Source organism: Amycolatopsis taiwanensis DSM 45107, assembly GCF_000519205.1.
Taxonomy (GTDB): Bacteria; Actinomycetota; Actinomycetes; order Mycobacteriales; family Pseudonocardiaceae; genus Amycolatopsis_E; species Amycolatopsis_E taiwanensis.
Genome location: NZ_KI912600.1, coordinates 146,660 through 203,227 on the forward strand (window position 1 = coordinate 146,660; position 56,568 = coordinate 203,227).

Genomic DNA, 56,568 nt, shown 5'->3' on the forward strand with positions numbered 1-56,568 from the left:
ATGTCACCAGCAGGAAGGAAGATGATCCCCGATGAAGGTTCTGGTCGCCGGATCGACCGGCTACCTCGGCCGGCACGTCGTCCGTGAGCTACACGCACGCGGACACCGGGTCCGCGCGCTGGCCCGAACGCCCGACAAGCTGGCCCCGCTGCGGGACGCGGTGGACGAGATCCACGTCGCCGACGCGACCGACCCGGACGCGCTGGACGGCTGCTGCGAAGGCGTCGATGCCGTGTTCAGTTCCGTCGGCCTGATGGGCAAATCCGGCAAACTCACCTGCTGGGACGTCGACTACGCCGCCAACCGCAATCTGCTGGACCAGGCCGGGCGCGCGGGTGTGGAGAAGTTCGTCTACACCTCCGTCCTCCGCGCGCCCGGGCTGGAAAGGACCCAGCTCGTCCGCGCCAAGCGCGCGTTCGAAGACGAACTGAAGCGATCCGGGATGCCGCACACCATCCTGTACCCCAACGGCTTCTTCTCCGACATGAATGAATTTCTCGACATGGCGCGCAGGGGCCGGGCCTACGTGTTCGGCACCGGAGGCCTTCGGATCAACCCGATCGACGGGGCCGACGTCGCCGACGCGGCCGCCAACGCCCTCGTCCACGATGCCGACGCCATCGACCTCGGCGGACCGGACATCCTCACCCACGAGCAGATCGCGCGGGAAGCCTTCCGCGCTCTCGGCACCCGGCCGCGGATTACCCACCTTCCGCTCTGGACCATCAAGACCGCTTTGTTCCTGCTGCGCCGGCTTACTCCGCTACGGACACATCAGCTCGCAGAATTTCCGCTCACCGTTCTTACCCAGGACGTCCTCGCTCCCACCATCGGTCACCGCCGCCTCGCCGACCACTTCACCGAGCGGGTGATTCCACGTGGTGGCGATGGCATTGCAAGGTGGCGAAACGATCGGGCGAAGAACTGACCACAGAGGACGACGGTGCCGCCGAGACAACCGGTTCCGGTGGGCTGATCCCCGCTCGTTGCCGAGCCCCTCTCCGTGTTTCGCCTGCGCGACGGCGTTCAAGAGGCGACGGCGCGTAATTAACGCACGCAGCGGCTAACCGGCCAGTTCGACGGCCGCCTTTTCGATGTCGTTCTCCGACAGCAGCACGTGGTTCGCCGCGCTGCCCAGTGGGATGAAGCTGTTCACGCTGGTCACCCGGCGAACCGGGCCGGTGAATCCGCCGTCGGCCAGCGCGGTCACCACCGCTTCGGACACGCCGCCGTCGGTGCGGGTCTCGTCGGCGACCAGAACGCGCCCGGTTGCCGACGCCTCGCGCAACAGGTCCTCGACCGGCAGCGGTGCGAGCCATCGCAGGTCCAGCACTCGCGCGCCGATTCCGCGTTCGGCGAGCCGGCTCGCGACACGCAGGCTCATCGGCACGCCGTTGGCGAACGTGACGATCGTCAGGTCGGTGCCGTCGCCGTGCGTGCGCGCGCGGCCGACCGGCACGTGCGTCGCACCCCACCGCTCGGGTTCGGGGTAGCGCCCGAGCCAGCCGTTGTCGCCGGGCGTGTGCAGATCCCGTGTGTGGTAAAGCGCGATCGGCTCCAGGAACACGCACACGCTTCCGTTTGCGCGCGCCGCCGCGGCGCACGTGCGCAGCATCGCCGCCGCGTCGTCGGGCCGGGACGGTGACGCGATCACCAGGCCGGGGATGTCGCGCAGCGCGGCCACGCTGTTGTCGTTGTGGAAGTGCCCGCCGAATCCCTTCTGGTAGGCGTAACCGGCGATGCGCACCACCATCGGGTTGCGGTACTGACCGTTGGCGAAGAACCGTAGCGTCGCGGCCTCACCGCGGAGCTGGTCGGCCGCGTTGTGCAGGTAGGCGAGATACTGGATCTCGGGGATGGGCAGGAATCCGCACAGTGCCGTGCCGAGCGCGGTGCCCAGCACGCTCTGCTCGTCCAGCAGCGTGTCGAAAACCCGTGCGGCACCGAACTTCTTGCGCAGCCCGCGGGTCACGCCATATACGCCGCCCTTCACGGCGACGTCTTCGCCGAACACCAGCGCGCCCTTGTCACGCGCCAGCACGTCGGCCAGTGCCCGGTTCACCGCCTGTGCGAACGTCAGGCCTTCCTCTTGTTCGGGCAGGCGATCGAATGCCCGCGCCCGCGCGTCGGTACCGGCCGCTTCGGCAGCCTTCGCGGCGACCCGGCTGGGGTCCGGCTGCGCCAGGGGAGCGGTCACCTCGGCCGCCGATGCCAGGCGCGGCCCGAGCACGGCCTCCCTGGCGATCGCGGCGACCTCCGCGCGTTTGTGCTCATATCGCCCGATTACCTCGTTCGGGGACAGGATTCCTTGTGTGACAAGGAGTTTCGCGGTGCACAGCACCGGGTCGCGGGCGTGGTCGGCCGCGATGTCGGCGGCACCCCGGTAGGCCGACTCCACATCGGACCCGGCGTGACCCATCAGCCGCACCGTGCGCAGCCGCAGGAACGCCGGTGCGCGGTTGGCACGCACCCACGCGGCGGCCTCGGCCGACACGGCGAGCGCGGCCGGCAGATCGGTGCCGTCCACATCGAACCACCGCAGTCCGGGCCGGTGCGCGTAGGCGTGCTTGATCCAGCCGCGCGGGGTGCGCACGCTGATGCCGATTCCGTTGTCCTCACATACGAACAGCAGCGGCATCGGCAGGCCCTGGTAGGCGCAGTGGACGGCCGAATTGATCGCGCCGGTGGCCGTCGAGTGGTTGGCCGAGGCGTCGCCGAAACTGCACACCACCACGGCGTCGGCCGGCCAGGGCCCGGACACGTTCAGTTTCTTCGCGCGCTCGATGCCGAAGGCCACCCCGACCGCGCGCGGCAGGTGCGAGGCGATCGTCGAGGTCTGTGGGATCACGCCGAGCGCCGCATTGCCGAAAACCTTGTGCCTGCCACCGGAAATCGGCTCGTGTACCGACGCCGTGACGCCGAGCAGCACGTCGCGCAGCGGCTGCTGGCCGGGCACCTGCCGGGCGCGCTCGAGGTAGAAGCCGCCGGACCGGTAGTGCAGCAGCGCGGGATCGGTCGGGCGCAGTGCCGCCGCGACCGCCACGTTGCCCTCGTGCCCGGACGAGCCGATGCTGTAGAAGCCCTGGCCCGCCTTGCCGAGTTCGCGGGCGGCGAGGTCGAGATGCCGGCTGCCGAGCTGTGCGTCGAACAGCTCCAGCAGGCGCGCGCCGGTCAGCCCGGGCGCCACCTCGGCGGCCGGGTCCGCGGGCGGTACGGCCGGAAAAGACTGCACAGTGGACAGAAAGTTCTCGTCGATCGCTTCCGTCATCGCCAGCCTTCTCGTCGCGGTCCGGGCCGTCCCCGTGCCTGTCCACGCTGGTGTCTGGAGCGCGGCGGGTCAAGATGCCGCCGGGTCACAGATGCTCGCCGCAGGGCAAGCAAGTCTTACGCTTGTTAGATTGAGGCTGTGCTGAACCCTGTCCACCTGCGCACTCTCGCCACCGTGGTCCGCACCGGCTCGTTCGCGGATGCGGCACGGCAGCTCGGCTACACGGGTTCCGCGGTGTCCCAGCAGATCGCCGCGCTGGAACGGGCCGTGAAGCTGCCGCTGTTCGAACGGGGCGCCCACAGCGTCCGGCCCACGCCCGTCGCGGCGTTTCTGGCCGGCCACGCCCGTGACGCGCTCGCGGCGCTGGAGCAGCTCGACGACGAACTGCGCGCGCTTGCCTCGGGATGGCGGGGACGGTTGCGGCTGGGCAGTTTCCCCACGGCGAGCGAGCGCCTGCTGCCCGCGTGCCTGGCCGCCTACGCGCCGGCGCATCCGGCCGTGGAGGTCCGCCTCGACGAGGGTGAGCCGGAGGAACTGATGCCGTTGCTGGGTGACGGTGAACTCGACCTGGCCGTGGTCTTCTCCTACGACCTGGTGCCGCGCCGGTGGCCATCGGGACTTCAGGCGACACCGTTGCTGCACGAGGAACTGGTGCTGTTGCTGCCCCGTGATCACCGGCTCGCCGGAGCCGGCACCGTCGAACTCGCCGAACTGGCCGACGAGACGTGGGTCGCCACGCGCGAGGGCACGGCCGCCGTCTTGTGCGTCTCCCGGCTGTGCGCCGCCGCCGGTTTCGAGCCGCGGATCGACTACCGCAGCAACGACTACGCCGTCATCCGCGGGTTCGTGCGCGCGGGTCTGGGCATCGCGCTGGTGCCCGCGCTGGGCTACCGCGAAACCGAATCGGTCGTCGCGGTGCGCCTCGCCGGCAGCGACGCTCGACGGCACATCACCGCGCTGCACCGTGCGACGGCCGTGAACCCCGTCGTGGCGGACGCGGTGACCGCGCTGCGCGACGCGGCACGTGCGCTGACCCGGGAATTGCCCGTGGTGGCAGCGTAAGGGCGGCTAACGCTGCCACCACGGATTGGCGTGCTTGGCGCCTTGGGCCCGGCACGCCTTATCACCCAGGCTCGGTCGCGTTCAGCGAAGAAGATCGGCGAGGTTGCCGTGGGTCAGCCTGGCCGGCGTGTGTGGTGGTGGGGTTTGCGAGCTGCGGCCGAGGAACAGCGGGCGTCCGTCGATGAAGACCGACGAGACGCCGGGGAGATCGCCGAGCGCGAGGGACTCCAGGCCGTCGGTGGCGCGCGAACCGCGGATCGGGCCGATCAGCACGAAGTCGGCGGGACGCCCCGGTGCGAGCACGCCCACGTCGAGGCCGTGCCGCGCGGCCGTCACGCCGGTCCCGCAGGCCACGGCCTCGGCCGCGTCCACGCCGCACACGCCGGCCAGATAGGCGATGTTGCGCAGCATCCCGCGCGGGATGACGCCGGTGCCGCCGGGCGTGTCGGTGCCCAGCGTCAGCCGGTCGATGCCACCCGTGGCCTTGAGGTGGTCGGTGGTCACGATGGTGGCGCGGTGGTTCATCGATGCGCACACCTCCACCGCGCACTCCGGCCGGTCGTCGATCACCGCGCGGATCTCCTCGTCCGGCATGGGAATCGGGCCGCCGGAGATGTGCGCGACGACGTCGGCGCCGACCGCGGCGACCACCTCGTGACCGGCGATGCGGCTGGAACCCGAACGCGAGACGCCACCGGAGTGGATCTTCACCGTGATGCCGCGCTCGCGCGCCCACGCCACGTACTGCTGTGCCTCCCCATCGCCGAGGCGAGACCAGTCGTAGAAGATGAATTTCGCCTGGTGGACGCCCGCTTCGGCGAGTTGATCGAAGTGGCTCTGGCGCATTCCGGGCACCAGCAGCACCGTTCCGGCGTGCACCCGCACACCGGAGGGTCGCACGCGCGCCGTCGTGCGCCGGGACGTGCGCGCCAGCGCTACCACGTCGTCGGCCGTCAGTTCGTCGAAAGGCATTCCGGGCAGGTGCAACTCGCCCGCGGACACCATCGTCGTGGTGCCGCCCTGCGCGTAGTTGCTGATCCAGTTGAGGCTGTCCTGCGCGGGCGTCCATTCCCCGAACGAGGGGTGCACGTGCCCGTCGACCAGGCCGGGGATGACCGTGAGTCCGGCGGCGTCCACGACGAAATCGGGGTTCGGGGGTACCTCTCCGATCGCGGCGATCGCCGCCCCGTCCACCACCAGCGTGGTATCGCGCAGCACTGGCGCGCCGGGCTCACCAGTGGCCAGGACAGCGATGTTTTCGACCAAGGTAGTCGTCATCCGGGGACTCCCAACGGTTTACGAACTTGCAACGCCGCCTCCTGAAACGAGGGCTTCCGGGAGAGGGAGGTACAGGCTACATTATCCAAAATCCAATTCAGGGAGAACGGCATGACGGGCGGTCAACCGCTCCGTAACAGGATGACCGACCCGACCAAGGAGCCCCGATGACACTCTCCAGACTCCGTGTGGCGCTCATGAGCTGTGTCGCGCTGTTGTCGCTCGCCGCGCTCACCGCTTGCGTGAGCGACACGTCAAGCAACTCCGCCCCGCCCGGGCAACCGGGCCTTACGGCGATCCGCATCTCGGCCACCGGAACCGACAGTCTCCCGTTCATGGCCACGATCCAGCTGGCCCAGAACAAGGGCTGGTTCTCCGAGCAGGGCGTCGACGTCTCGCTGTATTCCGGCAGCGGGGGTGGAAACACGCTGCGTCCGGTGTCCACAGGGGACGCTGACATCGCGATCGCGGGTAACACGTCCGTGGTGCTGGCCGCGCAGAAGGCCGACTCGGGCATCAAGATCGTCGCCCCCTGGTTCCAGGTCAACGACTTCTCCTTCATCGGTCCGCAGAAGGTTTCCCTCGACGGTGCGACGTTCGGCTTCTCCTCGGCGGGTTCGACCACCGAACTCATCACGAAAGCCTTGCAGGCCAAGCACCCCGGACTGCAGACGATCGGGGTCGGGCAGTCCGGCGAGAACTGGGCCGCCGCCAAGGCCGGCCGCATCACCGCGGGCTGGGCAATGCACCCGTTCATCAACCAGATGGAAGAGCAGCAGGGCGCACAGGTCGTTCTGGACAGTCGCACCGAGATCGGTGACTTCCCGGCCGATCTGGTCGCCGTCAACACCCAGTTCGCCGCCGCGCACCCGGAGGCGGTGAGCGCGTTCTTCACCGCGATGGCCAAGACGTTCAACTACGTCGCGACCGATCCGGCCAATGCCGCCAAGGACCTCGCGCCGATGCTGAAGGTCGACGCCGGCGTGTTGCAGCGCGGCATCGAGCAGACCCCCGAGCCCGCCAAGGCGTACTCGCTCAAAGTCGACCCGGCCGGCCTGAAGAACCTGTCCGACCTCATGGTTCAGGCCGGCTTCATCAAGGCGCCAGTGGATTGGACCACCGCGCTGGATCAGCAGTACCTGCCCGCCACCGACCGAACGACCATGTGAGAGCCTTTATGCCGACTCCAACCGACATCGAGCTCAAGGACGTCCGCATCGCCTTCCCGACCGCTTCGGGCACCGAACTGGTCGCGGTGGACGGAGTTCACCAGCACATTCCCGAGCGCACCTTCGTCTCCATCGTGGGACCCAGTGGCTGCGGCAAGTCCACGCTGCTCGCCGCGGTCGCCGGCCTCCAGAAGGTGACCTCCGGTTCGGTCCGGATCGGCGATCGCCCAGTCAACGGCCCGGACCGGGCCGTGGGCCTGGTGTTCCAGGAGGACTCGACGCTGCCGTGGCGCACGGTTGTAGACAACGTGCGCTTCGCCATGCAGGTCGCGGGGGTGAGCAAGGCCGAGCAGCTGGAACGGGCCGCCGCCGCCATCGAACTGGTGGGGCTCAAGGGTTTCGAGAAGTCCCGGCCCACCGAGCTCTCCGGCGGCATGCGGCAGCGGGTCGCACTGGCCCGCACGCTCGCGCTGCGTCCCTCGGTGGTGCTGATGGACGAGCCGTTCGCCGCGCTCGACCAGCAGACCCGCATCCTGCTCGGCGCCGAGGTGCTGCGCATCTGGCGGCAGACCCACCAGACGGTCCTGTTCGTCACGCACGACATCGCCGAGGCGATCCTGCTGTCCCAACAGGTCTGGGTCATGTCCTACCGGCCGGGCCGCATCATCGATGTCGTCGACGTGGACCTGCCCGAGGAGCGCAGCCCCGACATCGTGTCGACCCCGGACTTCAACCGGTTGCAGAACCGGATCTGGAGTTCCCTGCAGGCGGAGTCGATGCGCGGGTTCGCCAGCGAGTCCAGGGCAGCCTCGTGACACCCGCAGCGTCAACTCGCGGCTGGCAGGACGACCACACGGCGCGCCGCCGACAGGCCCCGCTATCGGGTTGGCAGGGCGCCGGTAAGGACGACGTGACTCGAACTCGTCAGGAGCGCCCTGGCGACACGATCGCGGTCGCGCGCAAACTCGCGGAGGGGGCAGCCTCATGACGGTGCAGAGCCAGACGCGTCCCAGTGAACAGCAGGCGCCCGCCGCCGGGCCGTCCCGGCGGCGTCGGCGCCGGATCGGCGACGGCACCCGTAGTTTCGCCGCCACCGTCGGGCTTCTCGTCCTGCTGGGCCTTCTGCTCCAGGCCGGCGGGGCGCTCGGCTGGTGGCCGGGCTCGACCCTGCCGAAACCCTCCGACGTCGTCCCGATCGCGCTGAACCTGCTCGGCGATCCGACGTTCTGGGGCGACTTTGGCCGCAGTGCCGTGGAAATCCTCGGCTCGGTCGCCTTCGGGGTCACCGCCGGTCTGCTGATCGGCGTGCTGTTCTGGAAGATGCCCGGCGTCGGACGGGTCTTCGAGCCCTACCTGGTCGCGTTCTACTCGGTGCCGCTGGTGTTGTTCTACCCGATGCTGATCGTCATGGTCGGCATCAACGTGTGGTCGGTCATCATCATCGGCACCGTCATGGCCGGTATCCCGATGGCCGTCAACACCTGGGTCGGCCTGTCCGGAATCCGGCCGGTCTACCTGAAACTGGCGAAGTCGGTGGGCTGCAGCCAGGTGCAGACGCTGGTGCGGGTGGCGCTTCCGGCCGCCGCGCCGATGGTCTTCGCCGGTCTGCGCCTTGGCACCTCCTACGCGCTGATCGGTGTGATCGCGATGGAGTTCACCACCGCGCAGGCCGGTCTCGGCTACCGCATCCGGTACCTGTACGAGTCCTTCGAGACTCCGCACATGTACGCCTACGTGACGATGGTGCTCGTGATCGCGGTGATTCTCACCGCGGTGCTGGAGATCGGAGAGCGGGTCGTGGCGAAAAGGAGCGGCCGATGACGACCGGAGTGATCCGCCGCGGCAAGATCCCCGGCAAGACCCTGCTCGGCTCGGTCGGCGTGGCCGCGCTCGCCGTCATCGTGTGGCAGCTGGTGTCCGGCATGACGTTCGTCGTGCCCAGCCCCGGCGACACGGTGTCGGCGCTGCTTCGCGACCTCGGCGACCGGAACTACCTGCTGAACCTCCAGTACACGTTCGTCGCCGCGTTCTGGGCGTTCGTGATCGGGTCGGCGGCCGGTTTCCTGCTCGGCCTTGGGCTCGGGCTGTTCCGGTGGGCCCAGATCGTGTTCGAGCCGATCATCACCGCGCTCAACGGCCTGCCCAAGATCATTCTGTACCCGGTGCTGCTGCCGGTGTTCGGGCTGAGCATCAGCTCCAAGATCGCGATGGGCGTGTTGTTCGCGTTGTTCCCGGTGCTGGTCAACGTCGCGATCGGCAGCCGCAACGTGCCCGCGGTGTACCGGAAACTGGCCCGTTCGGTGAACGCTTCGGGTCCACAACGACTGTGGTACGTGATCCTGCCGGCGATCCGCCGTCCCGCGATCGCGGGCCTGCGGCTGGCGACCAGCCTCGCGCTGGTCGGTGTGGTGCTGGCGGAGTTCTTCGCGACGAAGTTCGGGCTGGGCCGGGTCGTGCTTCAGTCGTACTCGGCCGGCCAGTACGCCGACATGATGGCGACCATCCTGTTGCTGATCCTGGTCTCGTTCGTGCTGTCGGTCTTGTTGTGGTGGTGGGAGCGCCGCATGCGCTAGCGCTATGCCGTACAAGCGAAGCCCTGGACACCCGAAGGGGGTGGCCAGGGCCTTCGTTGTGAACAGTCTGTTGTGGACGATTAGTCCTTGGCGTCGGCGACGCTCCGCAGCCCTTCCACCGTGTGCATCCGGTGGGCCGACATCAGCTCGATGAGCGCGTCGGCGTCGCGTTTCTCGGCCGCGCGCAGGATGCGGTGGTGGTCCTGGTGCGCGGCGGACCGGAAGTGATCGTCGCCGTGGTAGACCGACCGGTACACCTCCGACCAGTCCCAGAGCTGATGGATGAACCGGGTCAGTCGCGGCATCCCGGACGCGTCGAGCAGCGTGAAGTGGAAGCGCCGGTGCGCGGCGTTGAGGCGTGCGAGGTCGTCGGAGGACTCCTCCATCTCGGCCAGCGCGTCACGCATCGTCTGGAGGTCTTCCTCAGAGGTGCGCGCCACCGCGTGACGCACGGCCTCGCTCTCCAGGATGTGGCGCAGCCGCTGGATCTCCTCCAGATCGGCGATGTCCATCTCGGCGACGAAATACCCTCGGTGCGCGATGTGCACCACCTGGTCCTCGCCCTCCAGGACCTTCAGCGCCTCGCGGATCGGCACCCTGCTGACGCCGAGTCGCTCGGCGAGCGACTCGGTGACCAGCTTGCTCCCGGGCGCGAGTTCGCCCTCCCGGATCATGCGGCGCAGTTCCACCACGACCGCCTGGTGCGCGGTCTGCGGCTTGCGGAAGCCGGATTTCGGGGTCACGGCAGTCGATCTCCTCTGTCCGGACCTGGAAGGGTCAGATTGGACATTCTATTCACTCGGCCCGCGGCTGGGGAAAGACCTGTCGAATCGCATGGTGCCCGAGCCCGGATCCGTGGGCCGGACGTGAGCGACGGCACGTGAAAGACCACAATTCTTTCAAGGCGATTCGCCTGACCGGGCGAAGGTCATCCGCGTGGGTTTGTCCCGCCGGGGACGGGCCTGCCCGCTGGGTGTCGTGGCCGGGTGCCGTAAGGGAGCGCGTCGCTGGGCGGGCGTGCCATACGCTCGGCCCGGGGACACGCCCTCGAGATCCTCAGCTTTGTGTAGTATTTATACAATCCGGCCGGGAAGAGGGCGATGTGATCTCCAGGGCGCTCGCGGGTTGTCCCGCGCTCCAGGTACAACCGCTACCAAATGGTGATTTACATGGTGAATCGCTCGACTGACGGGTCCGTCGACGCGGTGGGCGAGCCCTCCCGGCGGAAACGTAATGTATACAGTCCGCCGGCGACGGCCCACCAGGTCGTGCTGGACGGGTTGCGTGGTCTCGTGGTCACCGGGGAGCTGCCGCCCGGTTCGGCGATCCGCCAGGACGAGATCGCCGAACGGTTCGGCGTCAGCCGCGTTCCGGTGCGGGAAGCACTGAAGATCCTGGAGGGCGAGGGGCACGTGACCTACGTCGCGCACCACGGTTTCCGGGTGACGCGGCTGTCGATCGCCGAGCTGATCGAAATCTACGACATGCGGGAGTGGATCGAGACCGGCCTGGTGCGCGCGAGCGTGCCCCGCCTCGGGCGTGCGCACCTCGAGGTGGTCGAGGACGCGATGAAGCTCATGGAGCGAGCTGCCGACGCGGGCGACCTCGCCACGGTGAACCGGGAGAACCGCCGGTTCCACTTCCAGTTCTTCGAGCCGTCGGGGCTGCGCCGCGCGATGCGGATGGTCAGCCAGCTCTGGGATGCCACCGACCCGTACCGCGCGCTGTACTTCGACCGGCACATCAGTGCCGGCTCGGTGAACAGCGACCACCAGAAGATCGTGGACGCGGCCTTCGCCCACGACGTCGAGCGGACGGTCCGGCTGCTCAACCTGCACCGCAGTGACTCCGTGGCCCGCCTGCGCGCCCTGCTGAAAGACGAGGACTGATGACCCGCGCTGTGCCAAGCCGCGGCAACCAAGGTGACCGCGGGGCGCGCCCGCGCAAGGTCGCGGAGGAACGCTGATGACGAGCACCGATCACGTCGCCGAGGTGCTGGCCGGGTACGGCCTCGCCCTCAACCCCGCGCTGGGTGTGCGGGGCGACTACGCGCCCGTTCGCGTCGTCGGGACCACCGCGTGGGTGTCCGGCGTGACCGGCCGTGGTCCTGACGGACCCGGCCCGGCCGGTGTCGTCGGTGACACGGTGTCGCTCGAGGATGCCCGTTTCGCGGCCCGCCGCGCTGCGGCGAACCTGTTGTCCTCACTGGAGTTCCACGTCGGGCTGGTGCGCCTGGCCGCGCTCGGGCACCTGCGCGGCTACGTGCGGGCCGTCCCGGAGTTCGACCGTCACCCCGCGGTGATCGACGCCGCGTCCGAGGTACTGGCCCGCGCGCTCGGCCCCGACGCCGGCCTTCACGCGCGCACCGCGCTCGGTGTGGCGTCGTTGCCCGGCGGGGCCGCGGTGGAGCTGGACCTGGTGGCACATCTGCGTGGGTAGCAGCGGCTGGGCTTCCGTCCGCCGCCAGTCCATTTTGGATAGGCGCGGTCGCTTGCCGGGTCACCGTTCTCGATCGAACGGTCGATCGGCGACTCTTACGACAAACGTCTTGTATGAGGCCATTCGGCGCAGTCGGCTGCCACATTCCGTTCCGAAATGAATGAATGAATCATCAAATTTTTCACAAGATGTTTCTACCTTGACGTAACATCACGTATCCCCGATGATGATCGGAACGATCTTTTTCGACGGGGTTGCCGCAGTCCAGGGGCGCTTTGTACGTCAAGAAATGCAGAGCTCGTGCTGGTACTCAGTGTGAGCAGTGCGCCGAATGCGCCATGGTGCTGCTCCTTAACGGCTATTGCCCTTGTGTTTGTTGAGGGTTCACTATTACAGACGCTGTGGGGGCCCAGCCAATCTCCTTGCGCTCCTGGAGCACGCAAGACCGAAATGATCTCACTGCGTTTTTGGTAGCCGATCCGCGCGATGCGGACGTGTGTTCATGCTGGGAGTGCTGGAGAAGATGTGGAGTCCTTGATGGCTTTGGCCTGCCTCCGAAAAGGCTCACGAGGCCGGCGGCAGTGCCCAAGATCTGTCCACGCCGAACCTATGCACCCACTATGAGCAAGGCCTGCTCATGCGAGGTTCTTCAGACCATAAGTATTAACCGTTCGTCACCAGGGAGGTCAATGCCGTAATGGACGGGTGAGCGTTTCCCGCTCACGACCGGTGCGCTACTGAGCGCGTTCTTCGCACACTCATTGTCATAGTTTCACGTCAACATCGTGGCCAGTTGTCTCACAACGCGTAATCGTGCCGCGACGGTGAATGCTGCCCGTAATTCACTGCGCCCATTTTTCGAACCATCAGGAACGGAATTCAGTTATGCCCACACGAAGGCAATTCGTCAAAGCCGGCGTGATCGCCGGTACCGCAGTGGCACTCGGTGGTCCCTACCTCCTGACCAGCCGTAGCGCCGAGGCCGCCGATGCCCCGTCCCTGGATCCCAACCTCATCCCGAAGTGGCAGAACCAGCTGTTCATCCTCCCGGCGATGCCGCCGGTTGGGTCAGTCAACAACCGCCTCACCTACCAGGTGGCGGAGCGGCGGTTCCGCGCGCAGGTGTTGCCGCCGGGCATGCCGACGACGGTGGTCAATGGGTACGGAAACCCCAACATCCCCTCCTCGTTCCACGCCCCGAGCTTCACCATCGAAAACACGGTGGACCGGCCGACTCAGGTCACCTGGATCAACCAGATGGTCGACTCGAACAACAACTACCTGCCCCCGTTGTTCACCACCGACCCGACCCTCCACTGGGCGAACCCACCCGGCGGGCTCAGCGGGCGGGACTCGACCCCGACGTTCACCAGCACGCCGCCGCCCTACGTCGGACCGCAGCCGATGATCGTGCACCTGCACGGGGCACACGACTTCGAGGAAAGCGACGGTCTGCCCGAGACGTGGTTCCTGCCCAACGCCAAGAACATCCCGGGCAACTACGCGAAGGTCGGCTCGGACTATGACGCGTTCAAGGCCGAGGCGCGGAACCGCTGGGGGGTGACCTGGGCGCCGGGCACGTTGACATCGGTGTACCCGAACGACCAGCGCGCCGGGACGTTGTGGTTCCACGACCACGTCCTGGGCATGACCCGGCTCGACGTGCACTCGGGCCTGAACGGCTTCTACATCCTCAGCGGCGGCGACGCGGACCTGCCTGACGGTGTGCTACCCGGACCCCGGCCGATGCCGGGCGACCCGCCGGGCAAGAAGTACTACGACATCTGTCTGTCGCTGTCGGACCACTCGTTCAACACCGATGGTTCGCTGTTCTTCCCCAGCAAGAGCAATCTCACCGGCCCGTACGTCCCGAGCAGCGACATTTCGCCGTACTGGAATTCCAACTTCCAGGGCACCGTTTCGACGGTCAACGGCCAGGCCTGGCCGGTTTTGAACGTGGAACAGCGCAGGTACCGGTTCCGGCTCCTGGACGCGAACAATTTCCGCGGCATGACGCTGAAGATCGTCACCGACCCGCTCGCCCGGCCCGGCACCTGGGCGGTGCCGACCTGGGTGATCGCCGCGGACGCCGGCGGCCTGTTCACGCGGCCGCGGCCGCTGCACAACGACAACATCGGCATCTTCATGCAGACCTCGGAGCGAGTCGACATCGTCGTCGATTTCACCAACGTGCCGTTGAACCAGGATCTCTACCTGATCAATGACCTGGTCACCGGGACGTCGGGCACCAACGATGTGAACAACGTCGGCCAGATCATGAAGTTCCATGTGGTCCCGCGGACGAGTACCGACACCAGCCTGCCGCCGGACCAGATCACCGGGCCGTCTCGCCGGAACCTCGGCGCTTTCACCGAGACCCACCGGGTCAGCATGAACGTGCTCCACAACACCAACCCGGGTGCACTGCCGACCGAGCAGGCTCGGTTCCAGATGGGCAGGATCGACGCCAGCGGCGCCAACATCCTGGAGCGGTGGACGGACCCGATCTCCCAGACCGTGACCGCCGGCGCCACCGCCTTGTGGGAAATCTGGAACCCGCCGAGCGACACCGTGGGCTTCGCCGGCGGTCACGCGTTCCACATTCACCAAGTCGAGTTCCAGATCACCGAAAAGGAGAGGATAGACCCCGCCACCGGTAAGGGGAACGGTCAGTTCATTCCGTTGCAGCCCTGGGAAGCTGACGGCGAGAAGGACACCGTGTTCGCGCCCAACGCGGCGATCACCCGGTTCATCGCGCCGTTCGACCTGGTCAGCAGGTACATCTACCACTGCCATCTCGTCGACCACGAAGACCACGAGATGATGCGCCCGTTCGACGTGCGGTAGCCGCAGTTCCGGCGCCGCCTCGGCGGTGACGGCGTCCAAAGAGGACGCGCGAGCCGTGTGGGTCAGCGAGCTGACCCGCACGGCCCGCCGCGTCCAGCAAACACGCGAGCACAAACCTGCCGATCTGTGGCAGGTCGAAAGGAGGTGCACCGGTGTCGTACCGCAAAGGCCGGCTCACCGGTGCGGTCCGCGTGATCGCCGCTGCGATCTTCAGCGTTGTCATCATCTTCGCTTTGGCCCCGCCCGCCGCCGCGCACACCGCCCTGACGGAGACCAGCCCAGAGGACGGCGGTCAGATCGACACGGCGCCCAGCGAGATCGAGCTGCAATTCAGTGAGGTGATCCTCACCGTCGGAGCCAACATCGTCGTGCAGGGACCCGACAGCCGCCAATATCAGGAGGGACCACCGCAGATAGTCCAAGACAAGCTGACCCAGCCGCTGAAGCCACTGGGACCCAGCGGTGAATATCGAGTCGAGATCCGTGTCGTGGCCGATGACGGGCACCCGAATTCCTTCGGGATGCGGTTCACGCTCACCAAGCCTGGACCAGCCGCGGGCGGCGCACAGGCGGTGGGTCCGGGCCTGACCGCGCTCCGGCCCGTCCCGACGGGCTCGGAGAACAACGCACCGCGGTGGGCACCGTGGCTCGCGGTCGCGGCGACGCTGATCTTGGTATCCGGTGCGGTGCTGTTCGGCAGGAGGGCGACTCATGGCCTTGACTAGTTCTCAACACGCGGTCTCGCGGCGGAGGGTCGACCCACGTTCCTTACGCCGGAAACCGGTAACACTGTTCGTCGCGGCACTCGCCGTCGCGGGCGTCGCCACGTTGGTCATCGCCATGTGGCTCGGCGGCAACCTCAGCCAAGCCAGCGTCGACGGACTGCTCATCGGCGGTACGAGCAGCTTCACGACCTGGGGGCTGCAGGCGTCCAAACTGGTGATGGAGGTGTCGTCGGTCGGAGTCGTCGGCATGCTGCTCACCCGTCTCCTGCTCCCGGACCAGGACGGGAAGCCGAGCCCCACCGCCCGCCGCTGTCTGCGGACCGCCAGCCAACTCGCAGTCGTCTGGGCCATCTCCACGTTCGCACTGTTCCTGTTCAACTGGTCCGACATGGCTGGGATGCCGGTGACCGATCTGCCGATCACGAAACTGTTCACCGACATCGGCGACACGTTTCCCGGCGTCGCGGACTTCGTCTCCAGCACCGCCGTGGCGGTGATGATCGCGGTGGGGCTCGCCGTCACCGATACGCGGCTGGGAGCGATGGTTCTGCTGCCGTTGGCCCTCTACAACCTCGTGCCGATGGCGTTGCAGGGGCACGCGTCGCATGGCACCGTCCTCAAATACAGCCTGCTCGTCCACGTCATCGTTGTGTCGCTGTGGGTTGGTGGCCTGGCCGCGCTTCTCATGCACGTGCGCAAAGAACCGGCGATGCTGGCCGTCGCGGTACCTCGATTCAGCACCGTCGCCCTTGGCTGCTATGTCCTCATCGCGGCCAGCGGCATCACCGCCTCCTGGTACCTGCTCGGATCGCTGCCCACGCTGTGGGGATCGCGGTACGGGGTGTTGGTGATGCTCAAGGGGGCGGCCCTGATCGCGCTCGGAGTCTTCGGCTGGTGGCACCGCCGGCACACGGTGAGCCGGATCCGCACCGGCGAGGACGGCCGGGCACGCCGCGCGTTCATTCAACTCGCCGCGGCGGAGGTCTTCATCATGGTCATCGCCATAGCCCTCGCCGTCACGCTGTCACGCACCGCCTCCCCGGACACGATTGTCCTACACGGCAACCTATAAATCGCGGTCGGCCGGGCGCGCCGGCCTCAGCGGCGGGCGCGGCGCCACGCGAGGCCGAACAGGAACGCGCCCACGGCGGCGATCGCGAGTGATACGGCCGGCACGAGTAAGTCCGGGTCTCCGGCGGACGTGCCGGCCGTATCGCGCGCCGTGCCGTTCGCCGTGGTGGCCATCTCCGTGCCCGCCTCCTTGCCCGCGAGTTGGGCGTCCAGGCGTGCCACGAACTGTTTGATGATCCGGCCGCTCACCATCTCGATCAGCCCGGCGCCGAACTGGGCGACCTTGCCGCCGAGGTCGAGGTCCGTGCGGACGGTGACCGCCGTGCCGCGCCCGGGGGCGCTGGTCATGGTCATCGTGATGAGGGCCTCGACATTGCCCTGACCACCACGTTCCCGGCCCCGGCCACGGACCGACATCGTGTGCGCCTGGCCGTCGAGCGCGACCACCTCGGCCGCACCCTCGAACTTCAGCGATACCGGGCCGACCCTCACCGCGATCTCGCCCTCGTACGTGTCGCCGTCGCGACTACGCAGCGATGCGCCCGGAATGCAGGTGACGAGCCGTTCGATGTCGGTCAGCACCGGCCACGCCTCATCGACGGGACGGTTGACCTGGAATCCGTTGACGAGCCGCACGTGAGCCTCCCGATCCTGCGCGGGCGACCCGGCCGCGCCCGCCTCCTGAAGCCAGACCGTATACATTACCTAGATCAGTACGGCTTCGCGTTGCGCTCCTGATGGCGATGCCAATCGGTGTTGTGAGCGTGGGTAACACCAGCTAAAGGGCGCATTTGCCGGATCGGTCTCGTCGGGCTATCCAAAAGCCACCGGCTGAGATAAGATCGGATAAAGAATACACTTGGGAGGTTTCGTTGACGAGCAAGGGTGTCGGCCTGTTCCCGACCGAGCCGATCGGGGCAATGCGGGAGTACGTCCAGCTCGCCGAGAGCCTCGGCTACGACCACGTCTGGTTCGGTGACTCGCAGAACATCTGGCGGGAGTCCTCGACGGTCATGGGCGCGGCGGCGGTCGGGACCGAACGGGTCATTTTCGGCACCGGCGTGACCAACGCCGTGACGCGGCACCGTTCGCTGCTCGCCTCGCACTGGGCCACGCTCGCTGAATACACCGGCGGCCGGGTCGCGCTGGGCATCGGCACCGGCGACTCCTCCCTGCGCACGATGGGTCTGAAGCCGCTCAAGCTCGCCGAACTGGAGCACGCCATCGAGGAACTGCGTGCGCTGTTCCGCGGCGAGAAGGTCAAGGAGGCCACCAGCGGCGCCGAGTTCCACCTCAACTACCTCGACGGCCCGGTGGACATCCCGATCTACATCGCCGGGTCCGCGCCGAAGATTCTGGAGATGTCCGGCCGCGTCGCCGACGGTGTGATCGTGCTGGTCGGCACCGCGCCGCAGTTCATCGAGGGCGCGTTGCGCCGCATCGAAGCCGGGGCCAAGGCCAGTGGCCGCACGCTCAAGGACCTGCACATCGTGCTGTGGACGCCGACCGCGATCCACGAGGACCCCGAGGAGGCCCGCGACCTGGTGCGCGCGCACGTCTCGCGCGTCGTGATCCGCCCGCTGCCCGCCGAGATCGATCCGGCCCTCCAGGCCGCCGTGGACCGTATCCGCGAGAACTACGACTACTACCACCACATGGACACCGAGGCCGACCATGCCGACCTGGTGCCCGACGGCCTGGTCGACCTGTTCGCGCTGGCCGGCACGCCCGACGAGTGCCGCGAGCGGGTCCGCGCGATCTCCGCGATGGGGGTGGACCAGATTTCCATCGTCCCGTTCGTGCGCCCCGGCCAGAGCAGGGCGGACACCATCCGCGCGTTCGCCGAGATCATGGACTCCCTGTGATGGGGGCGGACCCCGCCGACTTCCCCCAGCCCGGCGAGGACCGGCCAGGAGCTCCCCCCGCGCTCAAGCGGACTCCCCGCGATCCCGCGCGGGTGTCCAGTGTGGACACCGCGCCGGACACCGCTCCGGTGGCCGCCGCCGTGTCGCATACCGCGGCACCGGCGGGTTTTGTGGCCAGGTTGCTGCGGTCTCCCGGCGTGCTGGCCGGGGTCGTGCTCGCGGCCGCCGCGGCCGGTGTGGGACTGGCCGGACGCCGAGAGAGGTGAGTGGGGTGGCTGAACGCAGTGGCAGTGGCCGCCCGGTCGGTTCGCCCGTGCTACGGCGCGAGGACGACCGGTTGCTCGACGGCCGGGGGGCGTTCCTGGCCGACCGGGCGCACGGTGCGCTGCACGTCGTGTTCGTGCGGTCGGAGGTCGCGCACGGCGACGTGCTGACGGTGGAAACCGAGGCGGCACAACGGGTTCCAGGTGTCGTCGCGGTGCTCACCGCGTCCGATCTCGGACTTGCCGCCGGGCACATCGCTGGGCTGCACAGTCCCGATCCGGTGTTCTCGGCCGCTACCGCGTTCACGATGGCGGACCAGTTCCTCGATGTGATGGCGCGTGAACGCGTGCACTACGTCGGACAGATCGTCGCCGCGATCGTCGCCGTGGACCGCTACGTCGGTGAGGACGCGGCCGAACTGGTCGAGGTCGGCTACGAGCGCAGGCCGGCCGTCGTCGAACCGGAGGCCGCGCTCGCACCCGGCGCTGCGGTGCTGCACCCGCACCTGGACGGCAACGAGGCCGCCTCGATCGAGTTTTCCTTTGGTGAGCCGGAAAAGCTGCGGGCCGGTGCGGCCGTGACGGTCACCGACACCTACCGGATCGGGCGGCACGGCGCGGTCCCGCTGGAATGCCGTGGTGTGCTGGCGCGGGTGGACGCGCTCGGCGGATCGCTCGACATCTGGACCTCGACGCAGATCCCGCACATGGTGCGGCGCGGGATCTGCGAGGCGACCGGCTGGCCCGCCGGCGATGTCCGCGTGCACGTTCCCGACGTGGGCGGCGGTTTCGGCACGAAGGCAAACGTGTATCCGGAAGAGATCCTGATTCCGGCGATGGCCAAGCTGCTCGGCCGCGATCTGGTGTGGATCGAAGACCGTCAGGAGCACCTGACGGCTGCCGCGCAGGGGCGTGACCAGGTGCACCGGTGCTCGCTGTCAGTGGATGCCGAGGGCCGGATTCTGGCTCTGGAAGACGATTTCTTGGTCAACACCGGCGCCGGGAGCCTGTGGGTCGCCGGTATCGTCGCCAACACGGCGATCCATCTTCTCGGCCCGTACCGGCTGCCCGCCGCGCACATCCACGGCCGCGCCGTGTTCACCAACAAGAGCACGGTCGCGCAGTACCGCGGTGCAGGGCGGCCGGAGGCGTCGTTCGTGCTGGAGCGATCCCTCGACGCGGCCGCGCGTGAACTCGGCCTCACACCGGTCGAGATCCGCCGCCGCAACCTGCTCACCGCGGAGGATATGCCTTACGGCAGGCCGATTCCTTACCGCGATGGCGTGCCGATCCGCTACGACGGCGGCGACTACCGGCGGTGCCTCGACGAGGCCGTGGACATGCTGCCCGAATCGGCGGTGGACGAGGTGCGCCGCGAGCATCCGGAGCTGCTGATCGGGCACGGCGTCGGCTGCTATATCGAGGCGACCGGCCGCGGCCCGTACGAGGCGGCGCGGCTGGAACTCGCGCAGGACGGCCGGATCGAGGTCATGACCGGCGCCGCGTCCGCGGGCCAGGGGCACGAGACCGCGTTCGCGCAGGTCGCCGCCGACCGGCTGGACATCGAGATGGACGCCGTGTCCGTGCTGCGGACGGACACCGCGACCCTGCCGCACGGCGTCGGCAGTTTCGCGAGCCGGTCGGCGGTGTTGGCCGGCAACGCGATCGTGACCGTGGCCGACGATCTCGTCGAGGCGGGACGGCGGCGGTTCGCCGACGCGTACGGCTGCGATGCGGCCGGGATCTCTTACTGCGCCGGGGTTTTCACCGCGCCCGATGACCGCACGGCGACGTGGGCCGATCTCGCCAAGCTCACCGCGCCGGGTCAGCCGCTGGAGGGATCACCCGCGTTGCAGGCGGCTGGGACCTACCGGTGCGAGACGGTGACGTGGACGATGGGCGTGCACGCCGTGATCGTCGGTGTCCACCCGGGCAGCGGTGTGGTGCGGGTGCTGCGGTACGCGGTCGCTCACGAGGGCGGAGTCGAGATCAATCCGTTGATTGTGGACGGTCAGGTGCTCGGCGGTGTCGCGCAGGGCATCGGTGGCGCGCTGTACGAGGAGTTCTGTTACTCGGACGAGGGAGAACCGACCTCGACGACGTTCGCGGCCTACGGCCTGCCCGGCACCTGTGAGGTGCCGGAGGTGCGGGTGCGGCATCTCGGGGTCGCCACGGCCAATCCACTCGGGGTGCGCGGCGCGGGGGAGAGTGGCACGATCGCGGCCGGCCCGGCGATCGCCGCGGCGGTGGATGACGCGGTGGGCACCCGGATCGTGGCGACACCCATCGCGCCCCGCGTGGTGCGGGCCGCCGTCGCTGGGGAAGAGGGGGCGGCGTGAAACCACCCGCGTTCGACTACGTGCGGGCGTCCTCGGTCGCCGAGGTGCTGGACCTGCTGGCCGACGAGGAGGACGTGAAGATCCTCGCGGGCGGGCAGAGCCTGCTCACCATGATGAACCTGCGCCTGGCGCGTCCGCGCCTGCTCGTGGACATCATGGATCTCGCGGAGCTGGCCAGAACGTTCGACGACGAGGACTCGATGCTGCTCGGCGCGCTCGTGCGCCAGCGCACCATCGAGACCGACCCGCTGCTCGGGCACCGGCTGCCGCTCGCGGCCGAGGCGATCCGCCATACCGGTCACGTCGCGATCCGGAACCGGGGCACGATCGGTGGCACCCTCGCGCACGCCGACCCCTCCGGCGAGCTACCGCTGATCGCGCTCGTCGCGGGCGCGACGCTGTACCTGGAGTCGCGCGAGCGAGGTCGCCGCGAGGTCGCGGCCGACGACTTTTTCCTCAGCTACTACACCGCCGACGTCGAGCCGGACGAGATGGTGACGTGGGTGCGAATGCCCGCATCGGCGCCGAACCAGGGGTGGGGTTTCGTCGAACACGCGCAGCGGCACGGTGAGTACGGCATCGCCGGTGCCGCCACTCTGGTCACTGTGGACAGTGACGGCGCCGTGACGGCCGTCCGGGCGGGGCTGCTGCACGCCGCCGACCGGCCGCTGTTGGTCAGCGTGGACGACGACGTCGTCGGGCGGAACCCGGACGAGCAAGCGTGGCGGCGTGTTGCACGCGAATGGGTGCGGGCCGCGGAACCGGTCGAAGATGCCGACTACGTCCGGGAGGTCGCGGCCGACGCCTTGGGCACCAGCCTGTGGCAGGCGCACCGCCGGGCCCAGGCACCGGAGGGAGCGGGTGATGAGTGACCGGAGGATCAGGGTCGTCGTCAACGGCCAGGCCGTCGAGGCGGTCGTACCGGCGCGGCTCACGCTCGCCGACTTCCTGCGTGACCACTTAGGACTGACCGGGACGCATCTCGGCTGCGAGCACGGTGTGTGTGGTGCGTGCACGGTGCTGCTGGACGACCGCAGCGCCCGCGCATGCATCACGCTCGCCGTACAGGCCGACGGCGCCGAGGTGACGACGGTCGAGGGCCTGCGCGGCCGTGAGCTGACGACGCGCCTGCGATCGGCGATGAGCAGGAATCATGGACTGCAGTGTGGTTTCTGCACACCGGGTTTCCTGGTCAGCGCAACCGAACTGCTGCAGGAAGAGACCCGTCCCAAGCCTCTTGACGCCGAGTGTGTCCGCGAAGCGTTGTCCGGCAACACCTGCCGATGCACCGGATACCAGGGCATCGTGCGAGCCGTCCTCGAGGTCGGCAACGAGATCGACGACCACGCGGCCGACGGTAGCGATTAGACCTCGGCGAACTCGGTGTCGCGGGTTTCCGGTCCGAGTATGGCGCCGATCACGGTCAGCACGCCACTGAGCACGATCAGCGGCACCGGCGTGTAGGCGTAGGGCATGACCGACGACAGCCCGAGCATGTAGAAGCTGTAGCACGACGGGATGATCAACGAGAAGCTGTAGGCGATGCCGTACCCCGACGCGCGCACACGGGTCGGGAATGCCTCCAGCAGGTACACGGTCGCGATGCCGTAAGGAGAAACCCCGATCACCAGGGCCACCGTGTAGAGCACCATGGCCAGCACGAAGTTGCCGCCGCCGTCCAAAATAGACACGGCCAGCAGGAACATCACCGCGGACACCGTCCCGGTGCTGGCACCGGCGATGATCAGTACCTTCCGTCTGCCGTAGCGCTGCCCGAGGTGGCCGAGCCAGAGGTACCCGGCGAACAGCACCGCGTTGGAGAAAAGCAGGGCGGCGGTGACCGCACCCGGATCCTGTTTCAGGGAATTGATCAACAGCGACGAAGTGGGCGAGATGATGGCCTGCACGGCGAACCACAGCCCGCTCATCAGCACGAACGCCTGCACCAGGCGCCGCGCGTTGGTTCCTCGCCCGAGTTCCCGGATCGGCTGCCGCCGCTTGGCCGGCTCGCTCGAGGCCTGCCACACCTTTGATTCCTCGATCGACCGGTAGAAGTACCAGAAGAACGCAAGCCCCAGGATCCCGCCGACCACGAACGGAATCCGCCAGCCCCACACGCTGTAGGCCGAGCCGGGCCCGGCCTTCGGTAACCAGGCGAGCAGCGGGAGCGTCACCACTGAGATCGCGATGTATCCCACCGGATAGGCCGCCGCGACGAAGGCGCCCACGATTCCCCTTCGCGACTTCGGACAGGCTTCGAGCGCCAGCGGGTTCGCGCTCGTGTATTCCCCGCCCATGAAGACGCCGCCGATCAGGCGCAGGGCCATCAGACAGCCCAGGCCCGCCCATCCCCACGTCGCATAGCCGGGCAGCGCGGCCATGAGCATCGTCGCGACCGTGAACCCGGCGACCGCGATCAGGGTCGACCTGCGCCGCCCGATCTTGTCCGACAGCGATCCGAAGATGGCCGACCCGATCGGCCGTCCGATGAGCGTGACCGCGAAGGTCACGTAGAACAGCGTTGATTCCAGGGTGGGCGAGATCGAGGTCGGCTGGAAGTAGTGGATGGCCGGCGCGAGCGCGACCACGGGCAGGTAGATGTCGAAGTAGTCCACGCCGAAGCCGAGGAACGCGGCGCGTGCCGCCCGCTTGGCCGATGGTGGCATCGCTTCCGTATCGCCTGCGTGCCGGCGGCCCGCAGCGGAGGTGTGAACGTTCATGGCCAGGCGCTCCCGTCAACATTGAGGTGAAACTTCAGGCCCGTACGTGCACAAGCGCTCCCGCTGAGCGAACCACGTCCCACGGTTGCGTCGGGAGCATATGGAATTCTATATTCAGAATATGCTCGGTGCCGCGACCTCTTGTCAAGGTCGGCAACCCACCCGTCTCGGGAGGCGACATGACGCACCACAACGGAATCGGTAGCAGGCGTCCACGCCACGAAGATGCCCGGCACCTTGCCGGCCGAGGCTCGTTCGTCGCCGACCTCGTCCTTCCCGGCCTGCGCGAGGTCGCGGTCGTCCGCTCACCCATCCCACACGGCCGGATCACGATGATCGCGCCGCCACCCGAGGCCGCTGCGGGAACGGTGTGGACCGCGCGCGACCTCGAACCGCTGGCCCGCCCGCTCACCGCGACGTCCACTTTGGATGGTTTCCGCGCCGCACCGGTACCCAATCTCGCCGACGGCAAGGTGCGCTACGTCGGCGAGCCGCTCGCCATCGCGATCGGGCCCGACCGGGCACGTGCGGAAGACCTCGCCGAACGTGTGTCGGTGGATATCGAGGAGCTGCCCGCGATCGTCGACATGGACGGCGCGCTTGCGGCGCCCACCACGGTGCACGACGAGTGGCCGGACAACATTTTCGCCACCACCTCCGGCGAAGTCGGCGACGTCGATTCAGCGGCTCGCGAAGCCGCTCTGTCCATCACCCGCGAATACACCCTGCACCGGCAGGCCGTCGTCCCGCTGGAGACCCGGGGTGTGATCGCCTCGTACGATCACGCGCTCGGCGAGCTCACGGTGTGGTCGTCGACGCAGACCCCGCACATGATCCGTGACATGATCGCGCTGCTCCTCGACCTGCCGGCCCGGCGCGTCCGCGTGATCGCACCGGACATGGGCGGCGGGTTCGGCGCCAAATGCTCGGTGTACCCGGAGGAGATCGCGTTGGCCGCGATCGCGACCCGCCTGCCTTACCCGATCCGGTGGATCGAGGACCGCGCGGAGAACATGGTCGCCGCCACCCAGGCGCGCGACCACCACTACCGGATCACCGCGCACGCCGCCGCCGACGGGACCCTGCTCGGCATCGACGCCGACATCACGGTGGACAGCGGTGCGTACTCGGTGCACCCGTGGACCGCCACCATGGACGCGACCATGGCCGCGGCGATGATTCCCGGCCCGTACCGCCTTGCCAACTATCGCTTCCGCACCCGCAGCCTCGCCACGAACAAGACCCCGTCGGGACCGTATCGCGGCGTCGCCCGGCCCGCCGCGTGCTTCGCCATCGAGCGCACGATCGACGAGCTCGCCCACGAACTCGGCATCGAGGCGCACCTGCTGCGCAGGCATAACATGGTGCGGCCACAGGACATGCCCTATATGTCGGTGGCGCGGAAGGTCTACGACAGCGGCGACTACCCGCGCGCGGTCGAGATGGCGACCGAGCTCATCGGCCACGACACCTGGCGCGAGCGTCAGCGTGCCGCCGCGGCGTCGCCGAACACCCGCATCGGAATCGGGTACGGCTCGTTCACCGAGCAAACCGCGCACGGCTGCATCGAATGGGCCTCCCGAGGGCTTTCGGTCACCATCGGCACCGAGGGCGCGCGCCTGGAGCTGGACGCAACCGGGTCACTCACCCTCTCCGTGGGCATCAAGAGCCACGGCCAGGGCGCGGAAACCACGCTCGCTCAGGTCGTCGGCGAGGTCTTGGACGTGGACCCGTCGCAGGTCACCGTGGTGCACGGCGACACCGCGCGGACGCCGCGGGGCGAGGGCACCTTCGCCTCCCGCTCAATGGTGATGGCCGGTGGTGCGACGCACGGCGCCGCGACCCGGCTCGCGGACAAGGTCCGCCGAATCGGTGCCGTACTCCTGCGCGAACCCATCGAGGATGTGCGCCTCCGCGATGGCTCCGTCGTCGGCGAACACGGCTCGATCTCCTTCGCCCAACTCGCGAGAGAGTTCCTGTTCACGCCTGACCACGTGCCGGGCGTGGAGGCCGGGCTCGAGGAGACCGTCTACTACCGGCCCGAGGTGCAGACCGGAGCGTTCACCTACGCCACCCACGCCGCCGTCGTCTCGGTCGACCTCGACACCGGCCTCGTGACAGTGCTGGACTACGCGGTGGTCGAGGACTGCGGCACAGTCGTCAACCCGCTGATCGTCGAGGGTCAGATCGTCGGTGGTGTCGCGCAGGGCATCGGTACGGCGCTGCTGGAGGAGATCACCTTCAGCCCGGAGGGGCAGCCCACGGCGACCACGTTCCTGGACTACCTGCTGCCCGGTGCCACCGAGATCCCCGAGATCAAGCTGGCCCATCTGCACACCCCTTCGCCCTACACGGTGTTCGGCATGAAGGGCGCCGGCGAGGGTGGTGCGATCGCGCCACCGGCCGCGATCGGCAACGCCGTCGCCGACGCGCTGCGGGGCTTCGGCGCCACCATCAACGAGACACCGCTGACCCCCTCCCGCGTCTGGCATGCCGTGCACGGCGCCGCACGATTGGTGGCCACGCCATGAAAGCAGCGGAGTTCACCCTCCACCGTCCACACCGGATCGAAGAGGCGGTCGACCTACTGGCGCACCACGGGGAGGACGCGAAGGTGCTGGCCGGTGGGCAGAGCCTGTTACCCATCATGAACATGCGGCTCGCCGAACCGGCACATCTGATCGACATCACCGGCATCGACGCGCTGCATGAGGTAGCGGAATCACCGGCGTCGATCACCTACGGGGCGCTCACCCCGCATATGGCCTTCGAGCATGGTCTGGTCGCCGATGCCGCGGGCGGCCTCCTGCGGACGGCCGCAGCCGGGATCGGCTATCCGGCCATTCGCAACCGGGGCACGCTCGGCGGCAGCGTCGCACACGCGGACTCCTCGGCGGAATGGCCGGTAGTGCTCAGCGCACTCGGTGCCACGGTGCACACGGTCTCGCCACGCGGCCCAGCCGTGATCGGTGTCCGTGACCTCATCCTCGGCTTCTTCACCACCGCGCTGGCGCCCGACGAGATCATCGTCGCGGTCGAAGTGCCGCGGCTACCGGCCGGCAGCCGCTGGGGTTTCCACAAGACCGCGCGCAAGCCCGGCGAGTTCGCCCAGTCGATCGCCGTCGCCGTCCACCGTCCCGACTCCGAACAGCTGTGGCTGGGCGCCGCCGGCGACACGCCCATTCGCATCCACCCGGACAGCGACCCCCTCGAGGCGATCGGTCATCACGGCGATTACACACGCGCCATCCACGCGGTCACCGTGCGGCGGGCGCTCGAGGCGACAAGGGAAGCTCATGCCTGATACCACGGTGACTTTGCACGTCAACGGCGTCGAGCGGACGCTGACCGTGCCCGACCGCACGACGCTGGCCGACCTGCTCCGCGATCACCTCAGGCTCACCGGAACCCGCCTCGGCTGCGAGCAAGGTGTCTGCGGCGCATGCACGGTGCTGCTCGACGAGCTGCCGGTGCGGGCGTGCCTGACGCTCGCCGCGTCCTGCCAGGGCAAGGAGGTACGCACCGTCGAAGGCCTGGACGGTCCTGACGCCGACGCCCTGCGCGCGGCCTTCTCCCGGGAAGGAGCCCTCCAGTGCGGGTTCTGCACGGCAGGCATGCTGATCACCGGCCATCACCTCGTCCGGGCCCGCACGGTGCTCTCCAGGGACGAGCTGTGTCAGGCGCTGGCCGGCAACCTCTGTCGCTGCACCGGGTACAACGGCATCGTGCGCGCCATCTCCTCGACCATTGGCGAGGGCGTCAAGTCGGATATTCATGAGTGATCCGTTACTGTCGAAAATCGGCACGAACGGGCCACTCATGGCGCGCTGGGCTACGCCGAGATTCCGTTGGTCTCGAGATAACCCATGGCGCCGGCCAGGCTGTGGTCGAGGTGCTGGTGCAGTACCTCGGCGGCGCCGTCCGGATCACCCGCCTCGATCAGTTCGACGAGTTGGGCGTGCTCGCGCGCCGCCGCGGCCTGACGCTTGCGATTGGGCAGGCTGTTCATAACGTAGCGCTCGCACGCATTCCAGAGCATGCACAGATGGCGCTCCAGCACGCCACCCTCACCGGCGGCACGGAACAGGGCGAAGTGGAACTCACGGTGCGCGTGCAGCATTTCTTCGGACACGAACGGGACCCGCTTCTTCGCCAGCTCCTGCATCTGCCCGAGCCAGTAGCGCATCTGGGCGACGATCTCCTCGTTACCGGGCTCGGTCGCGCGCCTGGCCGCGATCGGCTCGATGTGGTGCAGTATCTCGAAGGTATCCCGCAGATCGGCGGCGCTCAGCTCGCGAACCACCGTGCCACGCCGGGGAAGATTGTGCACAAGGGACTCGGCCTCGAGCTGGCGGACCGCCTCGCGCAGCGGAACCCTGCTCACGCCGAGCTCGTCCGCCAGCTCGTAGACGGGCACCTTGTGGCCGGGCTTGAGCACGCCGAGGACGATCCGGTTGCGGATGTGCTCCGTGACGAAGTCCGTGATCGTCCCGGGTGTCTTCACACCGTTCTGCGCCATGTCACCAGAATACCGCCGCTCTCGTGGGCATGTGTGCGCCGGCCCTTGCCTAGAAGATAGAATTCTATCTACAGTATTCCATGGAGGTGGTCCCGTGGCCGTCAAGATCGGAATCTGGTTACCGTCCTACGCGTGGAACGTCAGCTCCGCCGAGGAGCGTGCGCAACGAGTGAAACGAATGAAGGAATACATCCAGCGTTGCGAGGATCTCGGCTTCGACATCTGGGACATCGACCATCTGCTCACCGCACCGGGGCTTTACGGCAACGCGTGGCTCGAGCCGATGTCCGTACTCACCTATGCGGCCGCGCTCACCGAGAAAGCCATGCTGGGCACCGGAATCCTGGTGCTGCCACTGCGCAATCCCGTGCTGCTGGCCAAGGAGATCGCGACCCTCGCGCAACTGTCCAACGAGCGTTACCTCTTCGGTGTCGGGCCTGGCTGGGACCCCAAGGAGTTCGCGTCGGTCGGCACCCACATTTCCGAGCGCGGGCGGCGCACCGACGAGATCATCGCGGCCGTGCGGAAGCTGCTCACCACCAAGAACGCGAGCTTCGAGGGCGAGTTCTATTCCTTTGACGACGTCACGATCGACCCGTTGCCGTCCAGGATGCCGGAGGTGTGGGTATCCGGCGGAAGCCGCGTGCCGGACAAGAACTTCCACGACCGGGACTTCATGCCGAAGTCGGTGCTGAACCGGATCGCGGGCGCGGACGCGTGGCTGTCGCGGTGCTCGGGCACGCAGGACCGGCTGCTGAGGGACTGGACGACCGTCGGCGATCATCTGGAGTCACTCGGCAAGCCACGGGACGCGGTCCGGTTCGCACACTGCAACTTCATCCACCTGAGCCCCGGCAAAACCCGTTCCCAGGCGCTCGAGGAACAGCATGAACATGCGCTTCGGGCCTTCGGCACCCACCGAAGCTACGAGCACCTGCAGGAATGTTACCTGCTCGGTGACACCGACCATCAGCTCGCGCGCCTGTCCGAACTGGCCGAGCACGGCATGGACTATGTGGTACTGGGGCCGCTGACCGACGACCTGGATCAGCTCGACCAGATCGCCGAGCATCTCCAACCCGAGCTCAACCGCTAGGGGCCGGCCCATGCGGATCGCAGCCATCCAGCTGTCCGTCGACGGGGACGAGCCCGGCGCGCTACGGGCCGAGCGAGCACATGCGGCCATCCACGCCGAGGCACGCGGGGGCGCCGATCTGGTCGTGTTGCCGGAAATGTGGCTTCCGGGGTTTTTCGGGTTCCAGGATTATCCGGCATTCGCCGAGCCGCTCGACGGCCCGGAAGGCTCGACCCTCTCCCGGATCGCGGCGGACGCGGGCGTGTACCTGTGTGCCGGCAGCATGGTGGAGAAGGCCGCCGATGGCCTGTACAACACGACCGTCCTTTTCAGACCGACCGGAGAGTGCATCGCCAGCTACCGCAAAATGCACCTCTACGGCTACGGCTCGGCCGAGCAGGCCACGTTGTCGCCGGGAACGGAGGTCGTCACGGCGGCAGTCGACGGTTTGACGATCGGCCTGTCGACCTGTTACGACCTCCGGTTCCCGGAGCTGTATCGGGCCATGGTGGACCGCGGTGCCGAGTTGTTCGTGATCGTCGCGGCATGGCCGTTCCCTCGCGTGGACGCCTGGCGATGTCTGGCCCGGGCCCGGGCCATCGAGAACCAGGCCGCGGTCGTCGGATGCAACTCCGCCGGGCGACAGGGCGCCGGCACCTACGCGGGTTCCTCGTGCGCCTTCAACGCCTGGGGCACGCCGCTCGGGGAACTCGACGACCGGCCCGGTGTGCTCCACGTCGACATCGATGCGGCGCATATCCGTGCCGCGCGCGAGGACTTCCCCGCGCTGCGAGATCGAGTTCTAGGGATGTGACATGAGATTCACGGTGGAATCCAAGGCCGGTACCGAATCCGTTGAGGTGACCGTCGAATTAGGACTGCTCGCCGGCTATACCGGGCGCGATCAGGAGGCGGTCCGGGCGCACATCGCCGAACTGGCCGAGCACGGGGTGAGCGCACCGGAACGCGTACCCACCGTCTACCCGGTACCGGCGACCCGGCTTACACACGCGAACGTGGTGCAGGTATGCAGTGATCGCACGTCCGGCGAAGCGGAATTCGTGCTCGTCCGCGACGGCGAGCGGCTGCTCGTCGGTGTCGGATCGGACCACACCGACCGCCGGTTGGAGGAACACTCGGTGCTGCAGTCCAAGCAGACCTGCGACAAGCCGGTCGGCGAGAAGGTGTGGCCTTACGACGAGGTGGCCGGGCACTGGGACGAGATCCGCCTGTCCGGGGAGGTTCAGGTGGACGGCGCCTGGCACCCCTACCAGGATGACACTCTCGCGGCCATGCTCACCCCTGAACACATTGTCGACCACATCGCCGGGCGTGGAGCCACAGCTGACGGCGCCGCGGTGTTCTCCGGCACCTTGCCGATCATTGGCGGCGAGTTCCGATACGGCAGCCATTTCCGCGTCAGGTTGGACGATCCAGTGCTTGGCCGCGAACTGGTCCACGAATACGCCGTCCATCGACTCCCCGTGCTCGATTCCTGAATGGAGTGATCACCATGGCCAAGCCCGAGATGGAGTTCTGGGACCCGTTCGCGTCCGGAGAATCGGCGTGGGAGCCGATCGAGGGCGTGCCCGGCCTCGCCGAGTACGTGCTGTCCAAGGATCCTCAGACCGGCTCGGTGACCCGGCTGCTGCGGTTCGATCCTGGGTGTGACTCGACTCCGATGGGCGTGCAGCGGCACGACTTCTGGGAAGAGGTCCTGATCTACCAGGGCGCGCTACACGATTTGACCCTGAACAAGACGTTCCGTGCGGGCGAGTACGCCTGCCGGCCGCCTGGCATGGCGCACGGGCCGTGGACCACACCGGAAGGCTGCATCACCTTCGAGGTCCGCACTTACGAATAAAGCCGGTGCAGCGCGGAGCCATCTGCTGGCCATCGTGGCCCAGCGTGTGAAGAGCCAAGGGTTTGGCGTGCCGGCTCGTGGTTACCCGGTTAGCTGCCAATCCGGAAAGGAGGAGGAAGGCGGTTTCACGAGTGGACATGTCACCACGGCCGGACGGTCGCCGGTCCGGGCACGGAATCGGGCGCGGAGCGGGCACCGCATCGAATGACGCGACGGCGCAGCGCCGACTGTGGCAGAGATGAAAGTTATCTATATCAGAAGGCGAACGCAGCCTATGTCTACTTCGTTGATCCGCAAGTATGCTCGAAGTGGCACACATGTGTCCCTGCGATCCGGTCCAGGTCGGAGGTACGATCAACCTCGACTTTGACGAGTATGGGCGGCTCCTTGGTGTCGAGGTGTTGGCGGCTGATGTAAAGCTGCCTCAGTATTTGCTCGACGCCGCGGAGCGAATCGGCACAGAGGACGCGTGAATGTCAGCCGATCAGGATTCACCGCCGGCGGGTGGCGGACAACCTGCCAGGCGCCTTTGACGTCGTCGAGATCGGGCGACCAGGGCTTGAGGGACGGAGCTCGAACCGGGCTACCAAGGCGGATCACCCTATGGTGATGGTGACATGACAGAGCCAGCGCCCGGACGACCGTGCTGTCTGTCCGGGTGCTGACGTGCTGTGGGGTTATGCGGCTTGTTGGTATCTGGGCGGGGGTGTGTGCGCCAGGTTGCGCATGGGTCTTCGCTCGCGGTCGATCCAAGGTGGCGGGATGAATTCGGGCAGATGCCCGTTCATCCTTACCTCCCACGGCGTATGGTGGATCACCCGGTGATGTCGAGCGCACAAGAGCACGAGATTGTCTGCGTCGGTGCGCTTGTCTACCGACCATGGCATGACGTGGTGCGGTGTTGTCCATTTAGGACCGCGGGTGCAGCCGGGGAAGGCGCATCCGCGGTCTCGGGCGGTGAGGTAGCGGCGTTGGGCGGGGGTGGCGAACCGGGAAGCATCGCCCACATACAGGGGTGCGGCGTTGTTGCCGAAGATCGCGGGCACCACCTTGGATTCGCAGGCCAGGCGGCGGAGTCCGTCGACGCTGCAGATTCCGGGGATGTCGAGGAAGGCGTGCCGGGCACGGTTTTCGAGTTCGGCGAGGGTGATGGACACGATCATCACGGCGCGTTCGCCGCCCTGAGTCGACAACTCATCGCAACGAGCGGCTAGGCCGATGATTTCGGCGAGGGCGTCTCCGGCGCGTTCGGCGGCGGAGCGGGTGTCGTGTTCGCCGGTCTCGGGGTTCTTGTGTGGTTTCGCCAGTGGCCCGAGTAGCCCGTCGAGTTCCTCGGCGGTTTCGGGGTCGAGTTCACCGGTGAAGCGGATGCTGCCGTCTTTGCGGCGCGTGATGTCCAACCGGCGCAACGGGTGAGCCTGCTCGCGGTCCTTGTCCTCCGGTGGTGCGGTGTCCTGCTCCCAGAGCGCGCGCAGCCGACGGCCGGCTTTGCGCACCGCCTCCGGCCCGGCTTGTCGAGCCAGCTCCACCAGAATCCGCTCATCCGCCTCGCGCTGCTCAGCCGGAATCTCCGCCGGGCAGGCTTGAAAGGTCGCGATAATCGCCTGGACGTGCTCCGCGTTAATTTCGCCCGCTGTCAGGGCTTCACCGGTGGCGGCCTGCGGCGGGGATTGTGGCACGCCCGTGAGCGACGAGGAGGGCATCGTGGCCGCAGCGTGCTCGATCCACTGTTTGGCCTCGCGGGCGGAAATCCGCAAGGTATCCGTCAGGAACGCGGCCGTGTCCTTGAACCCCAACGACTTCCCCAACGCCCGCTGCTCGCTCTCGCCCACGACCTCGATCATCTCCGCGTAGGCGATCCGCAGCCTTTCTCCACGTGTCGCCACAATCGCGGCCAGGTCCTCATTGGGAACCTGCCACAACCGGGAGGCGGGAGTCTGCTCGGACATGCCACCATACTAACCTGTTTTCAGACATAAGTTCGATACACGTCCGAGTGATTTCGATTTCGTAGGTCGGTACAAGCGGTCACAGGCAAGACCAGAAGCGCTGCCCGTGAGTAGGACAGCGCTTCTGGCTGTGGTCCGGTTTCCGCTCGAAATCCGCGCGTTGGTCGAATCGCTACCTACTGTCGGAGGGCCGAGTTCAACTCGGCTACGACCCGGCGGTGCGCCATGGCCGGCAGCTGGGACTCAGCCGCGAGTGCCCACAGTGGACTCCCGGACGACGAGTTCTGGTTGGAACACAACGTGGTTCTCCGACCGCGGCTCGCCGGTGAGGGCGGCGATGAGCAGTTCCGCGGCGGCGTGTCCCATCGCGTACGGCGGCTGCTTAACCGAACTGAGCGGGACGGCGAGCTGGGACGCGAACTCGATGTCGTCGTAGCCGATGACGGCGATGTCCTCCGGGACCCGGACGCCGTGCCGGAGTAGTACCTGGAGCAGGCCGATTGCGACAAGGTCGTTACTGGCGAAGACCGCGCTCGGGCGTGCCGCCGGTGGCTGGTCGACCAACTGCTTCCCGACCTGGCGACCGCCCCCCATGGTCAGCGCGGTTTCGATCACCGTGAACTGGGTGGGACGGCCGGCCGCGGCCAGGGCCCTTGTCGCGCCCAGGAGCCGGTCGCGGACCTGGGTGACCCGGGCCGGGTCGCCGGCGAAGGCGATGTCGCGGTGGCCGAGTTCGAGCAGGTGGGCCACGGCGAGTTGACCTCCTCCCACGTCGTCCAGCGATACCGACATGGTGGTGTCGCCGGTGCCCCGGCGATCGGCCAGCACGCTGGGAATGCCCTGCCGCCGCAGGTCCGCCAGGCGTTCCGGCGGATCACCGTGCGGCACGATGATGATGCCGTCGACCGGGCGTTCGGCGAACACGTTGAGGTAGCGGGATTCCCGGTCGGCCCGCCGGTCGCTGTTGGACACCAGCACCGCCCAGTCCTGTGCGAACGCGTAGTCCTCCACTCCACGGGCCATCTCGGTGAAGAAGGGGTTCCATGCGTCGAGGAGTATCAGCCCCAGGGTCCGGGAGGCGCCGGTGCGCAGGTACCGGGCGGCCTCGTTGCGCACGAAACCCAGCGTCCGCATCGCCTGCTCCACCTGGGCGCGCTTCGCCGGGGCGACCCGCTCGGGATGGTTGAGCACGTTCGACACGGTGCTCGGGGAGACGCCGGCTACGCGTGCGACGTCCTTGATTCCCACCCGACCGCGGGGCCCTTCGTCCGGAGACTGCGCCGTGCGTGCGGCCTGACGAGATCTTGACACGTGCCAGAGCGTATCGTATCGTGCCTGATCACCGCATTTGCAACGATGCAAAATGTAACCTGGAGGTGGTCGGCGTTATGGCAGGACCCGGTGCTCGTGTCGCGACCACCCCGGCTGCTCTGACCCGCGGTTGCGGCCCCGACTCGCCGCCCGCGATCTGCACGTCCTGATCGGACAGTTCCCGCTTCGGCCGTCCCAGTCCGGGTTCGGCCTGCCATCCCACGATCTCTGCGAGGAGACGAGAAGGTGCGCATCACCCAACGGATCGTCGCCGGCGCGGCACTGGTACTGACCGCCTCGCTGGCCGTCACCGGCTGCACGAAGTACTCCGACTCCGCATCCGGCGGCGGTGATGGGGGCGGCACGAAGTATCGCGTGGCGTTCGTGCCGAAGCTGCAGGGAATTCCGTACTTCGAGGCGATGAACGCCGGCGGTGAGCAGGCGGCGAAGGACAACCCGAACCTGCAGTGGTTGTACCAGGGTCCGACCACGGCGGACGCCGCCGCACAGGCCGACGTGGTGCGCTCGTTCATGCAGCAGAAGGTGAACGCGCTGTTCGTCGCGCCGAACGACCCCGACTCGATGGGGCCGCTGCTGGCGCAGGCGTCCGGCCAGGGCGTCAAGGTGGGCACCGCGGACACCGATGCGCCGAACTCGGTGCGGCAGGTGTTCGTCGAGCAGGCCACCTCGAAGGACGTCGGCCAGGCGGTGATCGACCAGCTGTTGCAGCCGATGGGCGGCAAGGGTTCGTTCGCGATCGTGTCCTGCGGGGAGACCGCGGCGAACCTCAACTCGTGGATCCAGGTCGAGAAGGACTACGTCGCGCAGAAGTACCCGGACGCGAAGCTCTTGGACGTGGTGTACGCGGGGGAGGACCAGAACAAGGCCACGCAGATGGCCACCGACCTGATCAACGCTCACCCCGACCTGACCGGCCTGATCGGACAGTGCAGCTCCTCGGCACCCGCGGTGGCGCAGGCGGTGCAGGACGCCGGACGGATCGGCAAGGTCTTCAGCGTCGGCGTGGGCACGCCCAAGGCGATGGCCTCGTACCTGAAGAACGGCTCGTCGTCGGCGTCGGTGCTGTGGGACGTGCAGCAACTCGGCTACCTCACCGCGTGGACCGGCGCCCAGTTGGCGGAGGGCAAGGAACTCGCCGCGATCAACCACGTCAGCGACGCGTTGCCGGCGGTGCCGTACGACGCGGCCAGCAAGACGCTGGTGCTGGGCCCGCCACTGGTGCTGACCACGGACAACGTCGACAAGTACAACTACTGACCGGGCGGACGGAAACCCACACCATGTCCCAGCATTCCGCGTCCGACCCTTCGCCGGCCGCTGTGGATACCGCGGGGGAAACCGCGCGGCTGCGGATCACCGGGCTGGCCAAGCGGTTCGGTGCGGTGCGCGCGATCCGGCACGCCGACCTGACGGTGCGGCCCGGCACGGTGCACGCGCTGGTGGGGGAGAACGGCGCCGGCAAGTCCACCCTCATCAAGATCGTGTCCGGCGCCGAGTCACCGGACGCGGGGGAGGTGGAGTTCGACGGCCGGACGGTGCACGTCGGGTCCACTGTGGACGCGATGCGGCTGGGCGTGGCCACGGTTTACCAGGAGCCGCAACTGTTCGGCGAGCTGACCGTCGCGGAGAACATCTTCCTCGGCAGGGAGCTGCGCCGGGCGGGCCGGATCGACTGGGCGCGGCAGAACGAGCGGGTCGTGGCGTTGCTGGACCTGCTGGAGCTGCCGGCCCGCTACGCCACGGTCGGCGTCGCCACGCTGTCCATCGCCGCGCGACAGCAGGTGTCCATCGCGAAGGCGCTGGCCGGTGACGCGCGGTTGCTGATCCTGGACGAACCGTCCGCGATCCTCACCGACGCCGAGATCGAGGTGCTGTTCCGGGTGATCCGCCGGCTCACCGACACCGGCGTGTCGGTGCTGTACATCTCGCACCGGCTGGACGAGCTGTTCCGCATCGCCGACGAGGTCACGGTGATGCGGGACGGCTCGACCATCGGCAGCTACCCGATCGGCGAGTTGACCGTGCGGCGCATCGCCGAGCTGATGGTGGGCGGCATCCTGACCGAGACCCGGCGGGCGCGCACGGTGCCCGACGCCGAGCCGGTGCTGGCGCTGGAGAAGTTGGGCCGCACGGGGCGGTTCCACGACGTCACGGTCGCGGTGCGGCCCGGCGAGGTGGTCAGCCTGTACGGGCTGGTCGGGTCCGGGGTCGCGGAGATCGCCGCCACCGTCTACGGCATGGACCGGCCCACCGCCGGCCGCATCCTGCTGGACGGGCGGCCGGTGGCGCCGCGATCCCCGCGGCACGCCCAGAAACTGGGTATCGCGCTGTTGCCGGCCGACCGCACGAAGCAGGGCATGTTCGGGTTCCAGTCGCTGGCGTTCAACATCTCCGCCGGCCACCTGCCGATGCTGTCCCGCGCCGGGATCGTGGACCGCCGGCGCGAGCGCACCATCGCCCGCCAACTGATCGACCGCCTTGCCGTCCGCACGCCCAGCGAGCGGCAGCCGATCGCCGCGCTGTCCGGTGGCAACGCGCAGAAGGTGGTGCTCGCCCGGCAGCTCGTCGAGCGGCCCGCCGTGCTGGTGCTGGAGGAACCCACGCAAGGCGTGGACGTGGGCGCCAAGGAGGAGATCCACCGGATCATCGACGAGCTGGCCGAGGCCGGGACGGCGGTGCTGGTGGTGACCTCCGACCTGCCGGAGGCGCTGCGCATCTCCGACCGCATCCAGGTGGTGCGCGGCGGCACCACCACCGTGGCCTTCGGCCCGGACGCGACCCAGGTCGACGTGCTCGCCGCCGCCGCGGGCGCACCCGGCGACGCCGGGGAGGAGGGAGCATGACCGCCACCGCCACCGACGCGGCCACAGCACGCTCGCGCGGGCGCGTCCTGCCTGCGCCGGTCTCCGGCCAGGAACTGGTGCTGATCGGCGTGATCGTCGCGCTGTGGGCGATCCTCGCGGTCACCACACCGGCGTTTTTCACCGGCGTCTCGGTGCGCGCGCTGCTGGTGAACACCGCACCGATCGCGCTGGTGGGCGTCGGCATGACGATGGTCATCATCACCGCGGGCATCGACGTGTCGGTGGGCGCCGCGATCATGGTCTGCGCGGTGACCACCGCCAAGCTGCTGGTCGGCGCCGAGCTGGCACTGCCGGTCGCGGTGCTGGCCGCGATCGTCACCGGTGGCGTGCTCGGCGTGGTCAACGGGGTGCTGATCGCCTACGGCCGGGTGCACCCGATCATCATCACGTTCGGCACCGCGAACCTGTTCCAGTTCGCCGGGTTGCAGCTGTTCGGTTCCCAGACGGTGAACAACATTCCGCACACCCTGGACGTGTTCGGTCTGGGGCCCGCCGGCCGCACACTCGGGATTCCGAACACCTTCGCGATCACCGTCGTCGTCGCGGCCGTGGCGTGGTGGTACCTGCGGCACACCGCGGGCGGCCGGCACCTCTACGCGATCGGCGGCGACCCGCAGGCGGCCCGGCTGGCCGGGGTCCGGGTGCGGCGCAGGACACTGCTCGCCTACCTGATCACCGGCCTGCTCGTCGGTCTCGCTGCTTGCTTCACCATCGCCTCCGGCACCACCACGCTGGACCAGTCCGTCGGCATCGGCAAGGAACTGGCGGTCATCGCCGCCGTGGTGATCGGTGGCACCTCGATCATGGGCGGGCGCGGCTCGGTGCTCGGCACGTTCCTCGGTGCGCTGCTGGTGCAGACCGTCACCTCCGGCGTCACCCACCTTGGCTGGCCCTCCCAGCTGTCGGACCTGTTCGTCGGGATCTTCATCGTGATCGCCGTCGGGTCGGACCTGCTTCGCGAGCGGGCAAGGAGACAAGCATGAGCGAGATCGCACCGCCGGACGCGGCGCGCGAGTCACTGCCCCGCCTCTTGCTGCGAATGCTGCTCACCCAGCGGATCGCGCTGCTGGTGGTGCTCATCGTGCTGGTCGTGGTGTGGTTCACGGTGCTCGGTTCCGGCGGTTACCTCAGCGCGCCGTATGACGCGGGATACCTGGCGTCCACGCTGATCAACGCCGTACCGCTGGCCATGCTGGGCCTGGCCGAGCTGCTGGTCATCTCCTCCGGCCGGGGCGGTATCGACCTGTCCGTCGGCTCGATCGTGTCGCTGGCCGGAATGACCTTCGGCTTCGCCTACGGCGAGTGGGGCTGGCCGCTGTGGCTGGCCATCCTGCTCGCCGCCTTGGTCGGCGGCGCGCTCGGCGCGATCAACGGGTTCCTGGTGGCCTACCTCGGTTTTCCCGCGTTGATCACCACACTGGCCACCTACTACGCGTACAAGTCGCTGGCCATCGTGATCAACCACCAGCAGCCCATCGGCACCGCCCCGATCCAGCAGTTGTTCTCCACCGCGCGATCGGTGCAGCTGCCGGTGATCGGCGAGTTCCTGCCGGCCATTCCGTTGGGAATCTTCACCTTCCTGCTGCCCACGGTGGTGGTGGTCTGGGTCGTGCTGGCCCGCGGCAGCGACGGCCGGCGGCTCTACGCGATCGGCACCAACGACGTCGCCGCCGAATGGTCCACGATCAACGTCCGGGCGACCAGGTTCAAGGCGTACCTGCTGGCCGGCGTGATCTCCGGGCTCGTTTCCGTGGTCACCGTCGCCCAGTTCGCCTCGGCCCGGCCGGACGCGGGTACGTCCGGCAACGGCATGGCACTGCCCGCGATCACCATCGCCGTGCTCGGCGGCGTCGCCATCACCGGCGGGGTCGGCCGGGTCGCCGGGGTCGTGCTGGCCACCCTCCTGGTGGTCTGGCTCAACGCCGGCATTCTGCTCGCGTTCGTCGGCAACACCGGTTCGCAGTACCAGCTCGCCGCACTCGGCGGGGTGCTGGTGTTCGCCGCGCTGCTCAACGGCGTGGCCGGCCGACGATACGGGGGGACCCGCTGAAGGCGGGCCAGCACCGACACGAGGAGAGAGGACCCTTCGCCGTGACCAACCCGATCGGCATCCATGCCCTGGTCTGGGCCGGGGGCTGGAGCCGTGACCAGGCCCGGCACGCCATCGCCAGCAGCGCCGAGGCCGGTTACGACCTGATCGAGCTGTCCGCCCTCGAACCGGACACAGTGGACGCGGCCGGCACGGCCGCGCTGCTGGCCGAGTACGGCCTGGCCGCGAGCGTCAGCCTCGGGCTCGACGAGTCGACCGACGTGTCCAGCGAGGACCCGGAGATCGTCGCCGCCGGTCGCCGGCGCCTGACCGCCGCGGTGGACCTGGTGCGCGATATCGGCGGTAATTATCTGGGCGGGGTGCTGTTCTCCAAACTCGGCCGGTACACCACGCCACCCACCGAGCGCGGCCGTGCGCATGCCCGGGAAGCGCTGGCCACGCTGGCCGACCGTGCTGCCGCCTCGGACATCACGCTCGGCCTGGAGTTCTGCAACCGGTACGAGACCAACCTGCTCAACACGACCGCGCAGACCCTGGACTTCATCGCCGAACTCGGCCGGGACAACGTCGTCGCGCACCTGGACACCTACCACATGAACATCGAGGAGACGTCGTTCCGGGAACCGGTGCTGGCCGCCGCCGCGGCCGGCAAGCTCGGTTACGTGCACGTCGGTGAGTCCCATCGCGGGGCACTCGGCACGGGTTCGGTTCCCTGGGCGGAGTTCTTCACCGCACTGCGCGACGTCGACTACACCGGAACCATCACGTTCGAGTCGTTTTCCTCCGAGGTCGTGCACCCGAGCCTGTCCAGCAACCTGTGCATCTGGCGTGACCCGTGGACCGACGGGATGCGACTGGCCCGCGACGCTCGGCAGTTTCTGCGAGACAACCTCGACGTCTAGCGCTGTCACACGTCCCGGCGCATGCACACCCGAGGCCAACGGTCCAGGCCGTGCGCGGCCTCACGTGCCCGAATCGCCTGTAGGCCCGGCGTCAGCTCGTCCTCACTCAGAACCCGAAAGCCGAGCCGCAGGTAGTAAGGCGCGTTCCACGGCACCTCGGCGAACGTGGTCAACGTCAGGGCCGGGATTCCGGCCGAGCCCGCCCTGGCGGCCACGTCATCCACCAGTGCCCGCCCCACACCCTGACGCCCGTGATCCGGATGCACGGATACCTGCTCGATGTGCACGCAGCCATCGACCGAATCGGAGATCAGGTAAGCCACCGGCAGATCGGCTCCATCAACCGCGACCCAGGCCCGCCCCGCACGCTGGTACTCGGCCAGCGTCTCCACCGGCAACGGTTCGTCATCGGCGATCTCCGGCATTCCCACGTCACGGAAGCACTGCCCGGCGGCCCGCTCGATGTCCCGCAGAACATCCAGCTCGCCCACGTCTACCCTTCGGATCCGCACCTGTTCATTATCGGCCAGTCCGGTTCTCCGACTTGCCGCCGGGACCAGGGCGCTGCCCCTGGACCCAGCGGCAAGCCGATCACAACATCCACTTTGAACAGCGCTGGACAGCCCGTGGAACGGTCTGTGCTCAGCCGGTTACGCCGGTCCGTGCACCGCCGGTTTCCGGCACTTCGGTTGCCGCGCGTGGCCGGTATGCGAGCCTGCCGCGGGTCGTCACGAGCAGTACGAGCGCCGTTAGTCCGAAGACGAGAAGAACGACGTGGGCCGAGGACTGGTGCGAGTCGCCGAGTGTGGGAAATACGAACGCCCACCCGATCGACAAGAAGTTGTTGACGCTGGCGTGCAACAACATCGCGACCGGCAGGCTCTCGCCGGTGCGGTTGAACACCCAGGTCATGACGATGCTGATGGCGATGCAGGAGATGATGAACTCAACGGGATCCACCCAGGTGACATTGGGGTATCCGCCCCACTCCGTCAGGAACAGCGGCAGGTGCCAAATGCCCCAGAGCACGCCGAGCAGGAGCGTGCCGGGCAGCGGACCGAACCGCGGCTGCATCAAGGGCAGCGCGAAGTCACGCCAGCCGGGCTCCTCGGCGATACCGGTCGTGAGGACCTGCAGAATGAGTCCGGGCACGATGGCCACGAGCACCGTCGCGGGCGGGACGGCCATGTTTGCCACGCCGGCGAACGGAATGCCGCCGAGGATGAGGGCGACGGGGACGCCGATGAGCGCCAGGACGTACCACTTCCAGTTGACCCGCCACTTCAGCAAGCGCCCGAGCCATCGGCGCAACCCGGGCCTGCCTTCGGCGACCGCGGTGACGATGAACGCGGCGAGGATCGGGCCGAGATAGGCGCCGGGCAGCATGCCGAGGATCTGCGAGGTGCCCAACACCTTGGGGAACTCGAAGTCCTCCTCACCGATGCCGTTCTTGGACATCACATAAGGCGTCCATGCGATCCAGCTCAGTCCCGTCGCCAGGACGAAGAAACTCGTCAACGGGTGATGGCGGACGATGGAACGCAAGAAGCCGGCCTTCTGGCCAGGTTGCCCACGATTGTCCACGGGCTTTTCCCTTCAATGTTGTTCAGAACGTGTTCGGGCAGTCAGGCCGTGACTTTGGTCGACAGCATTTCTTCGGAAAAGGATGTTTTCGTTTCTCGAATCCGGTGACCTGGAAGGTACAAGCTGCCGCCTGCCGGCACAGCAGCGTCAGCTACCGGATCGCGGGTATAGCCAGCTGGTGTTCGATCGATCGGTCCGAGGTGGACCCTGGTGAGATCCGCGTGGGTTCATGACGGCTGGGTGCGGGCCTCGATGGGGGGTGTGCGCAGTAGCCGACGGGTGGGCAGGTCGGTGGTGAGGAAGGTGATCACCACAACCACCACCGCGATCACCGGTGTCAGCCACACCGGTCCGGCCGGCCACGGCTGGTGCAGGAAACCGATGGACAGCAACACGACGGGCACGACCGACAGCCCCAGACCGGTGGCCAGTGAGGTAATGCAGATCAATGCCGCCTCACGCCGCATCATCGCCCGGACCTGTCTCGCGGTGGTGCCGATCAGCCGCAGGGTGGCGAATTCGTTGCGGCGTTGGGCGGTGGCGGCGACGATCTTGTTCGCGATGCCGAGCAGGAGATAGCCCAGCAGCACCGCCAGTACCGCGATGTTGATCCACAACTCAGGACTGACGGTGGTCGTCCCACCCAGTGCGGCCGCGGGATCGTCGTCGAGCACCAGGCCCGGACGGGACGCGGTGAAGGCGGCGACGTTCTGCTTGACGGCGTCCGTGCCATCGGTGCGGATCAGGATGCCGTCGTCCAGTCCGGTAGTGGTGTGCCCGGCGACGAGGTCGTGGGAGAGCACCACCGTGCCGAAACCGAGACCACGTGCGTAGGTGGCGACAACCTTGGCCTTGACCTGCTGCCCGTCGCCGAGGACCAGGTTGATCTCGCTGCCTACCGACGCGTCACGCGATCCAGCGGCCCCGTCGTCGACGGCGACGGTGGCGCCGGTGAGCTCAGCGAGATCACCCGTGCGTACGCCGAGATCGAGGACTTCCGGCGCGGCCCCGGTCAGGACGAGCGCGGACTCGCTCTCGGCCTCGACTTCGTCGACGATCTGGTAGGGCCACAGAACCGTCGTGCTCGAAACCGGGGTCGCGGTCTGGACACCGGGTACGGCCGCCGCCGCGGCGGCCACGTCGCCGGGCACCCCACCCAACTCGGGCGCGCTGATGCGGAACTGCGCGCGCGTACCGTCCTGCACCTCGCTGGCGGTGGCCGCCAGCATCGTGGTCTGCGTGAAGGTGTAGGTGAGCGTGAAGACCACGGTCATGGCGAGGGTCGTGATGGCCGCGGCCATCCGCAGCGCGTAACCCCGGCCGTTGGCCACCGCCAGCCAGGTCGGCGCGGAAACACCCGCCGGCAGCATCCGCGCGAGGACTCGGCTGAGCCGCTGGACAAAAGCCGGACCGGCCATCGCGAGCCCGATCACCGCGACGATACCGGCGATGGTGGTGGCAGACGCCCCGATCTCCGACCGGTTCAGCATCGGCATGATCGAGAACGCGGTGGCCCCGAGAATCAGCAGGACGCCGACCAAGGTCCGAACTATCGATGGAGTGCGCGGTTCGCTGCGTGACTCGGCTACGGCCTCGGTGGCCGGCAGACGGGAAGTACGCCACGTCGCGCAGCGTGCGGACACCTGCACCACGACGGTCAAGAGCAGGGTCGCAGCGATCGCCGGCCACGGGCTGACGGTCAGCGACAGACTCGAGGGGACGAGACCGATCGACACCAGCATCCGCCGGAACTGCTCGGCCACCAGATAACCGGCGCCGAGGCCGATCACCGTGCCAACAAGCGCGACGATGGTGGCCTGCGCGGCCGTGAATCTGCGGATCTGGCGTGGCAGCGCCCCGATGGCACGCATCAGGGCGAGATCCTGTCGTTGCGCCCCGATCGACACGGCCGACGCGCCACCCACGATGAACCCGATGATCAGCAGAACGGTCCCGGCCATCGAAAACGCGAGCAGCGGAAGGAGAGATCGTGCCGCCGACGCACCGAGGTCCTCGACGTCACCTATCTCCGAACCGGTGGACACGAGCAGTCCACTCCCGTCCAGGGTTTTTCGCACCTCGGTGGCAACGGAGCCGGCAGCACCCGCGTCGGTGCGCAGCACCACCAGGTCGACGGCGCCGCCGCGGCCGGCCAGTTCCACGGCCGTGAGATCAGCGAAGAAGATCCCACCCGGTCGCGCGGTGGTGACCACGGCCGAGACGCGGTAGTTACCCTGGCGCCCGGCGGCGCTCACGGCGACCTGGTCGCCGGCCGACACGCCGGCCGCGGTCGCGAGGTCGTTGTCGAGGGCGATCTCGCCTGGGCCGGTTGGGGCCGTACCCGAGATGCGCGCGTCGTCCAGTAAGGCGGTGGAGGACCAGCTATGTCCGGTGGCGCGCGGGTCTCCGGCCGACACGACCGCGCCTCGCGCGTCGATGATGGCGGCGGGAAAGCTCACGTCACCGATCGCGGTCCGGACGCCCGGGAGCTCAGCCAGTTGGCCGGCCAGGTCCGCGGGCACCCCGGCGCGTTCCGGCAACGCCACGGGGAAGTCGCCGGAGGGCGTGTAGGACTGGCTGGCCGACACGGTGATGTCGGCGGGGGCAAGCCGGTTCGCCGGAGCGTGCGAACGCAGGCCGGACTCCGCTATCACTCCGATACAGGTGATGAGGATCGCACCAATGAGCGTGGCGCACACGACGGCGAGCAGGGCGGCGATCCGGTGGCGGGCGGTATGCAGCGCCAGGCGCAGCATCGTCTACTCCGTTTCAAGTTTGGTGATGCGCCTGGCGAGGTCGTCGGCGTTGGGCGCGGTGACGGTATCGACGATCCGCCCGTCGGTCATGACCAGCGCGAGGTCGGCGTGCGCGGCCGCGGCGGCGTCGTGTGTGACCATGACGACGGTTTGCCCGAGGCCGTGGACCATTTCACGGAGCAGGTCGAGCACGTCGCGGGCGCTTCGCAGGTCCAGCGCGCCGGTTGGTTCGTCCGCGAACACGACCGCCGGCCGGGCGATCAGCGCCCGGACGATCGCGGCCCGCTGTTGCTGGCCGCCGGAGAGCTCGGCCGGGCGGTGCGCGAGGCGGTCGGCCAAACCGACGCGATCGACCAGCGTACGCAACCAGTCCTTGTCCGGCGCGGTGCCGGCCAGTCGTAGTGGCAGCGTGATGTTGTCGGCGATGCTGAGCGAGGGCAACAAGTTGTAGGACTGGAAGACGAAACCCACCTGTTCCCGGCGCAGTTCGGTGCGGCGGGTTTCGCTCAAGGCGCTGATGTCGGTGTCGCCGATGACAACACGTCCGCTGGTGGGGACGTCCAGGCCGGAGGCACAGTGCATCAGCGTGCTCTTGCCCGATCCGGACGGTCCCATCACGGCGACGAAGGAGCCGCGCTCCACGGTCAGGCTCACCTCATCGAGCGCTCTGAGGCCATTGGGATAGGTCTTGGTCACTTGCGTCAGTGCAACGGTGGACAGCTTCTTCGTCCTTTGTGGTCGGTCTGCCGTGGTTCGGGTGGTCATCCGCGTCGGTGGTGGTAGTGGTGGACGATCAGGCCGATGCCGCTCAAGACGATGAGCACCCCGAATCCGAAACCGATGCGGACGTCCAAGCTCGTGGGCGAGACCACCAGCTCCCCGGAAACACCGACGATCAGCACCAGCCACAACAACGGACGAAGTCGTCCGGCTCCGGTGGTGGGCTGTCTTTCTCGGTGAGCCCCGGGATTCTCCGTGCTGCGATCGGGGTCCGTCATGGACGCTCCATGGTCGACGGCCTGTGTGGACGCGGCCGAGCGTATGGCGCCATGATCGCCCCGGGCGAACCCGCGAGCTGGACCGTTGGGGTACAGCAGGCTGTACGTTCGCTCCGGATACCTGGGCAGCGGGCGGCCACTCATGGTGTCCTAGCATTCGATCTTCATCAAGGAGGTGCGGCGGATGCCGACCCGCGAAGCCCCGGCGCCGACCCCTTCCCGGCGGCTGGCCACCCGCGCGCGCGTCACCATGGAAGCCTTCGAACACCTCATCGGCGGACTCGGCACCGCGATCCTGGCCGTTGGCGCGCTGCTCGCGCTGATCGTGACCGCACTGATGTGCCTCGTGGGCGTGGGTTTTCTCCTGGCCCCCTTCGTGCCGCGGGCGGTGCGCGTGATCGCCGATCGGGAGCGTGCGCGGCTTTCGCGCTGGGACACGGAGATCATTGGTCCGGCTCCGGTGCCCGCCCGGTTGGGTGCCGCCGTCAAGGATCCCGCAGTGCGCCGCGAGCTGGGCTGGGCGTCCTGGCATGCGACCGGCGGGCTCGCGGTCGGCCTGATCGGCGTGACGTTGCCGCTCTACGTGGTCACCAACGGCACCTTCCCGCTGTGGTGGCACCTGGTGCCGCCGGAGAAATCCAGCGACTCGCTGGAGCTCGTGCAGGTGCACAGCACGCGGGACGCCCTCTGGGTGAGCCTGCTGGGCCTGGGCTGGCTGGTCGTCGTGTTCGTCGTCCTACCCGGCATGGCCAGGCTGCAGGCGTGGCCCGGACGCCGCCTTCTCTCGCCCGAACCCGGTGCCGACCTCGCCCTCCGGGTCGCGCAGCTGACCGCGACCCGGGCCGCCGCGCTGGACGCCCACTCCGCCGAACTGCGGAGGATCGAACGTGCGCTGCACGACGGGGCCCAGAACCGGCTCGTGGCGGTCAACGTCCTGCTCGGCGCCTCTCGTCGGGCACTTGCCCGGGATCCGTCCGACGCCCACGCCATCCTCGACCGCGCCCAGAACTCCGCCGAGGAAGCGCTCGGCGAGCTGCGCCGGGTGGTCCGCAGCATTCTGCCGCCGGGGCTGGCCGATCGCAGCCTTCCCGACGCCCTCACCGGCTTGGCCGCATCGTGCCCGGTGGACTGCCGGATCGATGCCGACCTACCTCGCCGGTGCGCCGCATCCGTCGAGGCGACGGCCTACTTCGTGGTGGCCGAGGCGCTGACCAACATTGCCAAGCACAGCTACGCCCGGCAGGCCAACGTCCGACTTCGCTACGCCGATGACGAGTTGCGGCTGGAGATCACCGACGACGGACGCGGTGGCGCCGACGAGCACAGCGGTTCCGGGATAGTCGGCATGCGCCGCCGGATCGAAGCGGTGGACGGAGAATTCTCGCTGGTCAGTCCGGCCGGCGGACCGACGACCCTGACGGTGAGCCTGCCATGCGGATAGTGATCGCCGAGGATGACCTCCTGTTGCGCGAAGGTGTGACGCTGCTGCTGCGCGCGGAGTCACTCGACGTCGTGGCCACCGCCGGTACACCCGACGATTTCCTGGCCGCGGTCGAGAAACACGAGCCCGATGTGGCCATTGTGGACGTTCGGATGCCACCGACGCACACCAACGAAGGCATCCTTGCCGCCGTCGAGGCCAGGCGGCGGCAGCCGGACCTGGCCGTGCTCGTGCTCTCGGCCTACGTCGAACATGCCTTCGCCACCGATCTACTGGCCGGCGGCACCTCCCGCCTCGGCTATCTGCTCAAGGAACGGGTGGGACGAGTCGGGGAATTCCTGGATGCGCTGCACCGGGTGGCGCGCGGAGGTACCGCCATCGATCCGGAAGTCGTCGCCCAGCTCATGACCAGAAGCCGGCCCGACGCCGACCTGGAGCGCCTGAGCGCCCGGGAACGCGACGTGCTGGCGCTGATGGCGGAAGGACTGGGCAACGGCGCCATCGCCGAGCGGCTCTACGTCACGAACGGGGCCGTCCACAAGCACATTCGCAGCATCTTCGCCAAGCTGAACCTCGCTCCGACCGATCGCGCGGACCGGCGTGTCGCCGCCGTCCTGCGCTACCTCGAATCCACCCAGGGACGCCGCTGACGGGGACGGACACGATCTGTCCGTCCACAGTGCGCTCGTACCGCTCGAACTTCTTGTCGTAGCGGACGATGTCGTCGAGTTCGGCGAGTCATATCCGTTCCATATGCGGGTGTTGCGACAATCCCTGGGTGCGTGTGCTCCTGGTGGAAGACGAGCAGCCTCTCGCCGGGTACATCGCGGTCGGGTTGCGCAAGCATGGTTTCGTTGTCGACATCGCACTCGACGGTCGGACCGCTTTGGACAAATGCGAGGTCACGCCGTACGACGTGGTGGTACTGGACCGGGACCTCCCGGTCGTGCACGGCGACGCGGTGTGCCGCGAGCTCGCCGGACGAGGGCGATCGCGGGTGTTGATGCTGACCGCGTCCGACGCCGTGGAGGACCGGGTCGGCGGGCTGATGCTGGGCGCGGACGACTACCTGGGCAAGCCGTTCGCGTTCTCCGAACTCGTTGCGCGGGTGCACGCTCTGGTGCGGCGCAGCGCGCCGGCTCGTCCGCCGGTGCTGCGCGCCGCGGGTGTGGCCCTGGATCCGGCGCGGCGCAGCGCCGAGCGGGACGGGCGGCTGCTGCGTCTGACGCCCAAGGAGTTCGGGGTGCTCGAGCAGTTGCTGGCCGCCGGGGGTGACGTGGTCAGCGCGGAAACATTGTTGGACAAGGTATGGGACGAGCACGCGGATCCGTTCACCAACGCGGTCCGGATCACCGTGGGCACGCTGCGCCGCAAGCTCGGTGATCCACCGCTGATCGAAACCGTCACCGGTGCCGGCTACCGGATCGGCGGTTGAGGATGCTGCGCCTGACCGCCCGGGCCCGGCTCACCCTGCTGCTGACCGCCCTGGTGGCGGTCAGCGGCGCCGGGCTGGCCGGGTTGACCTACCTGTTGCGCCGCAACGGTGTGTTCTTCACGCAGCTGACCCCGACCAGCTCTGATTCATCGGGCATACCCCACCCGCCGCCACCGTCGGAAGCGGAAGTGCGCGACATCGCCGACCGGGTGGCGGCCGAGACCCTGTCCGCGCTGCTGCCCCGGGCCGGTTTGGCGCTCGTCGTGGTAACCGTGGTGGCCGCCGTACTGGGGTGGCTGGTGGCCGGGCGGGTGCTGCGGCCGATCCGCGTGATTTCTTCCACGGCCCAGCGGCTGTCCGCGGAGAACCTCACCGAGCGCGTCCCGGTCAGCACCCCTGCCGACGAACTGTCCGCATTGGCGGGCACGGTCAACGAGATGCTCGACCGCATCCAGCGTGGCGTCGCCGAGCGGGATCGGATCCTGGACAGCCAGCGGCTGTTCACCGCCAACGCCGCCCACGAACTGCGTACGCCGCTGACCACCGCACGCACGGCGATCGACGTCACCCTGGACGGAAACCCCAGCCGAGCCGAACTGCTCGCGATGACCGGCGATGTACGGGACGCGGTCGAGCACATGCAACGCGTCCTGAATGGACTGCTGCTGTTGTCCCGCAGCCAGGCCGGGCTCGGAACGCAGGAGCCGGTCGACCTGGCCGCCGTCGCGACCGCTGCCCTCGACGCCGCCGGAGCGCGGGCGGCAGCCGCCGACATCGCCGTACGATCCGAGCTCCGGCCGGCACCGGTCAGCGGCGAACCGGTCCTGCTGGAACGGATGATCTTCAACCTGGTCGACAACGCGGTCCGCCACAACCGGGCAGGCGGGCAGTTGGCCATCGGCACGGGTACCGAGAATGGACGGGCCGTCCTGCGGATCTCCAACACCGGCCGGGAAATCCCGCCCGGCGAGGCGCAGACGCTGCTGGAACCGTTCGTGCACGGGCAGGGGACTCGCGTCCGGACCGATGGCCTGGGGCTGGGGCTGGGGCTGTCCATTGTGCGCGCGGTCGCGCTCGCTCACCAGGGACGGATCGAGGTCACCGCCCGGCCTGGCGGCGGTCTCGGCATCACCGTCGAACTCCCGGAAGATTCGATGGCAACGGCGGATCGACCGGCCCGACAACGCGAGCGTCCGTAAGGGCTTGCGGAGCAAAGGGTTCTTCGGGCCTTGTCAGAGGTCGAGGACGAGGTCGGTTTCGGGTTGTGAGCAGCAGACGAGCGTTGTTCCCCGGGCCGGGGGCTCCAGGGGATCAGGCCGGTACCGGACCGCGCCGCACAGGATTCGAGTCTGGCAGGTGTGGCAGACGCCGGTGCGGCAGGACCAGCGGGTCGGGATGTCGCAGGCTTCCGCGAGGTCGAGGACGGTGCGGTAGTCCTCGTTCCACGGCACGGTCAGGCCGCTGCGGGTAAAGGTGATCCGGGGCCCGGCGCCGGCGGGACCCGGGGGCTGGTGTGGCGGGGTACGGGTGGCGCCGGTGAGGCCGGGGTTGACGGCCGGGAGCGTGCCGAACAGTTCGGTGTGGATGCGATCGGTGGCCAGGCCGATGCTGGTCAGCGCCTCGCGCATGGCGTCCATGAACTTGCTCGGGCCGCACAGGTACGTGGTCGCGGCGGCGGGCAGGCCGAGCGCGGCCAGTGTCTCGCGGTTGAGCCGGCCCCGAATGGCAGGTGGCGCCACGCTCGCCGTCGGCGCGGTGTAGTAGACGTGTTCGTGACTTCGGTCGAGGCTGGTCAGCAGTTGGTGGGCCTCGGCGGCGAAGGCGTGCTCGGCCTCTGATCGTGCGGTGTGCAGCCACCAGACGTCGCGTTCGCTGTGCGCCGCGGCGAGTGCGTGCAGCATCCCCAGCACGGGCGTCACCCCGACGCCCGCCGAGAGCAGGAGCACGGGCGTGGTGTCGTCGCCGTCTTCGGGTAGGACGAACTCGCCTTGTGGGGCGGCGACGTCCACGGTGTCGCCGACCCGCAGGCGGGTATGGAGATACCTGCTGACGACGCCGTGGGTCTCGCGTTTCACGCTGATGCGGTACTCGCTGTCCGACGGGGCGGCTGACAGTGAGTAGTTGCGTACCGGCGGCGGGTCGCCGGCACCGGTGACCCGCAGCGTGAGGTACTGGCCTGGCTTGGGACGGGGCAGCGGGGTGCTGTCCGGTGTCGCCAGATGAATCGACGACACCGTCGCGCTCTCGGGCTTGATCCGGGTGACTCGCAGCGGCCGGAAGCCGGCCCAGCCAGTGGGTTCGGCGGGTTCGGCGCCGGTGGGTGGCGCACCGGCGGGTGCCTGGTGCTCGGCGGCCTCCAGCAGTTCGCGGAACGACGCCTGCCAGCCCGGGCTGAGCGCGGGGATGTCCACGGCTGTGCGAAGTTGGTCGAGATCGCGGTCAGGCAGGTAGAGCAGTGCGTCGATGGCGGCGACGCTCATCCGGTGCCGGCCGGTTCTGGTGCGGATGATCTCGTCGCCTGCCTGTACGCGGCCTTCGGTGATGACCCGGAGGTAGAAGCCGGGCCGATGGTGGGCGACCAGCAGCGCGGGCATCTCGGGCTCACCAAGGCGCATGCCGACCCGGAAACAGGTGACGCGCGGCTGGGTGACCTCGAATTCGGCCTTCCCGATGCGATAGCGGTCGCCGATGTGCACCTGGTCATCGGGCAAGCCGTCGACGGTGAAGTTCTCCCCGAACCTGCCGTATTCGAGGTCGTCGCGGCCGAGGTGCCCTCGCCAGTACTCGTAGGACTGACGCTGGTAGACGAGCACGGCACGTATTTCTCCGCCGTGGCCGTTCAAATCGCCTTGCCCGTCACCGTCGATGTTGAGCTTGCGGACCATGCGCGGGCCGTCGACGGGATATTTGAAGATTCCGGTGTGGACGGTCCGGCCCTGCCAGGGCACGTCCTGTGGCAAGCCGACATTCAGTGACAGTAGGCGTGCCATGCGCTCGCCTCCTTCAGGTCGTGGAGCGCGTGCGCTGGTAGTGCCGACGGGCTTTCATACGGTTGCCGCAGGCCGCCATCGAACACCAGCGGGCACGGTTCGGTTTGCTGTGGTCGATCAGGAATAGCCGGCACTCCGGGTTGGCGCAGGGGCGCAGCCGTCCAGGACTGGACACCCGCAGCGCGTCCCAGGTGAGTACGGCCCGTGCCGCGGCCGACCGTCCCTTTGGCAGGTCGAGGTTCCACGCTACGCCGTCGCCGGCGAGTGAGGCGCGGTAGTACACCCCGTCGACGAAACGGGCGAGGGACGCCGGAACCTCGTCACCGCGGACCACGTTCTGCAACGCCGCGCGCGCGTCGAGAATGGCGTGCCACTCGGCGTCGGAGGCCGGTTGGTCGTGTGCGGTCAGCCATCGCCGGCCGGCCTCGGCGTCGGCCAGGTCGTCGCGCTGCGCCCCGTCGACGATCGGGGTCGTGTTGAGCAGGTCGAGCAGCAGGGGCTCGTCCAGCGGTGTTTCGCGGGTCTCGATCACCAAGCTAACCTCCAAAATTCCCTTGACAGGTTATAGTACGCGCTGGTTGAGTCTAACTAGTAAAGTCGATTAGAAAGGTTAGAAAAATGACTGTCGTTCACCACCGCTACGCGACCGTGCAGGGCCGGCGGCTGTTCTACCGGGAGGCCGGTCCCGCCGACGCTCCGGCGATCGTGCTGTTGCACGGCTTCCCGACCAGCTCGTTCATGTTCCGCACGCTGATTCCGGCGCTGGCCGACCGGTACCACGTGATCGCCCCTGACCACCTCGGATACGGGCAGTCCGATGCGCCGTCGGTCGACGAGTTCGACTACACCTTCGACGCCCTGACCGACCTGACCGCGGCGCTGCTCGAGCACCTGGGCGTGTCGCGCTACGCGATCTACGTCCAGGACTACGGCGCCCCGATCGGCTGGCGTCTCGCGGAGGCCGACCCGCAGGCCATCACGGCGATCATCACCCAGAGCGGCAACGGCTACGACGACGGCTTTGTCTCCGGCTTCTGGCAGACCATCTGGGACTACCAACGTGCGCAGACCCCGGAGACCGAGGCCGGCGTCCGCGCCATGCTGACCTTGGAGGCCACGAAGTGGCAGTACCTCACCGGCGTCGCCGACGAGAGCCTGGTCAGCCCGGACACCTGGCAGCACGATTTCGCGCTGCTGTCCCGGCCGGGCAATGACGCCATCCAGTTGGCGCTGTTCCGCGACTACGCCACCAATGCGCCGCGGTACCCGGCGCTACACGAGTACCTGCGCCGTAACCACCCACCGGTACTCGCGGTGTGGGGCAAGGGCGACCCGATCTTCGGACCCGAGGGCGCCAGCGCGTTCGCCAAGGACGTGCCGGACGCCGAGATCCACCTGCTTGATGGCGGTCACTTCCTGTTGGAAAGCGCCGGTGATCAGGTCGCCGAGCTGATCCGCGATTTCCTGGGCCGGGCGACGGTAACCCGCTGAACACGCGGGTTCATCGGTCAGTGGCCAGGGCGGCATCATGTCGCCGTCGGCCTTGTCCTGTCGGGAATGGGGCATGGTCGGCGGCGGCACGTCCCTGACCGACGTCGACGAAACGGAAGGGATGAGCATGCAAAACCTGCCGAGGGGAGCCACCGGCTTCTGGGACGCTACGGCTGGTCCTGCACCCAGCGTGGACGTCAAGGCTTTTCGCGCCGCCTGCTACGAGGCTGCCCGCGTGACCAGTGCCGAGGTTCGATCCTTCACTCGTCCTCAAGGATCAACGCCGAACTTCTACACCGCCGTCTTGAGCTATAGAACCGGTCCGGTGGCCGTCGTCTGTCACGTCATCCTGCCGCTGCTGGCCACCGCCTGGCCGCCTGCCGCAGACGACAGCGGCCCGCTGTCGTTCATCGACGTCGAACAGTTGGCCCCTGTGCTGTCCCAGATTCCGCATTTCCGATTGCTGAGTGCCAGCGAACTCCGACAGCCGCTTGCCCGCGTCGACCTGTCCCGGCTGGGGGACGGTGAACGTGAGCAGGTTCGTTACTGGCAGCCGGAAACGGTAGGTGCCATGCTGTTCAACTACTGGGACTGACCACGCACCGGTTCGGCCGCGCCATACTTCGAAGGCACGCCGGCGTCTCAATGGGCCGAATGGATCCTGCGGCATCGAATGGCTGGCACCCGCAGTACTCACACATCCCCTGCTCCAACCAACTCGGCTTCACGCACCCGCCAAGGCCGCCCGCGGCACCGACCACGCCGGTGGCCGAGCCGACCTTGCTCGCCGGTGCGAGCAACGCGACCAGCGCGAACACCGCACCGCTGCCCGAGCCGAGCGCGGCGGCCACGACCAGGAACGCGATGGTGCCCTACGGCATCAACGTCGGGTTGATCGCCAGCACCGCGGCGGCGGCCGTCACCACGGCGAAGACGCCGATCAGGACGCGGATCGGGCCGAGCCGGTCGGACAGCCAGCCGCCGACCGGGCGCATCAGGACCGCGAGCAGCACGAACCCGGCCATCCGGTTGGCCGCGTCGAACTGGGTGAGCCCGTAGGCGGTCTTCAGTTCGGCCGGCAGGTACACCGAAAACGAGACATACCCGCCGAAGGTCAGCGCGCCCACCGGGATCAGGCCCAGCGACCCGACCACGACGGGGACGGCCACCACCAGCGCTTGCTGGACCGCGGTCAAGCCGAGGGAGTCCTGGAACAGCGGCCCGAGCGGGCTCAGCAGCGCCCACGCCCAGAAGTTGATCGCGAACCCGATCGTGGCCAGGCTCAGCATCAGCACCCGGCGCCAGCGTCGCGTTCTCCGTTCTCGCGGTCATCCGGCCGGCGCTGCTAAGCCGGTCTGTCGCACCGGACCGTGGAGAGCGGTTCTACGCGTGGATGTATGCGGCGAGAGCCGTGCCGCTGGGTGTGCTGGCCGCGATCGCGCCGATGCTCGCCTTGGGGCTTCTCAGCGCGCTGGCACTGCCGGCGGCCGCGTGTGTCCAGGTGGCCGACGTCGCCATCGGCTTGTCCCGCCCGGAATGGGGCAAGGTCAGCGGCGGTACCTCCTTGACCGTCATCCACACCGCCACCGCCCTGGGGGCCCTGGGCGGATAGGCGCCATCGCGGAGTGGCCGCGTGAAGCGGCTGCGCTTTGGTGTGGCAGCCGTCGTGACTTGGTCTGTGGGTTCAGAACGGCGGCTCCTGAATGTCGGGCGAATTGTCCTTTGTGGACTTGTCCGGACTTTCGACGTTCGGTTTGAAGATGGTTTCGGGTCGGGTGGTGTGTTGGCGTCCCGTCGGGGTCGTTACCGTCAGCTCGCCCGTTGCCTCATTCAGGTGGAAGTCCCATCCTTCGACGTCCTTCAGGCGGTGGCAGCGTCGGCAGAGGCAGTTGAGGTTGCTTTTCGAGGTGTGGCCGTTTTTGCCACGCCGGTAGTCGCGGTGGTGGTCGACGTCGGAGCGTTGGGCGGGTCGTCGGCAGCCGGGCGCGCGGCATTCGCGGTCACGAACTCGGACGAATTCGCCGAGGGCGGCGGGTGGTCGGTAGCGGGTGCGGCCGACGTCGAGGACGGCGCCGGAGGCCGGGTCGCAGGTGACTTTGCGCCACACACTGTTGGGATCGTGCATGATCTGTCGAGCGACCTTACCGGGGATCGGCCCGTGGCCGGCGAGTTCGCATCCGGTGTTGGTGATGCCCAGCGCTGCGTCGATCGGAACATGGACGTAGACCTGGGCGAGCACGCCGGGCAGGCCCTCGTGCTTACCCAACGCCAGATCCGCCAGCACGTCCGCTCGCAGTTGGTCAAGGGTGCGGTCCTCGTCCTTGGTCTTCAACTTCCGGGCAATGCCATCCACCCGGGCGTAAATCGCGCTGGCGATCTCGGCGGGGAGATACGCCCAGAGGGAAGCCATTCCCTCTTCGGCATGCACCAACTCGACCCGGCGATCCTTCCGGCGCCTCTTCGCCCGCTCCGTATACCCGTCAGGATCAACCGCGCAAACAGCATCCCGCGCGATCCGCCGCACCTTCGCGGAATCCTTACCCGCCAAGCGTCCAGCGATCCGCTCGTCCACCTCGCGAGCATGCTCATCCGACAGGGCCGCGGTCACGTCACAGACTTTGCCAGCCGTATGCAGGTCGATCTCGCCGTGCTCCATGGCGGCCAGCAGCCGAGGAAGCCGGGTGGTCAAAACCTCCGCCGCGCCGACCAGGCCCGCGGCGGCCTGTCTGGTCATGCCGAGTCCGAGTGCGACTTCGTCGGTCACCCATCTGGTGTGGCCTCGGACCTTGCATAGCCGGGCGATCGCGTGTACCTGGATGGCTTGGGCTCGGCATATCGCTTCCCGCGCCACGCTCATGGTCGACCGCAGCGTGATCGGACATGCGAGAGATATCGTCGCCGCACAGCGAAAACAGGTTATACATCATGGGGGAGTCCTTCGTCTCGAAACGGAAAACCTAATTTTATCGCTCGTACGAACGAAAGTCCATCGAACACGACGTGAAAATCCGTTATCAGGCTGGTGGGAGACCGGCGGCCAACAGTGATACCCGGCCACCCAGGATCGTAGATTTTCCAACCTTGGATACCGGGAAGGGCGCGGCGATCGCGTATCTTTGTCCCAGTGTGCCCGGGCAAGATTTCGGCAGCGGTGAAGATATCTATACGGTTATCCTCACGACATGGTTTCCGGGTTCGATTGACCGGATCAATGAATTCCCTTGCTTTGTCTTCATCGCCATCCCTGTCGTCGGACGGGAGACGCTTTCGGTCGAGCGATACCGGGAACGGTCGGTGAACACCCCGGCACCGCGCCGGATGTCCACGTGGCCCTGGGTTTCAACGCCGGCAAGCGATCCGTAGTGACGGCTGGCTGGTGCTGACCATTGCCGCGAGTCCGCGGTGCAGGCAGTCGTCCGAGGGGAGCGGGGCTTGTGTCGGCCGTCGACCTGGGCTACCGTCGAAACAATTGGTAAGACCTCTAGCCAGAGAGGATCGTTTGGCTGTGTCAACCCGCAGGTACAAGAGCAGCTGAGACAACGACAATCCATTGAGGACGGTGATGTTGCGCAGCACCCCGACGACGCTGATCACGGAAACCCGCTACCCGTCCATCGGCCTGTGAACCCTGCGACCGTAAAGGAACACCGCTCGCCATGACCGCACTGATCGACGTGGTGGTGACCGAGGACATCACCG

Annotated in this window: 53 protein-coding genes and 1 pseudogene (1 of these 54 running past the window's edge); 37 read left to right on the plus strand and 17 right to left on the minus strand. The window is 68.0% G+C overall.

Annotation, left to right across the window (positions count from 1 at the left end; translation table 11 throughout):
• Window positions 1-31: 31 nt before the first annotated feature.
• Window positions 32-928 carry an SDR family oxidoreductase gene (locus A3CU_RS48930; protein ID WP_052372955.1) on the plus strand — a complete coding sequence of 299 codons (897 nt, stop codon included), beginning with the start codon at window positions 32-34 and terminating at the stop codon, window positions 926-928.
• Window positions 929-1,063: 135 nt separating this feature from the next.
• Here A3CU_RS48930 and A3CU_RS0139250 read toward each other — a convergent pair whose 3' ends face one another.
• Window positions 1,064-3,268 (minus strand): thiamine pyrophosphate-dependent enzyme, encoded by a 2,205-nt coding sequence (locus A3CU_RS0139250; RefSeq protein WP_027946842.1) that lies wholly within the window; start codon window positions 3,266-3,268, stop codon window positions 1,064-1,066.
• Between the two features lie 138 nt (window positions 3,269-3,406).
• Between A3CU_RS0139250 and A3CU_RS48935 the strand changes: the two genes are divergently transcribed.
• Window positions 3,407-4,330 carry a LysR family transcriptional regulator gene (locus tag A3CU_RS48935; RefSeq protein WP_043844066.1) on the plus strand — a complete coding sequence of 308 codons (924 nt, stop codon included), beginning with the start codon at window positions 3,407-3,409 and terminating at the stop codon, window positions 4,328-4,330.
• An 81-nt stretch (window positions 4,331-4,411) separates the two neighbouring features.
• Here the strand turns inward: A3CU_RS48935 and A3CU_RS48940 are convergent, their stop codons facing one another.
• A complete protein-coding gene (locus A3CU_RS48940) occupies window positions 4,412-5,608 on the minus strand; it encodes an amidohydrolase family protein (RefSeq protein WP_052372957.1) in 1,197 nt (398 codons plus the stop codon).
• Window positions 5,609-5,775: 167 nt separating this feature from the next.
• Here A3CU_RS48940 and A3CU_RS0139265 point away from each other — a divergent pair, with 167 nt between their 5' ends.
• From A3CU_RS0139265 to A3CU_RS0139280, 4 genes are all read left to right on the plus strand, one after another.
• A complete protein-coding gene (locus A3CU_RS0139265) occupies window positions 5,776-6,777 on the plus strand; it encodes an ABC transporter substrate-binding protein (RefSeq protein ID WP_027946843.1) in 1,002 nt (333 codons plus the stop codon).
• 8 nt (window positions 6,778-6,785) lie between these two features.
• Complete coding sequence (locus tag A3CU_RS0139270; protein WP_027946844.1) at window positions 6,786-7,592, plus strand: ABC transporter ATP-binding protein; 807 nt, start codon at window positions 6,786-6,788, stop codon at window positions 7,590-7,592.
• Window positions 7,593-7,761: 169 nt separating this feature from the next.
• Window positions 7,762-8,598 (plus strand): ABC transporter permease, encoded by an 837-nt coding sequence (locus A3CU_RS0139275; protein ID WP_027946845.1) that lies wholly within the window; start codon window positions 7,762-7,764, stop codon window positions 8,596-8,598.
• Complete coding sequence (locus tag A3CU_RS0139280; RefSeq protein WP_027946846.1) at window positions 8,595-9,350, plus strand: ABC transporter permease; 756 nt, start codon at window positions 8,595-8,597, stop codon at window positions 9,348-9,350. The genes A3CU_RS0139275 and A3CU_RS0139280 overlap by 4 nt, the downstream gene beginning before the upstream one ends.
• A gap of 80 nt (window positions 9,351-9,430) precedes the next feature.
• Here the strand turns inward: A3CU_RS0139280 and A3CU_RS0139285 are convergent, their stop codons facing one another.
• Window positions 9,431-10,093 (minus strand): GntR family transcriptional regulator, encoded by a 663-nt coding sequence (locus tag A3CU_RS0139285; RefSeq protein WP_027946847.1) that lies wholly within the window; start codon window positions 10,091-10,093, stop codon window positions 9,431-9,433.
• A 426-nt stretch (window positions 10,094-10,519) separates the two neighbouring features.
• On the opposite strand from A3CU_RS0139285, the gene A3CU_RS0139290 reads away from it, so the two are divergent.
• The 5 genes from A3CU_RS0139290 (at window position 10,520) to A3CU_RS0139310 (ending at window position 16,433) form a co-directional block, all read left to right on the plus strand.
• Entirely contained in the window at window positions 10,520-11,239 is a 720-nt protein-coding gene (locus tag A3CU_RS0139290; RefSeq protein WP_169739745.1) for a GntR family transcriptional regulator, read from the plus strand.
• Window positions 11,240-11,315: 76 nt separating this feature from the next.
• Entirely contained in the window at window positions 11,316-11,789 is a 474-nt protein-coding gene (locus A3CU_RS0139295) for a RidA family protein (RefSeq protein ID WP_027946849.1), read from the plus strand.
• Between the two features lie 885 nt (window positions 11,790-12,674).
• Complete coding sequence (locus tag A3CU_RS0139300) at window positions 12,675-14,636, plus strand: multicopper oxidase domain-containing protein (RefSeq protein ID WP_027946850.1); 1,962 nt, start codon at window positions 12,675-12,677, stop codon at window positions 14,634-14,636.
• 152 nt (window positions 14,637-14,788) lie between these two features.
• Window positions 14,789-15,361 (plus strand): copper resistance CopC family protein, encoded by a 573-nt coding sequence (locus A3CU_RS50395; RefSeq protein ID WP_052372960.1) that lies wholly within the window; start codon window positions 14,789-14,791, stop codon window positions 15,359-15,361.
• Window positions 15,348-16,433 carry a copper resistance D family protein gene (locus tag A3CU_RS0139310; protein WP_084144189.1) on the plus strand — a complete coding sequence of 362 codons (1,086 nt, stop codon included), beginning with the start codon at window positions 15,348-15,350 and terminating at the stop codon, window positions 16,431-16,433. Before A3CU_RS50395 ends, A3CU_RS0139310 begins: the two co-directional genes overlap by 14 nt.
• A 26-nt stretch (window positions 16,434-16,459) precedes the next feature.
• Here the strand turns inward: A3CU_RS0139310 and A3CU_RS48950 are convergent, their stop codons facing one another.
• A complete protein-coding gene (locus A3CU_RS48950; protein WP_052372962.1) occupies window positions 16,460-17,134 on the minus strand; it encodes an SRPBCC family protein in 675 nt (224 codons plus the stop codon).
• A gap of 170 nt (window positions 17,135-17,304) precedes the next feature.
• Here A3CU_RS48950 and A3CU_RS0139320 point away from each other — a divergent pair, with 170 nt between their 5' ends.
• The 5 genes from A3CU_RS0139320 to A3CU_RS48960 are packed head-to-tail and all read left to right on the plus strand — an operon-like array spanning window position 17,305 to window position 22,267.
• The gene (locus A3CU_RS0139320; RefSeq protein ID WP_027946852.1) at window positions 17,305-18,297 is read left to right on the plus strand and encodes an LLM class flavin-dependent oxidoreductase; all 993 of its coding nucleotides are present in this window, start codon (window positions 17,305-17,307) and stop codon (window positions 18,295-18,297) included.
• Window positions 18,297-18,563, plus strand: a complete 267-nt coding sequence (locus tag A3CU_RS0139325) for a hypothetical protein (protein WP_027946853.1) — start codon at window positions 18,297-18,299, stop codon at window positions 18,561-18,563. Before A3CU_RS0139320 ends, A3CU_RS0139325 begins: the two co-directional genes overlap by 1 nt.
• 5 nt (window positions 18,564-18,568) lie before the next feature.
• The gene (locus tag A3CU_RS48955) at window positions 18,569-20,899 is read left to right on the plus strand and encodes a xanthine dehydrogenase family protein molybdopterin-binding subunit (protein ID WP_043844068.1); all 2,331 of its coding nucleotides are present in this window, start codon (window positions 18,569-18,571) and stop codon (window positions 20,897-20,899) included.
• The gene (locus A3CU_RS0139335; protein WP_027946854.1) at window positions 20,896-21,771 is read left to right on the plus strand and encodes an FAD binding domain-containing protein; all 876 of its coding nucleotides are present in this window, start codon (window positions 20,896-20,898) and stop codon (window positions 21,769-21,771) included. Before A3CU_RS48955 ends, A3CU_RS0139335 begins: the two co-directional genes overlap by 4 nt.
• Entirely contained in the window at window positions 21,764-22,267 is a 504-nt protein-coding gene (locus A3CU_RS48960; RefSeq protein WP_043844070.1) for a (2Fe-2S)-binding protein, read from the plus strand. The genes A3CU_RS0139335 and A3CU_RS48960 overlap by 8 nt, the downstream gene beginning before the upstream one ends.
• Here A3CU_RS48960 and A3CU_RS48965 read toward each other — a convergent pair.
• Window positions 22,264-23,619 (minus strand): MFS transporter, encoded by a 1,356-nt coding sequence (locus tag A3CU_RS48965; protein ID WP_043844072.1) that lies wholly within the window; start codon window positions 23,617-23,619, stop codon window positions 22,264-22,266. The genes A3CU_RS48960 and A3CU_RS48965 overlap by 4 nt on opposite strands.
• Before the next feature lie 179 nt (window positions 23,620-23,798).
• On the opposite strand from A3CU_RS48965, the gene A3CU_RS0139350 reads away from it, so the two are divergent.
• The 3 genes from A3CU_RS0139350 to A3CU_RS0139360 are packed head-to-tail and all read left to right on the plus strand — an operon-like array spanning window position 23,799 to window position 27,401.
• Entirely contained in the window at window positions 23,799-26,150 is a 2,352-nt protein-coding gene (locus tag A3CU_RS0139350) for a xanthine dehydrogenase family protein molybdopterin-binding subunit (RefSeq protein ID WP_027946855.1), read from the plus strand.
• Window positions 26,147-26,923, plus strand: a complete 777-nt coding sequence (locus tag A3CU_RS48970; protein ID WP_043844074.1) for an FAD binding domain-containing protein — start codon at window positions 26,147-26,149, stop codon at window positions 26,921-26,923. The genes A3CU_RS0139350 and A3CU_RS48970 overlap by 4 nt, the downstream gene beginning before the upstream one ends.
• The gene (locus A3CU_RS0139360; RefSeq protein WP_027946856.1) at window positions 26,916-27,401 is read left to right on the plus strand and encodes a (2Fe-2S)-binding protein; all 486 of its coding nucleotides are present in this window, start codon (window positions 26,916-26,918) and stop codon (window positions 27,399-27,401) included. The genes A3CU_RS48970 and A3CU_RS0139360 overlap by 8 nt, the downstream gene beginning before the upstream one ends.
• Before the next feature lie 50 nt (window positions 27,402-27,451).
• Here the strand turns inward: A3CU_RS0139360 and A3CU_RS48975 are convergent, their stop codons facing one another.
• Window positions 27,452-28,138: a GntR family transcriptional regulator gene (locus tag A3CU_RS48975; protein ID WP_043844076.1), complete on the minus strand. Its 687-nt coding sequence runs from the start codon at window positions 28,136-28,138 to the stop codon at window positions 27,452-27,454.
• A gap of 94 nt (window positions 28,139-28,232) precedes the next feature.
• Between A3CU_RS48975 and A3CU_RS50400 the strand changes: the two genes are divergently transcribed.
• Genes A3CU_RS50400 through A3CU_RS0139385 form a run of 4 tightly spaced genes read left to right on the plus strand, consistent with a single transcriptional unit; the run spans window position 28,233 to window position 31,077 of the window.
• Entirely contained in the window at window positions 28,233-29,234 is a 1,002-nt protein-coding gene (locus tag A3CU_RS50400) for an LLM class flavin-dependent oxidoreductase (RefSeq protein ID WP_052372965.1), read from the plus strand.
• A 10-nt stretch (window positions 29,235-29,244) separates the two neighbouring features.
• A complete protein-coding gene (locus A3CU_RS0139375; RefSeq protein WP_027946857.1) occupies window positions 29,245-30,027 on the plus strand; it encodes a carbon-nitrogen family hydrolase in 783 nt (260 codons plus the stop codon).
• Window position 30,028: 1 nt separating this feature from the next.
• Window positions 30,029-30,712, plus strand: a complete 684-nt coding sequence (locus tag A3CU_RS0139380; protein WP_027946858.1) for a DUF2848 domain-containing protein — start codon at window positions 30,029-30,031, stop codon at window positions 30,710-30,712.
• Window positions 30,713-30,726: 14 nt separating this feature from the next.
• Complete coding sequence (locus tag A3CU_RS0139385; protein WP_027946859.1) at window positions 30,727-31,077, plus strand: cupin domain-containing protein; 351 nt, start codon at window positions 30,727-30,729, stop codon at window positions 31,075-31,077.
• A 677-nt stretch (window positions 31,078-31,754) separates the two neighbouring features.
• On the opposite strand, the gene A3CU_RS0139395 is transcribed toward A3CU_RS0139385, so the two are convergent.
• Entirely contained in the window at window positions 31,755-33,026 is a 1,272-nt protein-coding gene (locus tag A3CU_RS0139395; protein ID WP_027946860.1) for an HNH endonuclease signature motif containing protein, read from the minus strand.
• 243 nt (window positions 33,027-33,269) lie between these two features.
• Entirely contained in the window at window positions 33,270-34,337 is a 1,068-nt protein-coding gene (locus tag A3CU_RS0139400; RefSeq protein WP_245617531.1) for a LacI family DNA-binding transcriptional regulator, read from the minus strand.
• Between the two features lie 246 nt (window positions 34,338-34,583).
• Between A3CU_RS0139400 and A3CU_RS0139405 the strand changes: the two genes are divergently transcribed.
• Genes A3CU_RS0139405 through A3CU_RS0139425 form a run of 5 tightly spaced genes read left to right on the plus strand, consistent with a single transcriptional unit; the run spans window position 34,584 to window position 40,174 of the window.
• Window positions 34,584-35,615, plus strand: a complete 1,032-nt coding sequence (locus A3CU_RS0139405) for an autoinducer 2 ABC transporter substrate-binding protein (protein ID WP_027946862.1) — start codon at window positions 34,584-34,586, stop codon at window positions 35,613-35,615.
• Between the two features lie 23 nt (window positions 35,616-35,638).
• Window positions 35,639-37,201: a sugar ABC transporter ATP-binding protein gene (locus A3CU_RS0139410; RefSeq protein WP_052372967.1), complete on the plus strand. Its 1,563-nt coding sequence runs from the start codon at window positions 35,639-35,641 to the stop codon at window positions 37,199-37,201.
• Window positions 37,198-38,205: an ABC transporter permease gene (locus tag A3CU_RS0139415; protein WP_027946864.1), complete on the plus strand. Its 1,008-nt coding sequence runs from the start codon at window positions 37,198-37,200 to the stop codon at window positions 38,203-38,205. The genes A3CU_RS0139410 and A3CU_RS0139415 overlap by 4 nt, the downstream gene beginning before the upstream one ends.
• Window positions 38,202-39,272, plus strand: coding sequence for an ABC transporter permease (locus A3CU_RS0139420; protein ID WP_052372969.1), 1,071 nt, complete (start codon window positions 38,202-38,204; stop codon window positions 39,270-39,272). Before A3CU_RS0139415 ends, A3CU_RS0139420 begins: the two co-directional genes overlap by 4 nt.
• 41 nt (window positions 39,273-39,313) lie before the next feature.
• Window positions 39,314-40,174 (plus strand): sugar phosphate isomerase/epimerase family protein, encoded by an 861-nt coding sequence (locus tag A3CU_RS0139425; protein WP_027946866.1) that lies wholly within the window; start codon window positions 39,314-39,316, stop codon window positions 40,172-40,174.
• Between the two features lie 5 nt (window positions 40,175-40,179).
• On the opposite strand, the gene A3CU_RS0139430 is transcribed toward A3CU_RS0139425, so the two are convergent.
• The 5 genes from A3CU_RS0139430 to A3CU_RS0139450 all read right to left on the minus strand — a co-directional run bounded on the left by A3CU_RS0139430 (window position 40,180) and on the right by A3CU_RS0139450 (window position 45,512).
• Window positions 40,180-40,686, minus strand: coding sequence for a GNAT family N-acetyltransferase (locus tag A3CU_RS0139430; protein ID WP_027946867.1), 507 nt, complete (start codon window positions 40,684-40,686; stop codon window positions 40,180-40,182).
• A 130-nt stretch (window positions 40,687-40,816) separates the two neighbouring features.
• Window positions 40,817-41,758, minus strand: a complete 942-nt coding sequence (locus A3CU_RS48990; protein WP_052372971.1) for a CPBP family intramembrane glutamic endopeptidase — start codon at window positions 41,756-41,758, stop codon at window positions 40,817-40,819.
• A gap of 227 nt (window positions 41,759-41,985) precedes the next feature.
• The gene (locus tag A3CU_RS0139440; protein WP_027946868.1) at window positions 41,986-44,514 is read right to left on the minus strand and encodes an ABC transporter permease; all 2,529 of its coding nucleotides are present in this window, start codon (window positions 44,512-44,514) and stop codon (window positions 41,986-41,988) included.
• Between the two features lie 3 nt (window positions 44,515-44,517).
• Window positions 44,518-45,279, minus strand: a complete 762-nt coding sequence (locus tag A3CU_RS0139445; RefSeq protein ID WP_027946869.1) for an ABC transporter ATP-binding protein — start codon at window positions 45,277-45,279, stop codon at window positions 44,518-44,520.
• Entirely contained in the window at window positions 45,276-45,512 is a 237-nt protein-coding gene (locus A3CU_RS0139450; RefSeq protein ID WP_027946870.1) for a hypothetical protein, read from the minus strand. The genes A3CU_RS0139445 and A3CU_RS0139450 overlap by 4 nt, the downstream gene beginning before the upstream one ends.
• A gap of 184 nt (window positions 45,513-45,696) precedes the next feature.
• Between A3CU_RS0139450 and A3CU_RS0139455 the strand changes: the two genes are divergently transcribed.
• The 4 genes from A3CU_RS0139455 (at window position 45,697) to A3CU_RS48995 (ending at window position 49,587) form a co-directional block, all read left to right on the plus strand.
• Entirely contained in the window at window positions 45,697-46,953 is a 1,257-nt protein-coding gene (locus A3CU_RS0139455) for a sensor histidine kinase (protein WP_027946871.1), read from the plus strand.
• Window positions 46,944-47,603: a response regulator transcription factor gene (locus tag A3CU_RS0139460; protein WP_027946872.1), complete on the plus strand. Its 660-nt coding sequence runs from the start codon at window positions 46,944-46,946 to the stop codon at window positions 47,601-47,603. Before A3CU_RS0139455 ends, A3CU_RS0139460 begins: the two co-directional genes overlap by 10 nt.
• 128 nt (window positions 47,604-47,731) lie before the next feature.
• Window positions 47,732-48,388, plus strand: coding sequence for a response regulator transcription factor (locus A3CU_RS0139465; protein ID WP_027946873.1), 657 nt, complete (start codon window positions 47,732-47,734; stop codon window positions 48,386-48,388).
• A 2-nt stretch (window positions 48,389-48,390) separates the two neighbouring features.
• The gene (locus A3CU_RS48995; protein ID WP_156960789.1) at window positions 48,391-49,587 is read left to right on the plus strand and encodes a sensor histidine kinase; all 1,197 of its coding nucleotides are present in this window, start codon (window positions 48,391-48,393) and stop codon (window positions 49,585-49,587) included.
• 33 nt (window positions 49,588-49,620) lie between these two features.
• Here the strand turns inward: A3CU_RS48995 and A3CU_RS0139475 are convergent, their stop codons facing one another.
• On the minus strand, window positions 49,621-51,378 hold the full coding sequence (locus tag A3CU_RS0139475) for an MOSC and FAD-binding oxidoreductase domain-containing protein (protein WP_027946874.1): 1,758 nt from the start codon (window positions 51,376-51,378) through the stop codon (window positions 49,621-49,623).
• Between the two features lie 13 nt (window positions 51,379-51,391).
• Window positions 51,392-51,910 (minus strand): CGNR zinc finger domain-containing protein, encoded by a 519-nt coding sequence (locus A3CU_RS0139480; protein ID WP_027946875.1) that lies wholly within the window; start codon window positions 51,908-51,910, stop codon window positions 51,392-51,394.
• Between the two features lie 86 nt (window positions 51,911-51,996).
• Between A3CU_RS0139480 and A3CU_RS0139485 the strand changes: the two genes are divergently transcribed.
• Window positions 51,997-52,869 (plus strand): alpha/beta fold hydrolase, encoded by an 873-nt coding sequence (locus A3CU_RS0139485; protein ID WP_027946876.1) that lies wholly within the window; start codon window positions 51,997-51,999, stop codon window positions 52,867-52,869.
• A gap of 37 nt (window positions 52,870-52,906) precedes the next feature.
• On the plus strand, window positions 52,907-53,464 hold the full coding sequence (locus tag A3CU_RS0139490; protein ID WP_156960785.1) for a hypothetical protein: 558 nt from the start codon (window positions 52,907-52,909) through the stop codon (window positions 53,462-53,464).
• On the opposite strand, the pseudogene A3CU_RS49000 reads toward A3CU_RS0139490, so the two are convergent.
• Window positions 53,448-54,158, minus strand: a pseudogene (locus A3CU_RS49000) (MFS transporter). The gene A3CU_RS0139490 and the pseudogene A3CU_RS49000 overlap by 17 nt on opposite strands.
• A gap of 104 nt (window positions 54,159-54,262) precedes the next feature.
• Here A3CU_RS49000 and A3CU_RS50405 point away from each other — a divergent pair.
• Complete coding sequence (locus tag A3CU_RS50405; protein ID WP_052372977.1) at window positions 54,263-54,481, plus strand: hypothetical protein; 219 nt, start codon at window positions 54,263-54,265, stop codon at window positions 54,479-54,481.
• Between the two features lie 72 nt (window positions 54,482-54,553).
• Here A3CU_RS50405 and A3CU_RS0139505 read toward each other — a convergent pair whose 3' ends face one another.
• Window positions 54,554-55,726: an HNH endonuclease signature motif containing protein gene (locus tag A3CU_RS0139505; protein ID WP_084144191.1), complete on the minus strand. Its 1,173-nt coding sequence runs from the start codon at window positions 55,724-55,726 to the stop codon at window positions 54,554-54,556.
• A gap of 224 nt (window positions 55,727-55,950) precedes the next feature.
• Between A3CU_RS0139505 and A3CU_RS53225 the strand changes: the two genes are divergently transcribed.
• Both A3CU_RS53225 and A3CU_RS0139510 read left to right on the plus strand, forming a co-directional pair.
• Window positions 55,951-56,232, plus strand: coding sequence for a hypothetical protein (locus A3CU_RS53225; protein ID WP_156960786.1), 282 nt, complete (start codon window positions 55,951-55,953; stop codon window positions 56,230-56,232).
• Between the two features lie 293 nt (window positions 56,233-56,525).
• Window positions 56,526-56,568: the start of a hydroxyacid dehydrogenase gene (locus A3CU_RS0139510; protein ID WP_027946880.1), read on the plus strand. It continues 926 nt past the right edge of the window; only the first 43 of its 969 coding nucleotides appear in the window; its start codon is at window positions 56,526-56,528; its stop codon lies off the right edge, out of view.

Bases quoted from the DNA above. Each gene is read 5' to 3' on its own strand.
- A3CU_RS48930 (WP_052372955.1), top strand. From the start codon at position 32: ATGAAGGTTCTGGTCGCCGGATCGACCGGCTACCTCGGCCGGCACGTC.
- A3CU_RS0139250 (WP_027946842.1), bottom strand. From the start codon at position 3,268: ATGACGGAAGCGATCGACGAGAACTTTCTGTCCACTGTGCAGTCTTTT.
- A3CU_RS48940 (WP_052372957.1), bottom strand. From the start codon at position 5,608: ATGACGACTACCTTGGTCGAAAACATCGCTGTCCTGGCCACTGGTGAG.
- A3CU_RS0139265 (WP_027946843.1), top strand. From the start codon at position 5,776: ATGACACTCTCCAGACTCCGTGTGGCGCTCATGAGCTGTGTCGCGCTG.
- A3CU_RS0139270 (WP_027946844.1), top strand. From the start codon at position 6,786: ATGCCGACTCCAACCGACATCGAGCTCAAGGACGTCCGCATCGCCTTC.
- A3CU_RS0139275 (WP_027946845.1), top strand. From the start codon at position 7,762: ATGACGGTGCAGAGCCAGACGCGTCCCAGTGAACAGCAGGCGCCCGCC.
- A3CU_RS0139280 (WP_027946846.1), top strand. From the start codon at position 8,595: ATGACGACCGGAGTGATCCGCCGCGGCAAGATCCCCGGCAAGACCCTG.
- A3CU_RS0139290 (WP_169739745.1), top strand. From the start codon at position 10,520: ATGGTGAATCGCTCGACTGACGGGTCCGTCGACGCGGTGGGCGAGCCC.
- A3CU_RS0139295 (WP_027946849.1), top strand. From the start codon at position 11,316: ATGACGAGCACCGATCACGTCGCCGAGGTGCTGGCCGGGTACGGCCTC.
- A3CU_RS0139300 (WP_027946850.1), top strand. From the start codon at position 12,675: ATGCCCACACGAAGGCAATTCGTCAAAGCCGGCGTGATCGCCGGTACC.
- A3CU_RS0139310 (WP_084144189.1), top strand. From the start codon at position 15,348: ATGGCCTTGACTAGTTCTCAACACGCGGTCTCGCGGCGGAGGGTCGAC.
- A3CU_RS48950 (WP_052372962.1), bottom strand. From the start codon at position 17,134: ATGTATACGGTCTGGCTTCAGGAGGCGGGCGCGGCCGGGTCGCCCGCG.
- A3CU_RS0139325 (WP_027946853.1), top strand. From the start codon at position 18,297: ATGGGGGCGGACCCCGCCGACTTCCCCCAGCCCGGCGAGGACCGGCCA.
- A3CU_RS48960 (WP_043844070.1), top strand. From the start codon at position 21,764: ATGAGTGACCGGAGGATCAGGGTCGTCGTCAACGGCCAGGCCGTCGAG.
- A3CU_RS48965 (WP_043844072.1), bottom strand. From the start codon at position 23,619: ATGAACGTTCACACCTCCGCTGCGGGCCGCCGGCACGCAGGCGATACG.
- A3CU_RS0139350 (WP_027946855.1), top strand. From the start codon at position 23,799: ATGACGCACCACAACGGAATCGGTAGCAGGCGTCCACGCCACGAAGAT.
- A3CU_RS48970 (WP_043844074.1), top strand. From the start codon at position 26,147: ATGAAAGCAGCGGAGTTCACCCTCCACCGTCCACACCGGATCGAAGAG.
- A3CU_RS0139360 (WP_027946856.1), top strand. From the start codon at position 26,916: ATGCCTGATACCACGGTGACTTTGCACGTCAACGGCGTCGAGCGGACG.
- A3CU_RS48975 (WP_043844076.1), bottom strand. From the start codon at position 28,138: ATGGCGCAGAACGGTGTGAAGACACCCGGGACGATCACGGACTTCGTC.
- A3CU_RS0139375 (WP_027946857.1), top strand. From the start codon at position 29,245: ATGCGGATCGCAGCCATCCAGCTGTCCGTCGACGGGGACGAGCCCGGC.
- A3CU_RS0139380 (WP_027946858.1), top strand. From the start codon at position 30,029: ATGAGATTCACGGTGGAATCCAAGGCCGGTACCGAATCCGTTGAGGTG.
- A3CU_RS0139385 (WP_027946859.1), top strand. From the start codon at position 30,727: ATGGCCAAGCCCGAGATGGAGTTCTGGGACCCGTTCGCGTCCGGAGAA.
- A3CU_RS0139395 (WP_027946860.1), bottom strand. From the start codon at position 33,026: ATGTCCGAGCAGACTCCCGCCTCCCGGTTGTGGCAGGTTCCCAATGAG.
- A3CU_RS0139410 (WP_052372967.1), top strand. From the start codon at position 35,639: ATGTCCCAGCATTCCGCGTCCGACCCTTCGCCGGCCGCTGTGGATACC.
- A3CU_RS0139415 (WP_027946864.1), top strand. From the start codon at position 37,198: ATGACCGCCACCGCCACCGACGCGGCCACAGCACGCTCGCGCGGGCGC.
- A3CU_RS0139420 (WP_052372969.1), top strand. From the start codon at position 38,202: ATGAGCGAGATCGCACCGCCGGACGCGGCGCGCGAGTCACTGCCCCGC.
- A3CU_RS0139440 (WP_027946868.1), bottom strand. From the start codon at position 44,514: ATGCTGCGCCTGGCGCTGCATACCGCCCGCCACCGGATCGCCGCCCTG.
- A3CU_RS0139445 (WP_027946869.1), bottom strand. From the start codon at position 45,279: ATGACCACCCGAACCACGGCAGACCGACCACAAAGGACGAAGAAGCTG.
- A3CU_RS0139450 (WP_027946870.1), bottom strand. From the start codon at position 45,512: ATGACGGACCCCGATCGCAGCACGGAGAATCCCGGGGCTCACCGAGAA.
- A3CU_RS0139455 (WP_027946871.1), top strand. From the start codon at position 45,697: ATGCCGACCCGCGAAGCCCCGGCGCCGACCCCTTCCCGGCGGCTGGCC.
- A3CU_RS0139460 (WP_027946872.1), top strand. From the start codon at position 46,944: ATGCGGATAGTGATCGCCGAGGATGACCTCCTGTTGCGCGAAGGTGTG.
- A3CU_RS48995 (WP_156960789.1), top strand. From the start codon at position 48,391: ATGCTGCGCCTGACCGCCCGGGCCCGGCTCACCCTGCTGCTGACCGCC.
- A3CU_RS0139475 (WP_027946874.1), bottom strand. From the start codon at position 51,378: ATGGCACGCCTACTGTCACTGAATGTCGGCTTGCCACAGGACGTGCCC.
- A3CU_RS0139485 (WP_027946876.1), top strand. From the start codon at position 51,997: ATGACTGTCGTTCACCACCGCTACGCGACCGTGCAGGGCCGGCGGCTG.
- A3CU_RS0139490 (WP_156960785.1), top strand. From the start codon at position 52,907: ATGTCGCCGTCGGCCTTGTCCTGTCGGGAATGGGGCATGGTCGGCGGC.
- A3CU_RS50405 (WP_052372977.1), top strand. From the start codon at position 54,263: ATGTATGCGGCGAGAGCCGTGCCGCTGGGTGTGCTGGCCGCGATCGCG.
- A3CU_RS0139505 (WP_084144191.1), bottom strand. From the start codon at position 55,726: ATGAGCGTGGCGCGGGAAGCGATATGCCGAGCCCAAGCCATCCAGGTA.